Here is a 54,348-nt window from a genome sequence, read left to right on the forward strand (position 1 = left end):
GGCGACGCCCTCAGCCGCCCTAGCCGGATACCTCATAGAAGCGGACCCCGCCCTCTTGATGCCAATCGCAGCCGCCTTCACAGCAACCGCAGGCTACCTACTCCTCAAACTAAGAGAAGAAGACGGAGCCTAGCGACGACACGCCGCAGCCCCCTCCGCACTGAGGGAGGCCTCCGCATAACACGCCGGCGCCTCCGCACGGCGCCCCCCAGCAGCCAAGGCGAGACTTAACGCGAGATATGGCAATATTCTCAGGAGACAGCAACCGCCGCGTCTACGCACGGAACCGGCTCACTCCGGCGGTAGATGGCCGGGTCTACGAGAGGCCGCCTAAGACGAGGCCTAGCTCCCTACCAAGTTGGCCCAAGGACAACAGCGCTCCATCGTGCTCCAAAAGCCCAGGCCTATGGCTAGCCTACTGCCGAGGGCAACGCCCCCAAATGCCCCCAGGAATCAGCACTTGCATCCCATCTTCTCTCGCCAGCCAGATCTCGTACCCACAGCTAGCCATTGCGTGCCCCCTCCTCCTAAACACGCGAACACACTCCTCACGATAGCCAAAAGCACCCACCTCACCCTCGACACGGCACCCCACACCCACTCCCCAACCTGCCTCACCCACCCCCCTCCGCCAACCGCCTACTCGTAGTCACGCTCCCTCGGCCACCACCTCCGCAGGCCAATTCCAAAACTGCTGACGCACCGTCGCCTCACTCTTAGGCATACCCACACCCCTCCCCCCAACATCAGTAGGCACACCCCTCACTTCAACAACAAAAAGTCCCCCCTCTATACGCCACAACCTCGGGCCCCAACCTGACCCCCAAAAACACCAACAAGTAGCCAGCCCCCACTAGAAACCTCCGCACAACCTCAATAACCTCATCCTCCCGAAACACACACAACCCCCCAACCACCAAAGGCGATGTTAAAGCGCAACACCACCGGCCTAGAACACCCCCCAACACCCGCAAAAACCCAGACCCAACAGCGCCAACCACGCCAACACACAAAACCACAACACACCACAACTAGCGCCATATCCCCTCTGCACTGAGTTCCAAGACCAGAGACCTAGATAACTGAAAGGAGATCTATATAGACAACGGCGTTTAAAAATCGTCGTGCAACGAGCCCTTTCTTTTTGTAAAATCGTTCTACTCCTCCGCCGTTATACCTTTGTAAAGCGGAGATCCAATTTAAAAAACGGCGGACAGAAGTACGGCGGACGGCGACGCCGACAGTCAAACATCCGCTTTCAACTACCCCCAGCAGAAGCCAGCCGTGGGAAACAGACAAACCCACCACTTAGCCAACACAAGAACACGCCGAAATAAACACAAAACCCACTAGAGAAAAACTTAAAAACCAACAAAAACAAAACCCAGAGGACCCGGATTCTCAGATAGAGATTTGAAGTGCCCTTGGCCAGGTGGACGGCCCAACCCAAGACGAGTAGTGGGATTCTCAGATAGAGATTTGAAGTGACGGCGGGGTCAACCGCCCGGGGATGTAGATTAGACGTGGCGATGATTCTCAGATAGAGATTTGAAGGCGAAACGGGGCGGCACTCGGCCGAGGACATACTCCGCGGAGTGATTCTCAGATAGAGATTTGAAGGCCTCACAATTTCGGCCGCCTCTATACTTACACGCACACTTAACTGATTCTCAGATAGAGATTTGAAGGGTATTGGGTTATATATGGGCCGTCAAGTTTGGTGCTGTATTTGGTGATTCTCAGATAGAGATTTGAAGGACGCCGGCCTGCCCGGGACGTATGCAATAGACTACTGGCGATTCTCAGATAGAGATTTGAAGGCTTGGACGCGCAGAGGATCTACAGAAAGCTCCTCGAGTATGTCGAGATTCTCAGATAGAGATTTGAAGGATCATTCCCGTACACAAGGTCGGACAGCTTCAGTTGCTGCCCACCGCGATTCTCAGATAGAGATTTGAAGGCTGTTTTCACAGCTGTGATTTCCGGCGTCCGAAGGGGGGGATTCTCAGATAGAGATTTGAAGGTTGTAGTATATCGTGCCGGCCGACAGGCTGATTTGGGGCAGGGCCAGATTCTCAGATAGAGATTTGAAGGATTAGGGCATCGCCAACATACTTGAACACCTCGCGGTATTTAGTGATTCTCAGATAGAGATTTGAAGGGTAGAATACTACGTCGGTCGCGGGAGCTGTCGCTACGTTGATGGGATTCTCAGATAGAGATTTGAAGGTGTAGTCGGTGTAGGAGCCGCATGCGGTGCCCTGTATGACATGATTCTCAGATAGAGATTTGAAGGTTTATTGTCTCCAGCCACGCGGCGTCTCTGTCACGCGTATTGACGGATTCTCAGATAGAGATTTGAAGGTCTATCGTTATGCCGTTTGCGTTATTGTAGTACAACAGAACGCCGGGGATTCTCAGATAGAGATTTGAAGGCGCCACACGACGCTTCAAGAGCTACTGAGAGCGCTCTACGCCGATTCTCAGATAGAGATTTGAAGGATCCTCTGGCCAGGGATAAGCAGAAAAAGGGGGATTACAGATTCTCAGATAGAGATTTGAAGGCTTCGCGATCAGCTCCGCTATCGCCATTCTTATGATCTCTCGATTCTCAGATAGAGATTTGAAGGAAACACGAAGAAAAAATACGAGGTCAACGAAAACGGTGAAATAGGATTCTCAGATAGAGATTTGAAGGCGTCGCCCAGCTTGAACTTTCTGTTGCAGACGTCCAACGATTCTCAGATAGAGATTTGAAGGCTAACACTGACAGTGCCTGTCGACAGATCGCGCCTGATTGCGACAGATTCTCAGATAGAGATTTGAAGGGTTTAGACTGTAGAATTCCTTTCCGCATAGCTGGCATTGCATGGATTCTCAGATAGAGATTTGAAGGGCCAGTGAAGGTAATCTATTTGACATCAGATGGACGATTCTCAGATAGAGATTTGAAGGTCGGACATTGTGGCAATGTGGGTTCGTGGTATCATAAGCGAAGATTCTCAGATAGAGATTTGAAGGCGACAAGGTCGCGTTGGCGGTATCACTATTTAAACCCACGCAACAGGATTCTCAGATAGAGATTTGAAGGTTATATTGCGCCAGTTACTATTGGCGACAACTCTCCTCAACAGATTCTCAGATAGAGATTTGAAGGCTATCTTGGGTTTTACACGTGCGCCCGCGTTTGGATCCAATATGTGATTCTCAGATAGAGATTTGAAGGTCTTGGTACACGGCGGTGGCAGGCAGTACTACGCCTTCAGATTCTCAGATAGAGATTTGAAGGATGATGGTCTCGCTCTTGGTGTACAGCCATATGACCAAGCCGGATTCTCAGATAGAGATTTGAAGGGTGGCGAGCTCTCTGAGAAGTAGAACGCGGAGGTGGGTCACGATTCTCAGATAGAGATTTGAAGGACGTCGACGTATGCAAGCAGGTTGTAACCGCCTAACGAATCAGATTCTCAGATAGAGATTTGAAGGCTAAACTTAAACGTGCTTGAGATCGTTGAGGTATGAGCTCGTGGAGATTCTCAGATAGAGATTTGAAGGTAGTAGACGTGTGTCGCAATTAGGCTCTGCGTCGCGTTTAGATTCTCAGATAGAGATTTGAAGGAGGAGGGATACAGACAGCTCATCCGGTACGTCGCAGAGAGGGAGGGATTCTCAGATAGAGATTTGAAGGGCCATACTCCGTGGCCTGCATAGCCGTGAGGAGGGAGCTGGCGGATTCTCAGATAGAGATTTGAAGGCATGATTGAGCGCAGCGAGAAGCTGTCCGACACCGCCGCCGCCAGATTCTCAGATAGAGATTTGAAGGCGCCTTGCTGAGGTCGTACCAGTGCATAAGGCGCTCTGCGAGGCCGATTCTCAGATAGAGATTTGAAGGGTCGTCTACCCGCCGCCCGACAAATACATCGCCGTGATCGGCACGATTCTCAGATAGAGATTTGAAGGTTCTACGACTTTGCGGACAAGCAGACGGTGTATGAATACATGGAGAGATTCTCAGATAGAGATTTGAAGATTCGTCTTGGTGTGTGAACGCTGTGTGTTTGGGTATGGTGTTGGACGTTGGTAATGTTTAAATAGTTGGTTTGATGTCTTTATATGGCTGGGAGGGGTGATAAGAGGGTGTCTATGGAGCCGTTGATTTATGTCTTGTCGTGTCTGGTGCGTGAGAAGTACTATGGCCCTCTTGACCGCCTTGCCCGCGTGGAGGATAGCGACGAGTTTTACGTCACGATGGCTATGGAGGCTGTCTACGACGCTTTGAGGTACTTTGGCACGTTGAAGGACTGTGCCCGTCCGGAGGGGTTGGAGGAGGCGGTTCGCGCCTTTGCCGCGTTGGTTAAGAGGAGGCCGGCTGTGGCGAAGGAGGTGGCGTTTAAGGCGCTTGCGAAGGCGGTTGGCGGTGAGCGGCAGGTGGTGAAGGGGCAGGCGTCTGCGGCGAAGTAGCCATGTTCGTCTCGTTCGCCTTCCGGTTCCGGGCGGAGGTCGAGGCCCTCAACATGGTCGAGACTATGGGGAACTACGCCAGGCACAGAACCGTCCCCGTCCTCATCCGCGAGGACGGCGGCTACCGCATCACGGCGGCTCCCGGCGTCTCGGGGCAGTCCGTCTCCTACGGCTACATGGCTGCGCTTGTCAAGCTTGCCGCGGGGAGGAGCCTGCCGGTCTGTGAGGAGTGTGCAAGCTATGAGAAGATCGGCGGCTTCTTCAAGCGTGCGGATAGAGTCGACATTGGGCACGACGAGAGGGTGAAGACCTGCGTCGTGGAGGACATCACGGGCTTCATGGCGACGAAGGAGGCCGGCGGCGGCGAGAAGGGGTCTGTCGTCAAGAGGACGAGCGCGGTGATGTTCAGCTACATGCTTCCGGACACCTCCAGCGCGAGGGGTGTCGTCATGCCGCAGTTCCACGTCCGCTACAACCTCCAGAAGCCCGACACACAGAGACCGTTCACGGTCGAGAGCGGCACGGCCGTATACATTCAAGCTGTCGCGATAGATGTTATGAAAATTGGTAGGCTGGAAGACGGAGATGACGTGGACGACTGGCTTGAAAGGGCCGAGTTGGCCTTTGATGCGCTTAAGCTCCTCTACTCCGGCATGTTGTTCGGCGCGAAGAAGGCGCGGTATTTGCCTGCCTTTGAGGCTCTTGGCGGCGTCGCCGCCGTCGCAGACCCACACCCCTTCATGGTGTCTCCGCCGCGCTACGGCGACTACTGGGCCTTGAATAAAGCCCGCGTGGAGAAGATGAAGCCGCTGTACAGCACACTGGAGCTGTCGTGCTTTGACCGCGAGGGGATAACGTCATGCGACTCTGGCCTATCTACGTTGGAGGAGCTCATAGACTGGGCCAAGGAGCGGGTGCTTGAGTACTTCGAATGATGCTCGTAAAGTTGGATTTTTTCTCCCCCTTCGTCTCCAAGCCGGCCTTTCTTGAGCATGGAGCCGGCCCCCTCCTCCCGCCGCCTACCACTCTGCTGGGCGCCCTGGGCGCGGTTGCTGTGCGGCCGGAGGAGCGGTTCTACGCGCCCCGGGCCGACTTCGTCCTCTTCTGGGCGCCGCCGTATACCGAGGGGGTTGGGCTCTACAGGCACTACACCCTTATGACTCAGAAGCGGACCAGACTGGAGAAGCTCCCCAAGGCCATAGAGGCGGTGCTTAAGGGCAGAGAAGACGAGGTGGTTGAGAGCGGGATGACTGCACGGAGCTTGATACAGAACTTTTTGGGGGTTGGGTCGCGGCGCGAGGTGTACTTCTGGGGCCCCGCCTACCTCTTGGTCTCGGGCGGCGAGGCCGAAAAACTGGCCCCGTATATATACCGGGTTGGGCAGAAGGAGGGGCTGATTGCGGCGACTCCCCTCCGGTTCGCGGTAGAGGATCTCGGGGCTAGGGAGGTGGAGACGCGCTTCTACATCCCGGCCGGCTGGGCTTCTGAATGCGTTGCGGTACCGTACTACGGCCAGGTGACGGCTCAGTGTAGAGAGGAGTACTTCTTTGACCCGCGCCTTGGGCTGAACGCGGAGAGGCAACCCTTCTACATCCCGCCGCCGATGGGCCACATCAAAGTGAGGCCGGCAAAGGGGTACACGGCAGTGAAAATCGTGCCGGAAGCCGGTAGTGACCTCTATGCCATACTGCCGCGGGGTTATGCCGAGGGCTAAGAAAGGCAGATCCTCGGGCAAGTCTTCTGGCAAGGCAGGCGGCGTGCAGGTGAGAATTGATCTTCAGAGCGCGCCTCAGTTTGTCCACCTCTCTGCGGTGTACAAAGCCGGCCTCCTCTCTTACATGGCCACCGGGGTCGAAATCTGGAGGTGGGATGACGTCGACCACTATGTCGAGGAGTACAACAGCTTCATCGCTTCTGTGTTTGAGAGGAGGGGGAGGAGGAGGGCCGACATCCAGAGTCTGCTCTTGGAGAGTAGGGATTTTGGGGCTTTGGAGAGTTTTTCGCAGAGCTCTGGGCTTTTGGAGAGTAAGGAGTTTATACATCTTGATGGGCGGTTCTTTTATAAGGAGGCGAGGAAGGTGTTCGGGATCGCTAGGGCGGTTCTAAAGGTCGCTGATGCCTTCGATGGGTTCACTAGGGTGAGGATTGGAGAGAGGTGGTACCACGTCTTTGTAGACGTGGAAGACCGGACTGCGGCTGGGGATTTGTGGGGTGTCAACGAGAGGGTGTGGCGGCGTGCGTCTAACTTGGGCGGGCTTGCCCTCCTCCTGTACGCGGCTTCCCTCGTCGTGTTGAAGCTCGGCGGGGTTTCGGGGAGGCTTTTCGTCGGCGGAGGGAGCTACTACACGGCCACCGCACTGCCTGTGGAGGCGCTTTCTAGGATGCGCCGCGTTGCGCGGTTTTTCGTCGAGCTCGTGGAGTCGGGGTCGGACTACGTTGAGCCTGCCGCATCGGCCATCTGGAGCGCCATATCTCTCTCCGAGGTGTATGGAGAAGGCGGCGGGAGGTGGAGGGTCGCCGAGGACTGGGGGCGGCTCTATCAAGTGGCGAGGAGTATGTTGGCCAGCAGGTGGCTGTCCGAGGGCGAGAGGAGGGCGCTTGACGCGCTCTTCGGCTATGCGTAGGGCGGTGGAGAGGGGGCTTGAGCTGGCGCGCGCGGGCGCTTCAAGGATTGTCTTGGAGCTTCCGACGGGATACGGGAAGACCTACGCCGCGCCGCTGTTTTACAAGGCTCTGAGGGAGGGGGGTCTCTGCAGTAAGGCGATCCACGTCATGCCCCTGAGGGCTCTCATTAGGAAGCAGATCGAGAGGTACGCCTCTGCCCACCCCGATATAAAGTTCGCGTATCAAGACGGCGACGTCCTCCTTCGGGATAGGTACGTGAAGGATCCGTACTTCCGCGAGGAGTACGTCCTCACGACGCTGGACTCCTTCATCCACAACCTGGCGAAGGTCCCCGTCGCAGAGATGTGGAAGTTCTACAAGTCCGAGAGACCGTCGGTGAGGTACCACATACCCCTCGCCTACATCTACCCCTCGTGTGTCTTTCTAGACGAGGCGCATATGGCAGCTGGCTCCAGGAAAGAGCTCGCCGCAGTAAAGGCGGCTGTGAGGTTCCTCAAAGAGCTCGGCGTGCCCACCGTCGTCATGTCGGCAACTCTTGGCGAGTGGAAGAGGGATGTATTCAAGGGCTTTAGGTTTGTGTCGCTTGGGGAGAGGGATGAGGAGAGGGGCGGCGACGTCAAAGTCGCCGATCCGGAGTTCGAACGGCGGATGTCGAACGTAGCGTACAAGGTGGGGAGGGTTGACAATATAGAGGAGGTGGCGAGGCGTAAGGCGGAGGAGGGGAAGAGGGTGCTCGTGATAGTTAACGACGTCTGCAGAGTCCAGCGCCTTTCCGAGACGTTGGGGGCGCCGGCGGTGCACTCCCTCATGACGCGGAGAGACCGCGAGAGGGCTGAGCGCGAGCTTGATAAGGCTCAGATTGTGGTGGGTACAGACGCGATTGGGGCCGGCGTCGACGTAGACTTCGACGTGTTGATAACCGAAGCCGACGAGGTGGAGCGGGTCGCGCAACGGGTGGGGCGCGTCTGTAGAAACAGGGAGAGCTGCGTAGGCGAGATATACTTCGTCGGCGAGGTCGATGAGGAGCTCCTCAAGGTCAAGAACTGGCGCCTCCCGCACAAGCCGGACAGCTACCTACGCCTCCTCCGAGGGGAGGCCGAGGTAGACGAGAAACACTTCTGGTTTCTGGGAACCGTCATGAAGGAGGAAGTGGTGGATACACACAACTTGAGGGAAAAGTTGCTGGAGGAGGGCGGCTCCTTCGTCCGCCACGCCCTGCTGGAGGCGGAGGTGGGGGAGGGGCCCGAGGAGTCCTTCACAGTTTCGCTGGACAGGCTGGGACAGCTGGAGTTTGAGGTGTATGTTGGAGAGAGGCGGATTGAGCCGCCCCGTAGCTACGGAGATAGGGAATTGATGGAGTGGCTTCTTGACGTCGTCGATGAGTACGGCGATGTGCCGAGGATCCGCGTTGTGAAATACAGAGAGGGGCTTGGGGCTGTGCTCAAGAAGTGTGGAGAGGGGGTATGACGTGTCTCGCGGGCCCTGGAGAGCCCCTCGAACTGCATCTGGAGGAGGTCGCGTCGTGTATGGCGGCGAGGGGGAGGTGGCTGGTGCCTAAGCTGGCGCGGGTTCTCGGCGTAGAGGAGGCGCTGGCTAGAGACTTAATTGTGTTCGTGGGCTATGCACATGACGTTGGGAAGGCGGACAGGGAGTACGAGGGCGCGGATAGGTACTTCCCGCACCACGAGGCTAAGTCCGCCGCGGCTGTGTACAAAGCGCTTGACAGCGCCGATTGGAGGATCAGAAGGCTTGCAGTGTACGCCGTCGCTAGGCACCACTACTCCTTCAAGAAGCCCCAGGGGTTGGGCAAGGTGACATTTCAGCCGAGGTGCACAGTTGCAGTCAGCTGGAGGCCGGAGACCGAGCTCTTCCGCAAGGCGCTTGGCCTTCTGTTCCGCGGCGTCGAAGACGACATTTACAACGCGGCGGTGAGTCGCGACTTCCTAAAAGACTCGCTCAAGTATGCCGGGATGGCTCTTCTCGGCCTTCTCAACGACTGCGACTACGAGGTGGCGTCGAGAAACAGGAGATGATATTCAGGGTGGCGCTGAGGGGCTACGCGCTGGATCCCCTGGCGCTCGCCGGCTGGACGCCCCGCCTTGTGCACGGCCTGCTGGCCTCGCGCGGAATCAAGCCTCTGTCTATCTGGCCGCCCATTGTCCAGGGGAGGCCTGTGTGGGGACGGCCCGCGGCCTATCCGCCGGGGGTGCAAGTGGAGGTGGTCTACGTGGCGCGGGAGCCGCCGGCCGAGAAGCCGGACATCGTGGCGCTGGGCAGAGCCCGTGTGGCCGTCGAAGACGTCGCCGTGCGCTGGTTTGAGCCGAAAGACATCGGGGCGAACCGCCTCGTTCTTGAAACCGTAACGCCTGTGCAGTTCGCCGTTAAGACCAGGGAGAGGAAGAGGGCTAAGCTGGCGTATATACCGGAGCCGCTCCGCGTCTTCAAGTGGCTTGTCATAACGGCGTATAAGCTCGGGCTCGCCGAGAAGCTAGATGTCAAGTTCATCCGCTGGGTCTACGAATACGTCGACCTCGCCGACCTTCGGTGCCACAGGCCCAGTTGCGTGGTGAAGGTAAAGTACGACGGAAGGAGGTCGCTCTACGGCTTCTACGGCGTTGCGAAGTACGTCGTCCAAGACGACAGATACATGGACAAGCTCTCGTACTATGTTTCACTTGCCAACTTTCTGGGCTTGGGCAAGAGCCGCGGGGTTGGGCTAGGCGCCGTGCAATTCGGAGTAGCCGTAGGAGACAGCCGAGGGTCCCACGGAAAGAGCTGAGTCATCGCCTATTAGACCGCTTATCGCACACAGAGCTTGGTCGGCGTCATGAGCGCTCTACGATGAAAGGTGGCGCTGACGGCGTTACCCAACGCGGAATGTCAAATCGGATAGCATGTGGAACAGACTTTTGCCGTATTAAGCAGTAAAATGTCTGTCCCTTGGGGGCGCGAAGCAGCGTCTGCACTTTTCGCATGTCGTATTTACGCCTAGCTCGTTTGGGCAGATGTACTGGCTGTATTTCTCCAGGGCTTGTCTCAGCTGTGGGAGTCTTCTGTGTTCTAGGAATATGATGAGCCTCTTGCCGTTTTGGGCGGCCCACTTAGCCAGGGCTTCTATCGCGGGGATCTGGCCCCTTGCGTCTTCGCCAGCGGCTAGATAGGTGATGTGGTCGAAGTAGGCGCCGTATTTCTCATAGGCCTTGTAGTTGGCCCCGTCTAGAGACATGAGGACTACCAGGTTGGGCGGCCGCTCTGGCGACGCCGCCACAATGGGGAACGACCGCGTGTAGAGGTAGAACGTCACGTGGAGGAAGTCGGACGCCAGCTTCTTGAGGTAGCCCCAGTACCAGTCTGAGAATACGTCTCCGCCCACGTGGAACCTAATAATTCTCGCACCCCTATAGTCCACGACGAAGCGGGTCCAGTCTCTAAGCCAGCTGTAGCCCTCCCTCACGACGTGGATGAAGTTGATGTACTCCCTCAGGAGGTGCAGTGGGTTGTACCTGGCGATGTTTATGTCGTAGCAAACCAGCCCCCTCCCGCGGTAGAGCCCGGCGGACCCCGGCCTCCCGCAGAAGGTGGCGTAGGGGCAAGTCAGAACCGGCGGGAGGTCGAATGTCCATATCCTCCCCACCTTCCTATTGCCGGGGACATACGGCATTTTGGGCACCGGCACGCCCCCCGAGATCCTCCTCTGGATTTGGACCAGTTGGGCGAGCTCCAGCTCGGAGCGGGGCGGCCTGTAGGCCCCACCTCTGTAGAGCTCCCAGGCAAGCTCCCTCAACGTCCGTCCGCCGATGCGTCTGTCAAACAACGTTAACATATAATAACAGCGGTTTAATAGCTACTTAATGAGTGCTTCTCAGGGGCGATGTTATGTCATATTAGGATCTCCTGAGAATTGGCATTATGCAATCTCGGAAATATCAAAAGAGAACGAATTAACCCCTAAATACTCTGGTGAATGCAATCCACAATGCCTAAGGGTGTTAAGAGAGAAAAAGAAAAATGGAAAAATTCTATGGGCATTTCCTAACGTGGAAGATTATGAAGACTTAAAAAATAATATTGAGAAATATAATGAAATATACGTGTTAGCTGTATCTACTGCCAGGTTTGGTAAAACGACACCAGCGGAAGATATGAAAAACGCGGAGGTGTATCTTTCGAAAATTGTGGCTCTTGGTAAGGTGACGAAAGACGACCTTGTAGGTGGATGTAGTTGTCAATACTGGCCCAATAAAGATAATAATTGGTATTATAAGTTTTTTATCGAGGTCTTGGCGTATTTAGACGCTCAGAACGGGAGAGACGGCTTTATACTGAAAGGCTTTCAGCCTGGGTCGCTTAAAGAGGTTGATTGCAGACTTCTGTTTAATATCCTCGATTTAGCGATAAAAAGCGGTATCTATAAGGTTCCAAGATGTAGAGAGGAGAGCGATGTCAAACTTTTTAAAAAAGCTATTGACGAGCTTAAGGGGCAGTTTCCGACAGTGGCTAAAGTGGTAGAGAAGGTGGGGGCGGCGCTGTACGCCGGCAACGTGTTGCTTGTTGGTCCGCCGGGGGTGGGGAAGACGACGTTGGCGGTGGAGTTTGCTAAGAGGCTGACGGGGGGCGACTATATCTTGGCTACTGCGAACGCGCTGTGGTTTAGGCGCGACGTGATCGGAGGGGAGACCATAAGGGAGGGCTCCGTCGTCTGGAAGAGCGGCTTGTTGATTAGGGCGTACAACAGGGCCGCCAGAAACTGCGGGAGGCCCCTTCTCCTCATAATCGACGAGATAAATAGGGCGGATGCAGACAAGGCCTTTGGCGAGTTCTTCTCTATCTTCAGATCGCCGAGTCCCGAAGACTGGGAAATACCCAAGACGCTGGTGGAGGAGGTCGAGGGATACGGCGATAAGGCCGACGAGGAGGCGAGGGCCTTCCTGCGGAACTATAGAGAGATGGGTGACGCCCCCCTCAAGAGGATCAGGGTGTTAGCCACGATGAACACGCGCGACGTTAGAAACCTGTTTCTGCTGGGGGAGGCCCTCTTGAGGAGATTTACCGTCGTGAAATTTGACGTAAGTGGGAGCGTTTTCAAGACAGATGAAGATCTCTACAGCGCATATCAGAACATGAATAGAGCTGGCGACATTCCGCCCAGCGCGTTGATTCACGCCGAGAGGCTTAGAGGCGCCTACAAGGCCTTGGGTTTCGCCGAGCCGCGTGCTGAAGAGCTGATCGAGATGTCGTCTGGGGGATTTGCCCTGAGGAGGAGGCGCAGGGCGTAGCCCGTGGGTTCCGCCGAGTGGCGGCGTAGAGATAGGCGTTTGCTGGAGCTGGCGGCGCGTTGGTATGTAAAACACTACGTCGGGGGGAGAAATATAATGAAGCTCCTGGGCTTGTCGGAGGATGAGAGATATGGGGTGGCCTCTGCGTTGCTGGCCGAGTTTGTAAATGCGATGACGGTAGTGGTGAAGGCTGCGCTTAGGGACCTCTTGGTTTATAGGGAATTTGCTGTCGTATACGGCGACGAGATCTTCGGCGCCTTAGACGTGGGGAGGACCGTGGCTGTTCTGCCTGCGGGGGTGTACGCCTCGTTGACGTACCTCCCCTCGCTTCAAGCGCCTGAGTATGGGATACTGCGGCGCATGGCCTTGAAAGTATCGAAGTGGGGGAGGGAGGCCGCCGTCGACGAGGAGATGAGGAAGGACGCCGAGAGGCTGAGGCGGATCGCCAAGAGGTTGCCTAAGGCATATGGCAGAGCGGCAGTGGACGTAAGAGAGGGGCCGCCTTGGCTGAGACAGGGCTGGGCTATCTACAGAGCCGCCAAGGCGCTTGTGGAGGGGGAGGTATACGTGGGGGAGAGGAGGGGCGTTGGAAAGGCGTTGAAGTTCGTCAACTGGCGCCTATACGAGATGTACATAGCTATGCTCGTGTTGGAGGCCCTACGGCGCTTGGGTTGGAGGACGGTGGGGGTAGACGCGGAGAAACGCGCCGTCTTAGTCGAAAGGGACGGTAAAACGCTGGCGGTGTATCTTAACAGAGCGTTGCCGCACCACTCCATAATAGAGGAGGTCGCCGGGGACGAGGTGAGGGGGAGGCCGGATTTAACTGTCGCAAACGCCGATGTGAAAGCCGTGGTGGAGTGCAAATACTCAGACAGGCCGGGCTACATCGCAAGAGGCCGCTTCCAAGTGATGACATATATGTGTGAATATAGTGCGAAAATTGGGATATTGGTATATCCAGCCGCGTCGGAGGAAGAGGCCGAGGATGAAGAAGAGGAGGCGGCAGTTAGATGGGCAAACAGCGGCAAGCCGATCCGTATGAAGGACGGCCGCGCCATATACCCCCTGAGGATAGACCCGGCTTATGGAGCTACCGCGGATGAGGCCAGGGAAAAACACATCGGCGAGGTGATGAGGTTGCTGGAGAGGTCATTATAAGATTTATATATCTATGTAGTACTTTCCATGGATCTGCTTAGGGTTGGGGTGGCTCTGGTGGGGGTGGCGCTTCTCATCATCGCGCTGGTGGCCCTGGCCTTTTATCTTGATGTGCGGGGGAGGGTGGGGGGTCCGCAGGTGCCTTTTTCGGCGTTCTGCTATGAGGGGTACGTGGTGGTATCCGCCTACGTGGATCTGCGTAATGTGACTGTGGCTGATGGGTCGGGGAGGGTGCTCTGCGCCTTCGACTTCTTGAGGGCTGGGTCGGAGAGGGTGTGTAGGGTGGGGAACGGGACTGTTGCCGTGGTGGAGGCGGGGGGCTACAGCAGGGTGGTGGTGTGTCCCGGGCCGCCCCGGCCGGTAAGAGATTAAAGCCCCCCTCTTCTCCCCCCTATGCTTAGGGTGGAGAGGCAGGGCCCCGTGGCTAGGCTGGTCTACTCGGCGGGGGGGAGGGAGGCGGTGGCGGTGGGCCCCATGTCCGACCTCCCGACCCTCCTCGGGCTCTTCGTGGCGCAGATGGCTAGGGAGGGCTTCACAGCCGAGGACATCTGCTCCGCCCTGAGGAAGGCCCTGGAAGAGCTGGGACGGCCTTCTTAGTGATCGAGAGAAATCCTGTATTTTTTCGCAGGTGGGCTTACGGCGGCGAGCGGCGGCGTGGGGACTTTGTCCCGACGGGGGTTGGAGGAGGGTACAGTCCGGTCTCCATGGCCTGGGCTGGGGCGGAGGCGTGGGCGAGAGGAGGGTGGCGTGGGTGAAAAAGGGGGGTTATCTTTCTCCGTATACCCTGGTTCCGCCGGTTTCTGCCTTCTTTTTGCCTGTTTTGGCGAGGGCCGCCAGTAGCGCGGCGCCGACCGCGGCTATTGCGATTAGCACGGCGGCTTCAGTGGGGAATGGGGCTGGCGCCGGAGCTGCGGTGGGGGTTGGCGTGCGGGTGGGGGTGGGCGTAGGTGTTGGAGAGGTGGCCGTCGGGGTGGTTGGGGGTGGTGTAGTTGGCGTGGGCGTTGGTGTTTTACTTGGCGTGGGGCTTGGGGTTGGGGTGGCTGTGGGTGTCGGGGTGGGTGTCGGCGTAGTTGTTGGCGGCTGCGTGGTTTGGCCTATCTGTACTGTTGTGGGTTGGCCTCCTGGGGCTTGTATCTGTAGTGTGGTTGGCTTGTCGTATCTGAATCTGTATTGGTATACCGGCTGCTCTCCTGGGTAGGAGGCGAGTATCTTCTTGCCGTCTACCGTTAGGAAGGGTATGCCGACGTTGGGGTCCTCTGCCTTTATCGTGACTGTCACCACGTCGCCGGGGGTGGGGGACCTGGGCATTATCTTTTCTACCGATAGGGTGGGGGCTGGGGCGTAGTCTCCGATGGCTATCCAGATGGGCTTGCCTGCTGTAGAGATGTAGTACCGCGTGTATTTGGCTAGTGGGTGTTTCTTCGCTTCTACTAGCTGGGCTGTGCCGTTTAGGGCTTTGAGGCCTTGGTACTGGCCGGGTAGGTCTATGGCTATTGTGCCGGGGAGGAGGTCGCTGTCGGCGTATATCTGGGCGGCTTTGGCGCCTTGGGCCACGACGGCGTAGTTTTTGTAGGTGAGGGTTTCTGGGTTTATCTGGACGCGGCCGTCTGGGTAGACGACGTAGGTTCTAAAGCCGTGGGAGGTGTCCACAGACCCTCCCAACGTCCTGGTGGTGACGAAGTAGGTGCCGTTTATGACCACGGTGGAGTTGCCGGGGTGTACGTGGCCGGCCATCACCAGGGCTACTCTGTACCTAATCGTTAGGTTGAGGAACCTCTCGTAGGTGGGGCGGTTGTAGAGGTAGCTGGTGTAGACGATGTAGTAGTTCCTCCTCCCGGTGGGGTCTCTGCTGAGTCTGTCTATGTCCTGGGGGCCGCGGTAGATCTCGGCGACGTAGGCGTCGCGTATGTAGAAGGGCGGGTGGTGTATTAGGACTATCTTCACCTTGTCTGGGTAGCGCCTCAGGACGTCTCCGTAGAACTTGACCTGCTCCTCTGTTAGATAGCCGTCGTGGCCGCTGTCTAGGCCGATTATTAGGTAGGGCCCGACGACTCTGTACCAGTAGGGGGGCCCCACATACCTCCTGTAGTTATTGAGGGGGTCGTCGCCGGCGTGGTCGTGGTTCCCCGGCACGGCGAAGATGGGCTTTGTAATTGTGGAGGTGTATCTGACCAGCAGGGCGTACTGCCAGGGCTGGCCTCCCACGTCTGCGAGGTCGCCGGTGAGGAACACGACGTCGTAGGGGCTGGAGCTGGCGTAGAGAGCGGCGTGGGTTAGGCGGTATATGGAGGCCATGTCTAGCTCAACTCCCACGTGTATGTCGGTGAGCTGGATTATCCTAAGGGGCCCCGTCACGTTGCCGACCCAGACGGCCTTGGGCTCGTATATCTCACCGCCGTTGATTACGAGGTCGTAGAGGCCGGGGGGGACGTCCGCCGGGACGCGAGCCGTGATGACGGCTCCAGAGGCGTTGAAGCTGAGCTCCAGCGGCTTCTCCACGCCGGGGGCGGCTAGGGCTACGCTTTTCACAGCGGTTGGCGCATCCAGCGTGATGTTGAAGGCGCCGCCGGGGGTTACGTAGGCGGGGACGGCCCACCTGGGGTCGACGATGGAGGCGGCTAGGGCGAGGGCCGCGGCGAGGAGGAGGTACAGCTGCCTCATCTCCTGCGTATGGCGAGGGCGGCTGCGGCTATGGCGAAGATCAAGGCTAGGGCTGTGCCGACGAAGGCGGTGGTCTTGGCGTTGTTGGCCTCGGCCACGGCGGCGTTGAGCTGCTGAGTGAGCTGGTCCACCTTCTGGCTGAGCTCAGCCACCTGGCCGCCCACGGCGTCTACCTTGGCGGAGACCTGCGAGACGGCTGTTTTAACGGCGGAGACCTCGTTTTGCAAAGAGGCGGCGGTGTTCTTCAGCGCGGCGGCGTCGGACGCGATCTGTGCCATCTGGCGGGCTTGGTAGACCATCGTGGTGAGCTCTCTGTAGTTGCCGGTGGCCCACAGGAGGATGTTTCTGAGGAACCTAGGCCCGTCTAGCTGGACTCTGTAGTAGACCGGGGCGACCATGGGCTCGTAGCCGCCGTATGGCGTCTCGCCGGAGAGGATGAGCACGCTTCCGCTTGGCATAATCTCGGCGGCCATCAGGGCAAAGACGCCGCGGTCGCCCGCCTTGTGGGCCTTCCCGTCTCTGCCTTTGCCGTCGGCGGAGGTCCTGTGCTCAACTATGGCCCCCTTCTCCGTGGTTCTCACTATCACATATATGTTGCCGTAGGCCTTCTGCGCCTCTGGGCTTGTGGCGGGGACCCACCTCCCGTCGGGCAGCACCACCGCGATTGCCCCGGGGCCGTGGAGGAGGACGCGCTGGGCGAGGAAGCCGAGGAAGGCCAGCTGAGGCGGCGGGTCAACGACGCCTACCACCCTGTAGGCAGCCCCCGCGTTCTGCTGGGGGTCCTCCACCGAGACGTAGTCGGCTCTGATGTGGGCGCCGAGGTACTCAGCTACGTCGTTGCAGGCGGCTTGCGACTCCTCCGAGCCCTGGGCTGGGTAGTCGGAGTCGGCGGCGCACCACAGCACTCTCCCGCCGGAGTCGAACCACTTCTTTAAGGCGGCTAGCTCCGCCTCGCTGAGGGGCTTAGGCGGCTGCCCGAGGACGATTACCTTAAACTGGGACAGGTCGACCGTCGAGAGGTCTCCCCGTATTATGACGGCCGCCTTGGTGGCGTTTAGCTTAGTCAGGGTGGGGTCGAGCTTGGCGTCTGGCGGGACGAGGACGTACAGCCTAGCGAAGTCCGTAATCGCCAGGGGGTTTGCCGTGGAGTTTACCCAGAGGTCGAGCCCCTTCGTGGCTTCGCCGTGTGACACGTCTACCAAAACTGGGACGTACAGCTGTTGGGCGGCGGCGAGGGCCGCCGCTAGGAGGAACGCGGCTACCTTTGGGTTCATGTGTGTGATGTATCCTGTCTTTTAAAGCTTGATGCGTATGAACATGAGCGCGGGGGGCAAACCTTTTTAACCACCGCGCCTGCTGACACATGCGTAGGGGTCTAGCTCTGGGGATAGCAGCCGTGGTGGCGGTGGCCATAATAGCCGCCCTATTCGCGGCGCAGCAACAACAGGCGCCTGCGGCGTCTCCCCCTCCTCCCACGGCCTCGACGCCTGCGACCGGCACGGTGACCTCCACGCCGACGACCACGGCGGCGTCTCCCACGCCTACGGCGACTTCTCCGGAGGTCTGCACCACGTTGGTGGTCATAACTAGGCACCCCACCGACATCCTAGACGCGGCGAGGGCCCTCTTTCTACAGAGCGACGTGGCGAAGAGATACGGCGTTAGAGACGTGGTGTTTAAGCCGGTCCCCGCCGCGCAGTGGAGGGCCTTGATCCAGGCAGGCCAGGCGGACGTGGCGTGGGGAGGGGGGCCGACGCTCTTCGACTCGCTGTATAAAGACGGCCTGCTCCTGCCGCTGGAGGGGGACGAGGTGAAGAGCGCGCTGGCCCAGATACCCAAGACCATCGCGGGGATGCCCATGATGCGCGTTGGGCCAGACGGCAAGGTCTACTGGGTGGCCTGGGCGGTGTCCAGCTTCGGCATCACCATAAACACGCAGGTTCTCAAGGACCTCGGCCTCCCCGAGCCGAGGAGCTGGGCAGACCTCGCCTCGTTTGAGTACGGGAAGGCCGTGCTGAGGGGTACCCCGGCCGCCGGCCTTTCGTCGCTGACTAAGTCCACCAGCAACACGAGGATCGCCGAGATCATCCTCCAGGCCTACGGCTGGGACGAGGGGTGGAGGGTGATCACTCTCACGGCAGCCAACGGCAGGATATACGGCGGTAGCGAGGCCGTAAGAGACGCCGTGATCGCCGGCGAGATAGGCGCCGGGTGGACCATCGACTTCTTCGGCTACACGGCCCAGCTCCAGAACCCGGCGACGAGGTACGTCGTGCCCAACGACACCTCCGTCAACGGGGACCCCATCGCCGTGGTGAAGGGCACAAGGTGCCGCCAGGCGGCCGAGGCCTTCGTGGCCTGGGTCATCACCCAGGGTCAGGTGGTGGTGTTTGACCCCAAGGTGAACAGGATGCCGGTCAACCCCAGCGCCTTCGACACGCCCGAGGGCAAGAAGAGGGCCGACCTAAAGGCCGTCTACGACTACATGCTCCACCTCAGGACTATAAACTTCAACGACACCCTGGCCCTCGCCACCGAGAACGTGGTGATGTACTACTTCGACGCGGCGGTGACGGACAACGCCCAGCTCCTCCAGGACGCCTGGGCCAAGCTGGTCAAGGCCTACCTCGGCGGGAGGATAGACAGAGCCAAGGCCGTGGAGCTGGCCCGGCGCCTGGGCGAGCCCGTCACCTTCAAGGACCCCGACACCGGCCAGATGGTCAAGCTGACGCTGGAGTACGCCATGAAGATCAACGACAAGCTCAAGGACCCGGCCTACCGCGACAAGATCTACGCCGCGTGGAGGGAGGCCGCCAGGGAGAAGTACAGGGAGGTGGCATCCCAAATCCCCTAGTTTTTCAATTCCCGTCATAGGACGAAGCCGTATCTTGTCTTGAGCACCTTTGTGGTTAGGGCTATGGCGGCGGCTTGTATCAACACGAGGACGAGGCCTAGGGTGGCGGCTTCCTGAACGCCGTAGAGGCCGCTTTCGAACCTCTCCCGCATGAAGGCTGTTATGGGCATGGCGGTGTCTTGCCCCACGCCTTTGAGGGCGCCGAGGGTGATGCTGAGGGATACCTCGCTGGTGACGTAGACGAAGCCTATCAGCGCCCCGCTGAGTATGTTGGTCTTGAGGAGGGGCACCAGTATCCTCCTCAGGACGCCTAGGTAGCCGTCGCTGAGGTTCATGGCCACCTCCTCCATGGAGGGGTGGATCTGCTGGAGCCCGGCGTATATGCTCCTGACTACGAAGGGGAGCTTCCTGACGGAGTAGCCCACGATTAGGTAGAGCTCTGGGTGGCGGAGGGGGTCGAGGGCTTGGGCGAGGGCCGGCGCCGCGGGCTTGAGAGCGGCGGTGAGGTGGAGGGAGGTGAGGAAGTAGGCGTAGGCCACCACGAGGCCGGGTATGGCTATGGGCATGGTGGCCAGGGCGTCTAGGGCGTCGGCGGCGGGGCCTCGGGATCTTGCGGCCGCCAGGGCGATCAGCAGCCCCACCGCCACCATCACGAGGGTGGCCGCAACGCCGTAGTACACCGTGTTCGCCACGCCGCGGAGGAAGAGGGGGTTCTGGAAGACCTCGGCCAGCCTCTCGGCGGCGTTTTGGAGGGAGAGGCCCTCTGGGAGGGGCGTGGTGGCCCACCTCTCGGCGAAGACCAGGGCAAGCGCCCCGAGGAGGGGGGCGGCGGCTGTGAGGACGAGGGGGAAGGCGACTAGGTATATGGCGGCTTTGCCCAGGGGGCCCGGCCTGTAGACCCTCGGCCTAAGTTGCCTGATCAACATGGCGTACTGCCTCAGCCCGACGTATTTCCTCACGGCGAGGAAGGCCGTCGTCGAAATGGCGAGGAGGATCAGGGCGAGGAAGGCCGCGGCTGGGCTTATCTGCCCCTGGACCTGGTCTAGGAATTTGGAGTAGACCTGGTACGAGAGGAGCTTCCGGGCGGCTGGGTCGTCCTGGAATATTATGGGGGCCGCCACGTCGTCTATGGCGAAGATGAAGACGAGGACGAAGGCGGCGGCGAGGCCCGGCGTGGAGAGGGGGAGCACCACGTCGCGGACAGCCCGCCGCTCGTCTGCGCCTAGGTTCGCCGCCACCTCCTCCAGCGTCGGGTCCACCCGGGCCAGGGCGGCGTAGATGTTTAAGTAGGCGATGGGGAGATACATCAGGGCTTGTACGACGGCCACGGCGGCTAGGCCCGACACCTCCACCCGCAGGGGGAGGAGGGAGCCGAGCGCCCAGTTTAGCGTGCCCCAGCGTGGGTCCAGAAACTTCCTCACGACGTAGGCCGTGGCGAAGGGCATAACTATGAGGGGGAGGGTGGCCAGGAGGCCCAGCGCGGTTCTGCCGGGGAAGACGTATTTGGCGAGGACGTAGGCGAGGGCGAAGCCCAGGGCCGTGTCGGCGGCGGCTACGGCGAGGGCAACCCAGAGGCTGTTCAAGATAACGCCGAGGTCGGGGCCCCGGATGACGAGGGTTGGGGGGTCCGTCGGCCTGACGTAGACCGCCTGGGCGAAGGCCTCGGGGGAGAGGTTTAGGTAGAAGGGGTCGGCGATGGAGGTGTAGACCTGGCCTATGCCCGCCAGCACCTGCCAGAAGATGAAGACGAGGGGGGCCGCGAGGAAGAGGCCTAGGTAGGCGTAGCCAGCCGCCGCGGAGAGCTTCACCAGCCTCATGGCTTAAACGCCCAGGCCCTCGCCACCTCCACCCGCACCTCCTCGCCCGGCCGCGCCTCGGGCCTCGGCCCCTCGGCCTTGAGCACAGCCCCGCCGCACCTCAGGGTGGTCTGGTAGTGCCTCCCCAGGAAGACCACGTCCTCTACTGTGCACCTCACCCCGCCGGCGCCCAGCCTAACGTCCTCCGGCCTCACCACCACCTCCACGGGGTCCCCCGGCGCGGCCCCCTGGGGGGTCCTGGCCACGAGGGGGAAGCCGACGTCTACCACGGCCTCGCCGCCCTTGACCTCGGCCACGCGGCCCCTCAGCAGGTTGGAGCGGCCTAGGAAGGTGGCGACGAAGAGGTGGGCGGGGCTGTGGTATATCTCCTCGGGGGTCCCCACCTGGAGTATCCTGCCGGCGTTCATGACCGCGATCCGGTCGGCCACGGCCATGGCCTCCTCCTGGTCGTGCGTCACGTATAGTGTGGTTATGGAGAGCCTCTTGGCGACCCTCCTCACCTCCTCCCTCAGCTCGAGCCTAAGCTTGGCGTCTAGGTTGGCCAGAGGCTCGTCGAGGAGGAGCACCGCCGGCTGGACCACCAGCGCCCTCGCCAGCGCGACCCTCTGTTGCTGGCCTCCAGACAGCTGGTAGGGCCTTCTGTCTCCCAACTCGGCGAGGCCCACGAGGCCGAGGGCCTCCTCCACGCGCCTCCTTATCTCGCCCTCCGTGAGGCCGAGCCTCCTCTTCCTCAGCCTCAGGCCGTAGGCCACGTTTTCGAAGACGGTCATGTGGGGCCACAGGGCCCAGGTCTGGGGGACGATGGCGGTGTTTCTCTCCTGCGTCGGTAGACGCGTCACATCTCTACCGTCGAAGTAGATCCTCCCCGAGGTGGGCTCCTCCAGCCCCGCCACCAGGCGGAGGAGGGTGGTCTTCCCGCAGCCCGACGGCCCCAAGACGGCGAGGATCTCCCCGTGGCCGATGGAGAGGTCGACGCCGTCTACCGCGGCTACCCTGCCGTCGAAAACTTTGCTAAGGCGCTCCACCTTGACCTCTGTCACGTCTACAAATTCCGCCCTCTATTTAAATTGAAAAAGTATATAAACGGTGCCGTAGGTGGCGCCATGGCCTTTGTCTACCCAGACGCCATAGTCTCCACCGCGGGGCATGTGGACCACGGCAAGACCCAGACCGCCTACGCCCTCTCGGGGGTGTGGGTTATGAAACACAGCGAGGAGATCAAGAAGGCCATGACGATAAAGCTGGGCTACGCCCAGGTGGGGATCTACGACTGCGGCGGCGAGTACTACTACACAGACGGCATCTTGGCCAACGGGAGGTGCCCCGACGGGTCGGAGCCTAAGCTGGTGCGGAGGATATCTCTCCTCGACGTGCCGGGCCACGAGGTGCTGGTGGCCACCATGGTGTCGGGCGCGGCGGTGGTAGACGGCGCGGTGTTGGTGGTGGACGCCTCGCAGCCAGCCCCCCAGCCCCAGACGGTGGAGCACTTCGCAGTGTTGGACATAATCGGCGTGAGGCGGCTTGTGGTGGCTCAGAACAAGATCGATCTGATCCCCAGGGAGAAGGCGCTGGAGAACTACCAGCAGATCCGGAAGTTCCTAGCAGGCACCTGGGCCGAGGGGGCCAAGGTGGTGCCCATCTCGGCCCTCCACAGGGTCAACATAGACGTCCTCGCCACCTACATAGCCAAGTCGGTGCCCCCCAGGGAGGCGGAGCTGGGGAGGCCGCCCAGGTTCTCGGTCCTCAGAAGCTTCAACGTCAACCCCCCGGGGACGCCGCCGGAGAAGCTCAGAGGCGGCGTCCTAGGCGGCACCCTCCTCCAGGGTGTGCTGAGGGTGGGGGACGAGATAGAGGTTAGGCCGGGGCTGAAGGTGGACAAGCCCAAGCCCGGCTACCAGCCCATTAGGACGAAGGTGCTGAGCATCGAATACAGCGGGGTGAAGGTGGACGAGGCGAGGCCCGGAGGCCTCGTGGGCGTGATGACCGGCCTAGACCCGGCCCTCGCCAAGGCTGACGCCCTGGCGGGGGCGGTGGCGGGGGCGCCCGGCACTTTGCCGCCTGTCTGGACCGCGATCGAGGTGGAGGCGAAGCCCATACCCAGGTCGGCCGAGGGGAGGGGGGAGCCGTTTAAGCAGGGGGAGGTGGCGCTGGTGGCCGTGGGGCCCGCCACGGTCTTCGGCGTTGTGCAGGCGGTTAAGAAGGACGTGGTCACCCTGGCGCTTAAGAAGGCCGTCTGCGCGGAGCAGGGCTCCAAGGTGGTCCTCATTAGGCAGGTGAAGAACAGGTGGATAGTGACGCACTACGGCGTGTTGAAGGGCGGCACCGCCGTCCTCGAATAGGGCTCAGCCCGCGGAATAGATCTCACGGGTCAATAGGGGGCAAGTCGTCCTCATCGCCGTAGGGACTTAAATCTATGTATTTGAATCTTCTCCGTGTGTCTAACTGGGGTAGGCTACGCCGGAGGGCCCGGCTGGGCGGCCGTGGGGGTTCTGCTGAGGGGCAGAGAGGTGCTGTTAATTAGGCGGGTGGAGAGAGATGGGGACCCCTGGTCTGGCCACGTGGCGTTCCCCGGCGGGATGTGGAGGCCGGGGGAGGACCTCCTGGGGACGGCCGTCAGGGAGGTCGAGGAGGAGGTGTCTGTACGGGCGACGGACGCGGCGGGGGCCCTCCCACCGCTTTCCCCGGGCAACGCGCCCTGGCTTAAGGTCGTCCCGTTTATATTCACAGGGTGGGCCGGGGAGCCGAGGCCAAACCCGAGGGAGGTCGGAGAGGCCCGCTGGGTCGGCGTAGACGAGCTTAGAGAGACCGTCTGGAGGGGGCACGCCGCCTTTGAAGCGGGGGGTTGGATCATCTGGGGCCTCACCTACAGGATACTGAAAAGGCTTATCGACTGCGGCCTGCTCTAGCTATTCATGCCGCAGAGCGTCGACGACGTTGAGCCTGCCGGCTCTGTAGGCGGGCGGGAGCACGCCGAGGATGTTGGCGCCGATCACCACAGCGGCGGCGGTCCCAACGGCAACTGGCGATATGGCCAGCTTGAGGTATAGGCCGGGGCCCAGCGATATTAGAATAGCCGAGGCCGCGGCCAACACGGGAAGCGCCGCGAGCACGCCTATCCCCACCACTATGAGGGTCTCCAGCAGTAGCATGGCTATGACGTGTCTCCTCTTGAACCCCACCGCGCGCATGATGCCTATCTCCCTAGTCCTCAGGAGGATGGATATTGTGGCGGTGTCGTAGAGCCACAGGGCGGTGATCAACGTGCTGATGCCCGCCAGCGCCCCCAGGCCCACCTGTACAACAGAGACCAGCTGGCCGATCTGCCTAGCCAGAGTTTGAGGCGTGATCACCACGGCGTCTGGGAAGTAGGGCCTCAGCGCCTGGGCCAGCGCCTCGGCGGCCTGGGGGCTCCTGGCCGCTACGTAGAGGATGGTGTACCTCCTCTCCGGGTACAGGGCGCTGTCTGCCAACACGTCTGCGGCCCCGATGAAGCCCGTCGACTCGAAGACGCCCGCCGCCACCACCTCGACGGCGCTTCCGTCGCTTCTCGTCAGCGTCATTGGGGACCCCGGCGCCGCCGGCCTATCGCCGGCCATACGAACGCGGCTATTTACCATCACCAGGGGCCCTCCGACGTAGAGCTGGCCGCCTCTCAAGGCCTCCTTGGGCAGGAGGAGGCCTAGGTACTGAGGCGGTATGTAGTACACCGTCACGGCGCGCTCCGTCCCGTCCGGCATCCTGAGTTTTCCAAAGTCCTGTGCTATGGGTATCACCACCCCCTCCTTCGCCACAGCCGCGGCAGTGGCCACGTCCGCCTCCGTGAAGTAGCCCCCCTGGGCCATAACCCACACCGTGTTTAGGCCCAGCTGCTGGAAGGCCGACTCCACGGCCGACCTCGCCATCTCCCCCACAGACAGCGCCACGGCCAGCGCCAAGAAGGCCACGAAGACGCCCGTGGCCGCAAGTGCCGACCTCCCCGCCCTCTCTCTGACCGACTGCCAAGCCAGCCTAGCGAGGTCTGGCAACACGCCCCCTCCACAAGCCGACAGCCACCACCGCGGCTCCCAGCGCTATGAGCGCCGCCAGGACGAGCCACGTCTGTTCCGACACGCCGCTCTGCTGAGGCGGCGTGGCGGCAGGCGGCGCGCTGGCGTTGACGTGGAGAGCCACGGAGCTTCGCGCCGCGTAGGACCTCCCCAAGACGTCTCTGTAGACAGCCGTGATGGTGATATTGCGCGGCCCCGCCCCGTCGGCCACCAGGGTGAAGACCGCGTCTTTGCTCCCCTGCGGCTGTATCGCCCCCAACGGGGGCGGGGGTCTTACGACCCTCGCGCCTGTTACATTTACAACGACGTCTCTCGCCTCGACCCCGCCCGCGTTGAAGAGCCTAACTGCCAGGTAGAACGGCTCCCCCGCCGTAGGCGTCTCCGGCACCACCGAGGTCTGTATGTAGAGCTGCGGCCTCTGGAGCGCCACTAGGTAGAGAGTCCCGCTGTATTCGCCAGAAACCCCCGAGGCCAGGGTGTAGGCGGCTCTGTAGCCAACTGCCACGTTCCCCACCACATCTGCGGGGATCTGTATGGGTAGCTCCACGGCCCCTCCCTGGGGCCCCAGGCGGAACGTGGCCTCTGGAAACACGGCCCCAGAGACGGGGTAGAGGGTGACCGCGAGGTAGGACATGTTTACCCTAGGCCTCACCACCACCTTCACCACGTGGCTACCGCCGGCCGCCACCTCCCGCGGCTCTACGTAAACCTCCAGAGGCGCCTTCTGCGACGCCACGAGCGCCACCGAGCTTCTCGCGGTGTAGCCCCCGGCGGACACGGCCACGTCGATGGTGACTACGCCCGAGGTGGGGATGAGGAGAAGGTCGACTCTCGTCGTGCCGTTTCCCGAAAATCTGACGGGCGTCCCCGTGAGAGAGGCCGCGCCGTCGACGGACAGCTCCCCCACGTAGGGCCCGGGTGCCGTCACGTAGATAGACACCCTGTTGACGTCTCCAGCCGTCAAAACGCCCGGCTGTACAGTGACGTTGAGGGGAAACGGCGAAATTGGGTATACGGGTAGCTGCAGCTCTGCTTTGTCCACCGCCCCCGTGTCCAGCTGGACGGTCACGGGGACTGAGGCGTAGCCGCCCGCGGCGCAGACGGTAGTGTACACCACGCCGCGCCCCCCGGCCAGCGGTGCGGACCCGTCGGGCACATACACCGTGCCGTTGAGGGGGATGGGGTAGGAAACCGAGATGCGCACCCTCCCGCACCCCCCGGCCGGAAGCCACTGGGGGGACGCCTCCAGCCTGGGGGCTGGCCTCGGCTGTACAGAAAGAGGCACCTGCCTAGAGACGGCGACCTCCCTCCCCAGGGCGTCCCTAGCCTTGACCGTGACCACAAGCGACGCCGAGTAGTCCAGCGGCGCCACGTCTAAATACGCCGTGAGGTTGCCGACGTCGCCGTAGTACCCCCCGGGGCTGTAGAGCCTTGCGCCAGCCGCCGAAACCTCCACCACGCCCATGTAGCGGTAGCTGTCCCAAACCCTAAGCAGAACCCTCCCCCTGGCCCCCAGATAGAGGGAGCCCACCGCCTCCGCCTGGGGGGACGGGTAGTTGGGCACCTCCACCTCTAGGTAGTCCACCCACTCCACGCCGTCAGTTAAAGCCCCCGACTTATACCTATACCTCGACTTAAAAACAACGGAGCAGCCCTCCCTCCGCCCCAGCCCGTCGGCCCTGACCTTCAACACGGCCTCAAACACGCCGGGGCCAGCCGACGGTGCCTTATAGGGCTCCGCCTTGAGGCCGCACCCAGCGAGGGAGATGGAGACGTCCACGTGTTGGTCGGCGAGGTAGTAAGACAGCTTGAGCAGACCGACGTCGCCGGGGTACTTCGGCACGTCGACCCACTGGCCCCCGAGGAAGAGCCGCTCCACGGCCGGCTGAAAAGCCACAGCCTGGCCCAGGGCTAGGAAGGCGGCCGCCAGCAGGACCAGGGCCCCCCTAGGCACGGCTCTTACGTTCCAGTAGCCAGGCTAGGAAGATGGGCCCGGCTAAATTCAGCGCCCATATTGCATATAGATACGCCGCGGGCGGAGTCGGCGCGCCGGGTGGAGGAGGAACCGCCAGGCTAGGCGCGGCGGAGATTAGTAGAAGCGCCACGCCGAAGAGGGCGCCCTTCGCGTACCAGGGCATCCTCAGCCGCTCCCACAAGAGGGCCATCACAACGCCGACGATTAGGTATATGATTATGCTACCTACTACCCCGCTCACAATCGTCGCAAGCGGCAGGATCTGAACATACAACTGCGCCGCCTGGCGGGCTGTCCCCGGCGGAGCCCTCTGCGCGATCGCCTCGCGGTATATATAGTCGGCCAGCTGATTTTTTATAGCGTCGATCCCGAAGTAGCCGACAATTCCCGTGGCGAGGCCGACTATGAGCCCCGCCACAAGGCCCCACTTGGCGCCCGTGGAGAGCTTCATACGTCAGCAGGCGCCTGTTTATATAACCTTTGCCAGCTGCACCACGCCGTTGTAGACGGCGGCGCTGTGCCAGAGGGCTAGGGCGAGGGCGGCGTAGTCTAGCCAGGGGTAGCGCCTCCTCCTCAGGGCTAGGTACAGCACGCCGGCGTTTTTGCCGGCCGCCACCAGCCATATAGACTCGGGGTGGTGGTTCACGAACCGCAGCATCACCTCGTAGGCGCCTAGGTGGCCCACGGCTATGTAGGTGAGGAGGGCGTCGAAGTATATGAGGAGGGCCAGCGCGGCGTAGACCAGCGGCCGCATATGCTCCTCCAGAAGAGTATTTATATTGGTATCGGGGTTGGCACGTGTCCTGCGAGGCGGAGGCCCTTGGGAGGTACCACCTGCTGGAGGGGCCCAGGATAAAGATCAGGGCGTCGGCGGCCCGGGCGCTGATAGAGCGGCACTACGGCGTGGCGGGCCACGCCACAGTAGAGCTCTGCAAGTGGACTAAGGAGGCGCTGGAGACCGGCAGATCTTGCTACAAGGTGAAGTTCTACAACGCCCCCGCCGGCGGGTCCCACAGATGCGTCGAGATGAGCCCCGTGGGGCTGGTCTGTAGCAACCGCTGCGTCTACTGCTGGAGGCCCACCGAGGAGTTCGACGCGTTTCAACTGGAGGAGGCCTTCTACATGGAGCCGGAGGAGATCGTGAGGGGGGTCCTGGAGGAGAGGAGGCGGCTCCTCTCCGGCTACTGGGGCCACCCACAGGGGAGGAGGAGGGTTAGGGAGGCCCTCGAGCCGACCCACTGGGCCATCTCCCTCTCGGGGGAGCCCACCATGTACCCCAAGCTCCCCCAGCTGATAAAGCTTGTGAAGTCCCTCCCCTCTACGAAGTCGGTCTTCCTCGTCACCAACGGCCAGCACCCCGAGATGCTGAGGCGGCTCGTAGAGGAGGACGCCCTCCCCACCCAGCTGTACCTCTCCACCAACGCCCCCAACAGAGAGCTGTACTACCTAATAAACGTCCCCGTCTACCGCCGCGAGGACGCCTGGGAGAGGTGGCTGGAGTCGCTGGACATCCTCGCCAAGGTGCCCACCAGAACCGTCCTCAGGATTACCCTCATCCGCTCTCTGAACTACGACGGGAGGTACATACCAGAGTTCGCCCAGATAGTCAAGAGGGGCAACCCCCACTTCGTGGAGGTCAAGAGCTACATGCACCTCGGCCACTCCACCCAGAGGCTGAGAAGGGAGGACATGCTGAGCCACCAGGAGGTGAGGGAGTGGGCGTTTAAGCTCCTGGCGGAGCTCGAGAAGATAGGCGCCAGGTTTAGATACATGGACGAAGACGAGGCGAGCCGCATCGTCGTGATCCAGAACATGGACCGGTACGTCGACAGGTGGATCGTCCCGCCTAGGTGACGTCTATCCTGTAGGGCGGCTCCTCCCTCAGGTGAAGCACCTCGAACCTCACCCTCTTGGCCTCGACGGCCCTCCTGACCTGGCGCTCGGCGTCGTTCAACGCGGCGGTTTTCCCCGTCTTCACCTCTATAAACACCACCTCCTCCACCTGCCCCCGGCTCAGCCCCCTAAACGCCACGTAGTCCACCGGGCTCCCAATGAAGCGGAGGTCCTTCGGCTCGATCCCATATCTCTCGAAAAGGTAGAGCGGCGCCAGCTGCTCCCCCACTCTGCCCAGGATCGTTGAGGCGCTTCTCTCGACGGCGTCGCGCCTTATCTCCTCCTCCCGCCTCTTCACCTCCAGCTCCAGCTGCTGTCTATACTGCTCCTCCATCTGCTTTTTGGCGGCCTCCAGCTGCGCCTCGTACTGGGCCTGGAGCTGGCGGAGGTCCGACGCGCGCCACTCCTCGTACATCCTCCTAGCCGCCTCAGCCGCGGCGGCCTGCACAGAGGACTGAAGCTTCGCCAGCTCCAGCTCCAGAGCCTTGGCGCGCCCCTCGGCGGCGGAAAGAGCGCGCCTCAGAGCCTGCACGCTCCTCCAAAGCCACGCCGCGGTTAGGGAGAGCGCCAGGAGAGCCGCGAGTAGAACAACCTCCACCATGCCGCAAGAGGCGAGGTGGAATTAAAGCTTATTTTTCGGGGGGCTGGCGGAGATGTGGTGGGGGTTGAAGCTCTGGGGAGGGGGTTCCTCCTACTGTCTCTGTCCACCGCGTCGACGCTCGCGGGCTTCGCGGCTGGCGTGGCAGGCGCTGTCCCGGCCGCGGCGGCCTTCTTCACAGCCGCTGTCGTCCTCGCCCTCGCGGCGCTGGCTCTGTACCTCAGGCGCGGCTTCGCCGAGCTTAAAGCCGTCGACTCCGGCTTCGCCCTTAGCCACCTGGGCGTCAAGCTGATGCTCTACAGCTTGGCGGCCATCGGCGCGTCGATCGCCATCTCGGGGGCGTATCAGGGCGATCCGCCGACGCTCTCCAGAGACCTCAACACGCCTAGGGGAGCCGCGGGCTTGGCGGCTCTAGCTCTGCTACTGGCCAGCCTACCCCTTGGGTTAGCCGGCTACGCGCTCGTCTTCATACTGGGGGCGCTGAGGCTCTACGACAGATTTAAAGACAGGAGAATGCTGGCGGCCGGTCTCCTCTACGCGGCGGACATAGCCGCGCTGGCCATAAAGGCGGGCGGGGCGCTTACGCTCGCCGGCCACCTCATCATGTATCTAGCGCTAAGGAGGCGCAAGCCATGAGACCCGGCCTCGTGGAGGCACTCACCGAGAGAGTAGGGGAGCACCCCCAGAGCTTCGCCCAGTGCGTGAGGGCGGTAGTGGAGAGGTAGGGCGGCGAGGTCTCCGTCTTCCTCTTCGGCTCAAGGGCCGCCGGGACGCACGGCGCGGCATACTGGTGTGGCCTCCCACTACGGGGGCTACTTCGACACGGCGGCTGAGCTCAGAGGTCTCCGCCGGGGCGCCCCCGTCGACATAGTCCTCTGCTCGGGGGGCTCGCGGTAGGCCACGTCAGATGCGGTGGGGTGCAGAGCTATACACGACGGCTTGGGGCTGGGTCTTTGCGAAGGAAATAAATAGGGCCTCCCACGGTGGGCTGTGGAATACGACGAGGTGTCGGCGGGCGCCGTGGTGTTCCACAGGTCGGAGGGGGCGGTGGAGTACCTCCTCCTCCACTACCCCGCGGGCCACTGGGACTTCCCCAAGGGCAACGTGGAGCCGGGGGAGACGCCGGAGCAGACGGCGCTGAGGGAGATAAGGGAGGAGACGGGGCTGGAGGTGGTGCTCATCCCGGGCTTTATGGAGGAGGTGGAGTACGTCTACGCCAGAGGGGGGAGGAGGGTGAGGAAGAAGGTCATATTCTTCCTGGCGGAGGCCAAGACGAAGGAGGTCAAGCTGAGCTGGGAGCACACGGGCTACGTCTGGCTCCCCTTCGACAAAGCCCTGGCGAGGGCGACCTACGAGACGACCAGGCGCGTCCTTGCCAAGGCGCACCGCCACGTAAAACATGGCGTGTAGATTAGCCGAGACGCCACCTCTCCCAATGCCGTGGTAGGCACTCCTCAAGCAGCCCGCGGTGGCAACGCGGAGACATTTGCAGGTTCCGCTACTTCGGTAAGACCAAAAAGTCTTAAATAATTTCCCTTCGAGGTATGTGGGCTGCATCAAGGCTGAGGAGCTTGTCAAGAGGTTCGGCTCAGTTGTGGCCCTCGGCGGAGTGAGCTTCGAGGTGGGGTGCGGTGAGTCGGTGGCCCTCCTCGGCCCCAACGGCGCCGGCAAGTCCACGACTCTCAGAATCCTCGCCGGTCTCCTTAAGCCGGACGCGGGGAGGGCGGCCGTCTGTGGGCACGACGTCCAGGCCAGGCCTAGGGAGGCCAAGGCATGCCTCGGCTTTCTGCCCGAGGACGCTGTGCCCTTCCTAAACCTAACTGTCAGAGAGAACCTCCAGTATATGGCCGTGCTCCGGGGTCTCCCCGAATCGGCTGTGGACGAGGCGCTTAAGCTCCTCGGCATAGAGGAGCTTGCGGACAGGTCGGCTGGCTCGCTCTCAAGGGGCAATAGGCAGAGGCTGGCCATCGCGCTGGCGGTGATGCACAGGCCGAAGGTACTCCTCCTCGACGAGCCTCTGAACTACCTCGACATCCCCGCGCAGCAGGACGCCATCAAGCTCTTCCAGTCTCTGAAGTCCTCCGGGTCTGCCATACTCGTCTCGACGCATATAATGTCGGTGGCAGAGAGGCTCGCGGACAAAGCCCTAGTAATAAACAGGGGGAGGATAGTCTGGCAGGGGCCGATGGAGGAGCTTAGGGAGAGGGCGGCGGACGCAGGCGAGAGGATAGAGGACGTGGTGGCCCGCCTGATGAGATGAGGTTCCTCAAACTGGTGTACTATCAAGTGAAGCAGTTGTACTCCAAGTGGTTCCCGATCGTCTACGCCGTGATAGCGGCAAGCGTTCTATTACCTTATCTGGCCTTTCATTCGACTGCGGGGGAGGCCGCGCAACAACCCCCTATGGGCAGGTACATACCGCTGGCGGTGATGGCTTTGTTCACCCTTGTTGTGACAATAGGCGGAACATTCGCCGTTGCAAAGCAAGACGTAGACTTCACCTTCGCTGCTCCGATCGACCCCAAACAGATATTTTTAGCGAGGGTCATAGCCCAGGCCCTCATCAAAATCGGATTTCTATTGCTCGTTACATTGCCACTCTCCTCGCTGGAGGGGCCCTACGATGTAGCCCTCTATCTGGCCACTCTGTGGTCGTCAGGCCTCCTGTTTAGCGCCGCGGAGTTGAGCGCGCTCCTCTCGGGGAAGGTCCAGCGCTTCCTCTACATCGGCGTCCCCATAGCCTTAATCGCGCTGTTGTTCATAGACCCTCAGATCACCCCCCTCTACGGCCTCTTCCGCCCATCGCCCCTCAGAGCCCTTGAGGCGGTCGCCTTGGCTACGGCGTATCTGGCGGCCGCGCCCTACAAGAGGGTCGAGGAGCTGTCCACGAACGTCTACGGCGTGCTCACCTGGACGCCCCAGCCGCGCATAATTGAGAGACCCTCGGCCCTCCCCCACACCCTCTGGGGAGTGATCTGGCACACATCCGTCGGGTCGACTGTGAACATACGCCTTAAAACGCCTGGCAGCGTTACGACCGTCCGGCAGACTAGGACGAACGTCTTCAAGTCCTCTCTGCCCATAGTGGCGGCAGTAGCCGCAGTATACACATTCATCGTCCTACACGTGAGCGGGACCGACGAGGTAGAGTTTACGTCCATCGTTGGCTTTTTGCTCCTCTTTAATGGCTTCACCTCCGGCTTCACAACGCTGATGGCCGAGAGGCTCTGGATAAGTTTGGCGGCGGATCCCATAAGGTATTTACGCTACAGAATGGCCGCCAGAACGATCATAGCGGCCGTGTTGTACGCGCCCTGGGCCGCGGCGTTTTTGATCCAGAGCGCGGTCTTTCCGCCGTCCGTCTTTTTGGATGTCGCCCTGGCGTCGGCCGTATTGGTTCTGCCCAGCGCCACTTGGCTTCTGGCCTCCGTAAAGCCGCCTCCGCAGATCAGGGAGCTGGGCGTAGTTCAGGCGCCGCAGAGGCTCTCGCTCTGGAACCTCCTACAGGTCCTCGCGGCGTCCCTCTACATCTCCTTTGCCCTGTTTCCCTACGCGCTGGCGGTTGTTGCTTACTTCCTCAAGCTGGAGTTCCTCTGGCAGATAGCCCTGATAGACGCGGCCGTCGTGCTGTCCCTCTCGGCGGCCTTCTTCTACGTCGTGGTTTTGTCCGAGAGGGGGGCTCCGCTGTGGAGCTGGGCTGTGAGCAAGCTGTCGGAGAACGGCTACGTGTGAGAGCTCCGTAGCAGGGCCCTAGCCGTCTCCAGGAGCTTCTCTATCTGCGGCGCGGCGGCTTTGACGTGTTCTACAGCCAACGCGGCCTCGTGGACGTGTAGGTCGTACGCCACGCTCCAGCCGATGTTGATCTGGGGCTGGTTCAACACGGCGCTGAGGGTCTTCGCCGCTCTGGCCAGGAGCTTAGTCCGCCACCTCCCCTCTCTCCTCGCCTCAGCCGCCTCCGGAGTCTTGAACCACGTAGCCAGAGCCTTTACGCACTCCTCAGCGGCTTTATACAGCTTCTCGCTTGCCTGCACGGGGTCGCCCCTCTCGACGTACTGCACGGCCTCGGCGTAGAGCCTCTCTGCCAGCCTAACCCTCTCAGCCGCCTCCTCAGGCGGATCCAGTTCAGACAGCAACTTGTCTAAAACCTCGGCCTCTACGTCAACGCCGCGTCTAGACAGCAGTTCGTAGACCGGCTTCGGGATCTTGATTTCTACAAACTCCACGTTTCATGCCACGGGTTTATAAATAAAACGCCGTGACACAACCTCTGCAGGGTTGTCTGAGTACAAACGGAAGCCCCGCCCTTCGTTTTGCCCTCGCCAGAGCGTTTATTAGAGAGCTTGAGGCTCTCCTCCCGGCGGCTAGGGTTGGGGAGGTGGCGTTAAGCGTGGAGCTCAAGCACCGGGTGGTGGTGGGAGGCTTCGTGGCGGGGCGAGGGATATTCCTAGGCCAACGCCTCGTCAACTGCTCCGGAAACCAACGCCTCCTAGACGCCGCCACGGGACTACTCATAACGGCAACGGGCTTCGTCTATCTCTTGATGTAGGCGTATCTGAGAGGTAGCGGCATTTCGAACTGTGACGGTAGAGGTTTGAAGGACTTTCACCGACTTTGTCAGGTGGAGACGGGGCGATGACGACTCCGAAGATTCTCTCCTGTAGTTCTGCGGCCCGGGTTGCGCATTATGCAATTTGTCTCCATCCCTACGGTCGCCGGTGAGGTTCGCGAACTGAATATGTCTTTGTGACGATAACGCCACGGTTGGCTGTCTTCCGGCGACAAAGTTATCGATCAAAGCCATGTGGCTGAGCCGGCTGTTGCAAAAATACGTTGCGCCCCGCCCGAGGACCCCGGCGCCACCGCGCCCCCAGGCGGGGCTCTCGGCCGGGGGAGGGGCGCCCCCTCCTCCCACCCGCCCTATATGTTTTTCAGCTTCTGGATTAGGGTCTGGAGGTCTATGAGGTCGGCCTCCTCGGCGCCCCGCGCGAACTCCCTGGCGAATATGGCGTATTTTACCCGCCAGCCGGGGGGCACCAGCGCCTGGGCGGCGGCTCTCAGCTTCGGCAGTATCTGGGCCGGGTCGGCGCGGCCCCACTTGGCCTCGGCCAGGACGGCCAGCCTCTCCTCTTCGTTTCTGGCGAAGGCGTCCACCTCCACATGGACGCGCCTACCCCCGGACCTCACGGCCACCACCTCCCTCGTGGCTTTGGGGACCGGGTAGAGGTGGGGGATGACGTCTCGCACCAGCGCCTCGAAGGCCCAGGGGTAGAAGTCCTCCAGGGCGGCGGCGGCCTCGTCGGCCAGCCTGTGCTCCGGCGTCGTCTCCCTCCTGCGGTAGATGGCCCTCAGCCAGAAGGCGTAGAACCTGTCCCTCAGCTCGTAGTAGGTCCTCCTGCCCCTCCTGCGCTCTAGGACGTGTAAGACGTCGGTGAGCTCGTGCATGTAGGGGGGGAGGGATGTGGCCTTCACCCCGGCGTGTGAGGCGATCTGCTCCAGCTTGGTGGCGCCCCCAGCCACAGCGTCTAATATGGCGAGGTGGGTTCTGTACTGCCCCCCGAGCGACTCGGCGAGGACTCTCTCCACCTCGTCGCGGAGGGGCGCCCCCTCGCCCGCCACCAGCGCCCTCACGGCCTCCTCGGCTGTCCTCACCCCCCACCTCTCGGCCAGCCTGTAGTAGTAGGGGACGCCGCCGAAGAGGAGGTACAGCCTAAGGGCCTCCTCCCCCGACACGCCCATGTCCCCCAGCCACTGGAAGACGGCAGAGGGGGGTAGCTCTCCCAGCTCCAGCACCAGGTCGGCTCTTCCGAAGAGGGGCGAGCCCGACTCGGCCACGAGCCTCTTCACCATCCCCACCACAGACCCCGTCACTATGAAGGACGGCTTCTCCCGTCTGACGTCCCACATCTTCTGCAGTATGTACGGGACCTCAGGAGCCGCCTCCAGAAACCACTGGAACTCGTCGAAGGCCACCACGTACCCCCTCAGGCTGAAGAGGGCGTCGAACAGCTCCTCCCAGCTCTGGAATCTAACGTAGGGGGGGAGGCCGGCCGCCCTTTTGACGGCCTCTCCGTACTCCTCCAGGAGGAGCCTAGGGGGCTTCCTGGGGTTGACGAAGAGGTAGAGGTGGGGCCTCCCCTCTAGGAACTTGAGCACGAGGGCCGTCTTGCCGATCCTCCTCCTGCCGTATACCACCGCCAGGAAGGGCTCCCTCAAGCGCCTAAGGAGAGACAGCTCCCTCTCCCGGCCGTAGATCCTTATTACGTCCATAATAATTACAGACATAATACGGTTTAAAAATCAATGCGGCGTGGGCTCTTCCACACCTCGCCGGAAAATTCCGCCTTTGGCGCCGGCGGTTAACGTGGGCGTCCACGCTGTGAAGGACGGCACTAGGAGGCGCCCCGGCCGGGCCTGGGGCAGTCCGGCGCCGGCTGAGGCGCAGGCGGGGGGGGGGGGGGAATGCCGCCTGGCGTGGCTGAAAACCGTCGGTGCCGCTGGTGACGAGCGGTCCAGAGGGGGAAAAGGGGGGTTTAGGAGAGTATCTTCGCGAGGGCCTGGGCTACCGCCTCCGGCATGGGCAACGTGGCTGTTACGTTCACCGGCCGTAGCTTGCCGTCGGCTACGGCGAAGACGACGATGTTGACCCTCCTGTTGGCTAGGTCGGGCACTATGCCCTTTACCGTCCTCTGGGAGAGCCAATGTGCGGTCTTGTCGTCCAGCGCCGTGGCGAGGAGGTTTGTGGCCCTCAGCACGAAGGCGTGGAGCAACACGTCGCCTGTGTAGTTGGCGGAGGCCAGCGCCGCGAGGACGCCCCTCGTGGCTTGGGATATGGCGTAGCTGGGCATATCTCCGCCGAAGGCGATGAACACGGCGTCTGGCCTATACTCGGCTATCTCCCTGGCGAGGGCTGCGCCGTCGCCTGTGTACACGATGATGCGGGTGGAGTTGGCCCTGGAGCTGGCGAAGGCCGCGCCCGTCAACGCGGCGCAGGCGGGGTCGGTGCCCGTGACTATGGCCACTCTGCCGTATCCCTTAAACAGCACGCCGCCGGCCACTCTCCCCACGGCGGACCTCAGAAACAGCGAGTCCGAGTCTGTGTACCTCCTGACGGCCTCGCCCGTCCTCCTGTCGGCCACCAACACGGGCGCCAGCGCGCCCGTCGTCACGTTTAGCCTAGACACCGTCACGTGGGTGGCGTTGGCCGACACCACATACACAGGCCTCGCCTTGACCCAGCTGGAGATCCTCGTGTCGTTGAGGACGGTCTTGAAACTGTCAGTCGCGGCGAAGGCCCTCCCGTTCACCACCAGCGCCCCCGTGAAGTTGGTCTTCGCGAGAGCCGCCAGGAAGTCCCTCATGGATTTATCCGCCACAGCCGGCGTCTCCTCCCCGCCGAAGGCTAGAAACACGGCGGCCGCCCCGGCGGCCCTAGCCGCGGAGGCCTCGGGCGATGTGGCGTTGTACAGCACCAGATACCCCCTGGAGTAGCTGGGCAGAGCGGCGAGCGACGCAGATGCGAGGGCGCTGCAGAGGACGTTTGGCTGAGTCGCCACCGCCACGGTGGGGAACTGGCTGAGGAAGTACCGGCCCACCAGCGACCCCACCGACCTCCTAAGCTCCACGTCCGCCGCGGACAGCCTGGGGGCCGGAGGCGCGACGGTCGTGGTCTGCACCACCGTCTGGGTGACTGTCTGGACGGAGGTCTGCGTCACCACCGAAGTCTGCGTTACCGTCGAAACCACCGTCGTGGGGGCGGGCTTGGGGGCGGCGTAACCCCCAAGCAGCGCGCCCACCGCTATCCCTATTATCAGCGCCACCGCCGTAATTATTCCCGACTTCATAGAAGCTGTTTCGATTTCCGTTTTTAAGCTAAAAAACCCCGGCGTGCTCCATACAGTGCCCCCGCGGAGCAAGAAGGAGCTGGAGATTTTCGTCGAGTCCATCCCCGCCTTCGAGAAGCCGAAGCTGAGGCTGGAGCAGTACCCCACAGACGCGGCGGTGGTGGCGGCCGCCGTCTGGGACGCCCACATGAGGGGCCTCCTAGACGACGTCCTGGACTTGGGCTGCGGGACGGGGAGGTTCGCCCTGGCGGCCGCGGCCATGGGCGCCCGCCGCGTCCTATGCCTAGACGTGGACCCGGAGGCCCTCGCCGCGGCGAAGAAAGCCGCAGAGAGCCGCGGGCTGGAGTCGGTGGACTTCCTCGCGGCGGCCGCCCCCGCCCTGCCCCTGGCCAGGAGGTTCAAGACGGCCTTCCAGAACCCTCCCTTCGGCATATGGAGCGGCAGGGGGACAGACATCGCCTTCCTACACGCCGCGGCGGAGCACGCGGAGGTTGTCTACACCATACACAAGCTCCCCACCCTGGACTACGTCAGGGAGGCCGCGGCGAGGCTGGGGAGGAGGCTGGAGGTGCTGGAGAGGGCCGTCTTGAACATAAAGCCCACCTACAGGCACCACAGAAAGAGGATACACAAGGTGGAGGTCTTCCTAGCCCTCGTCTACTGACGGAGAAGGGCCTTAGCTCTGGCGATGTTCGCCATAATCTCCTCCGCAGTCGGCTCCACGTCCTGCAGAACCCCCCTCATGTACTCGTCGTAAGCCGCCAGATCCAGGAGGCCGTGGCCCGACATGTTGAAGAGGATCGTGACGGGCCTCCCCTCCCTCTTGGCCTGCAGAGCCAGCTCCACGGCGGCTTTCACGGCGTGGGCCGACTCGGGCGCAGGCACCACCCCCTCCGCCTGGGCGAACAGCCTCGCCGCCTCGAAAACCTCCCTCTGCCTGTAGGCCACCGCGGAGACCTCCCCCTCCGCCACGAGCAGGGAGAGGGTGGGCGCGCAGCCGTGGTACCTCAGACCACCCGCGTGTATGGGAGGCGGCTTGTAGCCGTGGCCCACGGAGTACATCTTGATCAAGGGCGTCAAGCCGGCCGTGTCCCCCAGGTCGTATATGTACTCCCCCCTGGTCAAGGTGGGGACCGCCACGGGCTCCACCGCCACGAACTTCACATCCCTCTCGGCCTTCCCCACCCTCTTCTCGTGGTAGAAAGGCCAGAAGAGGCCCGAGAAGGAGCTGCCGCCTCCGCAGGCCCCCACCACGTAGTCTGGGTAGTCGCCGAAGTACCTGATCTGCTCAGCCGCCTCGAGGCCTATAACCGTCTGGTGGATAAGTACGTGGTTGAGGACCGAGCCGAGGACGTACTTCGCCCCCGTCTTCACGGCGTCTTCCACAGCCTCCGAGATGGCTATCCCCAGCGACCCCGGGTGGTTGGGGTCCTCGGCCAGGAACCTCCTCCCGGCCTCGGTCCTGTCGCTGGGGCTGGGCACCACCTCCGCCCCCCACAGCTCCATGAGGACCCTCCTGTAGGGCTTCTGGCCGTAGGACGCCCTGACCATGTAGACGGTGGCCTTCACGCCGAATAGAGAGGCGGCGAAGGCCACCGAGGAGCCCCACTGCCCCGCCCCAGTCTCGGTGGTGACCCTCCCCGCCCCCTCCTTCGATACGTAGTACAGCTGGGCCACCGCCGTGTTCGGCTTGTGGCTCCCCGGCGGCGAAACCCCCTCGAACTTGTAGTAGATCCTCGCCGGCGTCTTGAGGAGCTCCTCCAGCCTCCTCGCCCTCAGAAGCGGCGTCGGCCGCCAGAGGAGGTACACGTCTCTCACGGGGGGCGGCACCGGGATCCACCTCTCCTGGGAGAACTCCTGCCTAACCAGCTCCCTCGCAAACAACACCTCGAACTCCTCCGGCCTCACCGGCTCGCCGTTAGGCTTAAGATACGGCGGCAGGGGCTTGGGCAGATCGGGGACGATGTTGTACCACCGGCGGGGGACCATCCACTCCTCCTGCGGAGCCCTCACGCCCATACTGCAACGTAACAACCTTTTTATAAATGTGGCCCCCGGGGGCCATGGCGTACATCCCCGTGGAGGTGGGGAGGCCCCCCAAGATCCCCAAGAGGGCGGCCGCCGCCTTCGCCGTAGCCTCGGTGGCCCTAGTCGCCGCGGCGGTTGTCCTCGCCCTCTCCGTCTACACCCTGCCGGCGGGGGTGGTGGCAGTGGTGGTGGACCCCGTCTCTGGGACCATAAGCAAGCCCGTCATCGGGCCGGCCCTGGGCTTCAAAGCGCCTTGGGCCTACGTCATAAAGGACACCTACGCCATCGAGGTGATAGAGTTTGTCCAGAGGGAGAGGGCGTCGGGCCGCTGGACTTTCACAGCCCCGGAGGTCCTCACTAAAGACGGCGTGACGGTGACGGTGGAGATGGTGATTAGGTACAGGATAAAGCCCGAGCGCTTCGACGAAATCGTCAAGAAGTTCCCCGCGGTGGACTACGACGACAAGGTGCTGGTGCCCAAGGCGAGGCAGCTCATCCGCGACGTCATCTCGAAGGTGTCGCTGGACTACCTAATAGAGAACAGAGATGTGATAGCTAAACAGATAGAGCAACAGTACAGGGAGGCCATAGAGAGGGACCCCGCGGTGGCTGGGCTGGTGGACGTGCTCGACGTAAACGTCCTCAACTTCATCCTACCCCAGCAGGTCACAGACGCCATCAATAGGAAGGTTGCGGCGCAACAAGACGCCATAAGGGCCCAGTTCGAGAGACAGAGGGTGGAGGAGCTGGCCAGGGCGAACTACACCAGGACCGTCCTCGCCGCCTTGGCAGAGGCCAACGCCACCGTAGCCCGCGCCCGGGCCCAAGCCATGCAGATCACGCTGGTGGCGAACGCCACCAGAGGCGCCATAGAGATGATCATCAGAGCCGCAGGCGCCAACGCCACAGAGGCCGCGCGCCTCGCCGAGCTCTACCTCTACCTAAGCGGCCTCAAGGAGGTGGCCCAGGCCGGCAACGTCCAGATAGTCGCAATCTCGGGCGGGGGGGCCCAGATAGTGCCGGTGGTGCCCATAAGATGAGGTACCTGCTGGCGGCCATCGCCGTAGCCGCCTTCGCTGCATCCCTCTCCATAGCCTTCCCCAGGCTAGCCCCCCTGGTCCTCCGCATATCCGCCATCGCGCTGTTGGCCATAGCCGCTTTGTGGCTCATCGAGTATATAGCCGCGAGGCCGCCGCCCCTCGCCCAGAGGATACTCAAGACCCTAAGGGCGAGAGGCCCCCTAACCGCCGGAGAGCTGGCAAGGGAGCTAAACGCCGACCCGACGGAGGTGGCGGAGGCCCTCCAGTACCTTCTGGAGAAGGGGCTTGTGAGGAGGTACAGAGTGGGGGAGGAGGAGTATTTCGAGTGAAAAAATCAGGCTATTTTTAGAGACGCCGTCCCGTTGTACACGGAGGCCCCCGGCTCTCCGAGCGTCTTCACCACCGCCCAGTAGCTCCCTTCTCTATACCGTAGGTAGATCAGCTCCCTCCCCGTGTAGATCCTCAGCTCAGCCCCGTACGGCCCCACGTGGCCGTAAACCGACTTGGCCGTGTAGGTGCCGTCCCCCAGCTTAACCACGCCCGAGCCATACACCACTGCGCCGTAGGGAGACGAGGCGTTCCTGTTCACCACGTCCACCGCCAGAGACGCCTCAACGCCGGCCCCCGAGATGGTCAGCTGCCGCGTCGTGGAGTACAGAGTGGCGTTCAGCCAGCCGCCGCCCCGGCGGGCCGCCGGGAGATGGCTCACGTGCCCCGGAGGGCCGGGGTGGTGCCCGTAGTACGTAGGCGGGTAGTGCGCTGGCTCATACCCTGGGCCCCAGCGAGCTGGGTATGCGGAGCCCCAGTGTCCTGCGTAGGCCAGCGCGGCGGCCGCCAGGACAGCCGCCACGATCCCCACCGTCAGTAGCTTTTTCATGGGCGGGTCCGGCCCCCCTCCTTATAAGGGAAACTCACCTGTGGAGAGTGGGGAACTGTTATATACCGGGGGGTTTGAAGCCGCCGTGAGGGGGTGGGCTAGGGAGCTTCTGTGGTTCGTGGCCATCGTCGTGGCTCTTGTGGCCTACTCGGCGGCGGCGGGGGTGGCCTGGCCCATAGCGGTGGTGTCGTCGTACTCCATGGAGCCCACGCTGAGGGTCGGCGACTTCGTCTTCCTCACCGGCGCCAGCTGCAAGAGCGCGTCGCCGGGGGATATCGTGGTCTACGTGGCCAGGAACCCGCTGTGGGCCGGGAGTTGGATCATCCACAGGGTCTACCAGAAGCTCACCGACGTGGGGTGCGGCCTGGTGACCTGGGGCGACAACAACCCAGCCCCCGACCAGCAGGCGGGGGAGCCCCTGGTGACCAACAACATAATTGGGAAGGTGCTCTTCACGGTGCCCTACGTGGGGGTGTTCCCCCTCGTGGTGAGGCCCCAGGGGGTTGGCGGCGAGGCCATGGCGGCTTGGCTGGGGAGGCTGGCGCTCTTCTCGGCGGCGGTCTACCTCTTCTACCTCTACTTCAGAGAGCCCAGGCGGGGTAGGAGGAGGAGAAAAGCTATATAGCCAGATAGATCGGCTTTCGTGGAGGCGGTAAAGGCGGAGGGGCTCGTGAAGAGGTACGGCGACGTTGTGGCCCTAGACGGCGTGTCCTTCTCCGTCGGCAGGGGGGAGGTCTTCGGCCTCCTCGGCCCAAACGGCGCTGGGAAAACCACCACGATAAAGATCCTCACAGGCTTGACCAAGCCAACGGCGGGCAGGGCCTGGGTCGCCGGCTTCGACGTCGTGGAGCAGGGGCTGGAGGTCAAGAGGAGGATCGGCTGGATATCCTCGGAGGTCATCCTAGACGACGACCTCACGGCTTGGGAGAACCTGGAGATCCAGGCCAGGCTCATGGGGGTGAGGGGGTGGAGGGAGAGGGCGGCCGAGCTACTGAAGGCCTTCGGGATATATGAGGCGGCGGGGAGGCCCGTAGGCAAGTTCTCGACGGGCATGAGGAAGAGGCTGGAGGTGGCCATGGCCCTCCTCCACGGCCCCGAGGTCCTCTTCATGGACGAGCCCACCGTCGGCCTAGACGTGGGGGCCCGCCTCGGCTTCTGGGAGGTGGTTAGGCAGATAAACAGGGAGTTCGGCGTAACCGTCCTCCTCACGACGCACTACATGGAGGAGGCCGAGTCCCTGTGCCGCAGGATAGCCATCCTCAACAGGGGGAGGATAGCGGCGCTGGGGGCGCCCGACGAGCTCAAGGCGAAATACGGCGTAGACGTCATAGAGCTGGAGGTGCCGGGGCCCGTGGACCTCGCCAAGCTCAGCCGCTTTGGCGAAGCCGCGGCGGCGGACGGCAAGGTGGTGGTCAAGGTGGCCAACGCCGAGGAGGTGCTGGCCGACGTGGTCAAGGCGGTGGAGGGGGTCAAGGCCGTGCGGGTGAGGAAGACCAGCCTCGAGACCGTCTTCATAAACCTGACGGGGGCCACCTTCGAGGGGGAGCACATAGACGTGAAAAAGCTATATATGAAGATCCGCCGGGCCAGGAGATGATCTCCCCCCTCTACGCCCTCTACAAGAGGGAGGTCCTCCGCCTCCTCAGGAGCAGATACATGTGGCTCATGGTGGCGGCCCAGCCCATCCTCTGGGTGGTCTTCTTCGGCAACAGCCTGGCGGGCCTCCCCCGGGGCTTCCTCGCCCAGTACTTCGGCGTTGAGAACTACCTGGCCTACATGATACCCGGCATGGCCTCCATAGTCATGCTCACCACCGGCATGTTCGCCTCCATGAGCCTAGTCTTCGACAAGAGGGTGGGGTACCTAAGGAGGGTCCTGGTGACCCCCACCCCCAAAACCGCCGTCTTCCTCGCCAAGGCCCTAGGCGCCGCCACCCGCGGCCTCCTCACGATACCCGTCATACTGGCGGTCGGCGCCGCCTTCGGCGTGAGGTACAACATAAACCCAGCCGCCCTAGCCCTCTGGGCCGCCGCACTAGCCGCCGCAGGCATGGGCTTCGCCGCCCTCTTCACAGCCCTCTCGGTAAACACCACAGACGTCCACGCCCCCGGCGTAATAAGCAACTTCATCACCATGCCCCTCATGTTCACCTCCAGCGCCCTATTCCCACGCCAGTTCTTCCCAGACTGGCTAAAGGCCATAAGCGAGGTGAATCCCCTTACATACCTCACAGAGCTCGGCCGCGAGGCCCTCGTATACGGCGCCCCCCCAAGCCCCACAGCCGCCCTAGCCACAGCCGCCTTCGCCGCCGCCACCCTAACCGCCGGCGTCATAGCAGTAGAGAAGTGGCTCAACGCAGATTAACACCACACAAGTCGCTGACCACAACACAGTAGGCTGGCTCGCAGCCAGGGTCAGGATACGCAGACCTGGTCCTCAGACACCTCTCGGTCTTCTCCACCACAAGCCTCACCCCCACCCAACGCCCCACAGACCCCACGCCTATGCACACCACGTATCTCCCCCCGTAGACGTTTTCGCCGAACGTGACCGCATTACGGGCCGCCTCCTCTCCCAACAGCGCCGAAAGAACCTTCCTAATGCAGTCGGGCGTTAGGAAGAGGCGTTTAGATAGATAATCCCAGAGGTGCCGGTGATGTCCCCTGCCTTCGATGTGTGCTATGTCAACCTCGTGGCGGCATCCTGATCCCATAACTCCATACCACGTTTACACAGGGTCTGCCTAATCTGTCGGAGGCTCCCACCCCCACGAAGACTCTGTCGACCTCTATATACGCCTCCAGCACAGTCCCGTCCTCTCCTCTGACCAATACGCGCCCAATCTGCTTATCTTCAAGCGGCACCGGCCTTAGGGGAATTTCCTGCGAACAGAGGAGGCCAGAGTAGACCCTCCTCTCCGCCTCCACCGCCGTCTTCATGACAAGCCCGACGTTGTAGCCCTCGCCCACCCTCTGGATCTCTGCCACAATCGGTATAAGCCTCACCGCCACTCTGCCAAACTCCGGAGTTTCAAAAACCGCAACGGCCGGCTTATACTCCACTATAGAGGCCTCTACCGCCTCTACCATCTAGCTCTTTGAAGCGCCTCGCGCCCCTTCTCCGAGTAGAACTTCAGAAACTCAACCTCCAAGTTGTAGATCCTCCCGTCCCCATCTAGGTAGACCACAACCTCGGCGAGGCCGGCGACAGTCGCCGCAGGCGGCTCCTCCCAACGCCTAATTATCAAGGTGTCGCCCACAATCCTGACCTCCGGCTGCGGCGCCGCGCGCGGAGCCGCCGCCGGCTCGTAGTTAGAGGACCAGTAGAAGTCACGCGTCTGGTATATGTCCGCGTCCAGGTTGCTCACCACGTACACAGACAGAGAGATAGGCCCATTTATCAACATTTCTCCCCACCTGGCCGAGGCGGGCCTGGGGAGGGGGTGGGGACGCCGCGTGTGGGCCGGCCCCGCCGGCAACGTTTTTATGGTGTAGTCGGGTTCGTGCCATGGCTTCGGTTAAGAAATACACGCTTCCCAACCTGCCCTATGCCTACAACGCCCTGGAGCCCTACATCGCCGAGGAGATAATGAGGCTCCACCACCAGAAGCACCACCAGGGCTACGTCAACGGCGCAAACGCCGCCCTCGAGAAGCTGGAGAAGTTTAGGAAGGGCGAGGCCCAGATAGACATAAGGGCCGTCCTCAGAGACCTCTCCTTCCACCTCAACGGCCACATACTGCACTCCATCTTCTGGCCCAACATGGCGCCCCCGGGCAAGGGCGGCGGCAAGCCGGGCGGCAAGACCGCCGACCTCATAAACAAGTTCTTCGGGAGCTTCGAGAAGTTCAAGGAGGAGTTCAGCCTCGCCGCCAAAAACGTGGAGGGCGTCGGCTGGGCCATTCTGGTATACGAGCCAGACCAGGAGCAGCTCCTGGTGCTACAGGTGGAGAAGCACAACCTCATGCACGCCGCAGACGCCCAGGTCCTCCTGGCTCTAGACGTCTGGGAGCACGCCTACTACCTCCAGTACAAGAACGACCGCGGTAGCTACGTGGACAACTGGTGGAACGTGGTGAACTGGGACGACGTGGAGAGGCGCCTCCAGAAGGCCTTAAACGGGCAGATCGCCCTAAAGATTTAAAAACAGCCCCCCTTTTCAAAGCCATCGACCCCCTAGACCGCGCCATAAGAGACCTCATCCGGCGCAACCCCGCCAAGGGCCCCACCTGGCTCAGGCGGGCCCTAGCCCGCCTCGGCGACGTGGCGGAGGCCGGGGGGCTCTACCTAGTCGCCGGGAGGCCCGAGCTGGGCGACTGGAAGCCCCAGTACCAGGTCTGGTACTCCTCGGCCGAGGGGAGGTGGCTCTGCTCCTGCGGCCGCCGCAGCTGCACCCACATAGCCGCCGTCCAGCTGTACATAGCCTACAGGAGGGCCCTCGACAGCGGCCTCTACATCGCCGAGGCCGAGGTGGAGTGCCCCGGGAGGCTGGAGGCAGACGGCCTCCTCTACGCGAGGCCCACGCCGCGGGGCTACCGCATCCTCGTCATATCCCGCAGGAGACTTATACGGGTGAGGTGCGGAGGCCACCTCCTCCTGGAGCTATACGGCGAGAGGGTCCCCGCCGCCGCGGCGGAGGACGCGGCGAGGAGGTATGGAGGCCAGAGGTAGGAAAGGCCGCTTCCGCCTAGAGCCCGACGCCCCCCAGCGCTACCGCAGGATCTACGTCGACCTCTTCTCCATCGCCGCCGCCCTCTCCAGCCCCGAGGAGGTCTTCCGCTCCGCCGCCGAGTCCGGCCTAGACGCCGTCTTCGTCCTAGACGCCTGGTCAGAGACCCACCTCCCCCTAGCCAGGAGGTACATGGAGCTGTGCAGGCGGTACAACCTCGACTGCAGACTCGCCGAGAGGGGCCCCGCCGAGCTGTACGCCGTCGAGCTCTGCGAGGCCGAGTGCGGCCGCGGCTGCGCGGTGGTGACGAGGGACTACGACGCCGCGAAGGCGGCCGCCACATGCGCCGTCTTGATACAGAGAGGCGGCAGGTTCTACAGAGCAACGTATATATAGAGACGGCCCGGGGGGAAGACGTGGATCTCCCAGAAATCGGCGAGCTGGAGCTGGAGAACCCCGACCTATCCGCCGCCGGCCCCGCCGAATACACCGTCAACTTTGGCAGACCCTGCAGAGTAGCCGCCAACGTCAGACTAGACGCCCTCTCCTTCACCTGGCCCCGCATAAGAGCCAAAGCCCTCGCCGCCGTCTACAAATGCGGAGACCTCTGGCCGCACCTAGACGTGGAGATGAAAGCCACCACCTACGGAAAAACCATAGTAATCCTCGTCGACACGGTAGCCCGCCACGCCGAGCCAGACGCCGAAGTCGCCCCACTAGAGCGGGGACTCCTCTGGAACTACGCCGCCAAGGTAGGCGCCGCCGCCCTATGCAAAACCCTAAAAGAGATACTCCACATAGACACAAGCTGCAAAACCTACACAAGACTAGAGTAGCCGCCGAAGCAACAACACCACAGCAGCCAAACCCACCAGCGTGTATGGGCTGACGGGCCAGGCGGAGAGCGCCGGAGTGCAGAGGCGGTCTGTCTCGGCCTCCACGTGTGCCCTCCCCGCCAGGTCGGCGCCGGCTCTCACGCCGCAGAGCTCCACAGAGGCCGCCGGGTTGGGGACGCCCAGCACATCTCTAAACTCGTACGTGTAGGAGGCGAGGAACCTCGGCCTGTAGACGCCGGGGTGCAACACGGCGACGTCCTCCAGCGGTCTGTAGACCACCCCACCCACCGCGGTCGAGTTCAGCTTCACAACGGAGCCCGCGTCGGCCCACCCGCTCCACTCCTCGACGCCCTCCACGCGGACGTAGTACTGCCTCCTCCCGTACGCCACAGACACGTTCTTCGGCCCGTCCACCACGACAGACGCGGGGGATGGGCCTACTAGGCGCGTGCCGTTGCCGAGGTCGAGGACGTCGGAGAAAGTCAGCACGGCGCCCCTCGGCGTCCAGCCCGCGGTTTTGTTGACGGGCGTTTCGACGGAGACCCAGTAGTGGACTTCGGCGTAGCTTGCCTCAAGCGTCGCCGGCTTTACGACGCGCCAGCTCCTCTCCCCAGTCCCGTTTACGCGGAGGCCGGAGAACATGGTGCCGTTGCCCACCACCCACGGATCCGCCAGCGTCACGTTGAAGAGGGCCCCCTCGTCAACCCACGCCGCGGTGGAGTTAGCCGGCGCCGCCAGGCGCACTAGATACTGCCTCCTGTACCTTGGCTCGACGGTAGTCGGCCTCGCGACTACGACCTCCGCAGGCGCCGTGGGGACGTACCGGGTGCCGTTGGACAGCTCGATGGTGGGTAGCCTAAGCACGCCGGGGGGCGCCCAGGTGGCGTTTACGCCGGCGGGCGTCTTAACCACGACGCGGTAGAGGCGCTGTGATACGGGCACTACGACGTCCACGGGCTCTCTCACATCTACTTTTACCTCGGCGGTGACCGCCCGCGTGCCGTTGCCGAGGTCTACCGTGAGTGGGGGGAGGTGGGCTGTGGAGTTGGCCTCCGCGACGGCGAGGAGGGCGGAGCCGTTTGGCAGTATGAAGCGCACCGGGTATCTGGTGCAGGCTATGGAGACCGGCCCCAGCACCTGGACGGAGCCGCCGATCCGCCTATACGCTCCGGACAGAACAACGTCGCCGTAGGGGCAGTACCTCCCCCTCAGCCAGCCTAGGTCGATCACCGCCATGTATGGGAGAGACGCCAGCCTGCCGTAGACCGACGCGCTGACGTCCGGCCGGACGTAGACGCGCCCACCCACATCTCTACCCGGAAGAACCGCGCTACCGTTTTCCCAACTAAACGCCACGTGAGCAATGTAATGGGAACTAACAAGGTTGTAGAGAGCTATGCCTGTATAAGGTATGACGGCTTTTGGCGGAGCTACAAGGGTCTCGTTGCCGAGGTAGAGCTGGATTCTGCCTAAAGGCTCCTTCACCTTAAGGAATACATTTGAATACAGTATGGCGTATAACACATACATCTCGATGCGCTCTATCCTGTACGGCCCGATGTAGATGTAGCCTTTGATGTTGGAGAGCCACCACGTGCGGTTGCCGTCTACGTAGACCGTAAGGCCGTCCTGCCCCACTACGAGGGTTATGTTTCTAGGCGCTCTGTCGGGAGGCCGGCAGCTGTAGAAGACAAGGTCGTCCCAGATAGGGGCAAGATCGTAGCCCAAGCTCACAGCCCACCTATACCACTCGGACTGAGAAGTTCTGTGATCCTCAAGGCAGAACTCCCTCCTCCCATCCGAATATATCCTGTAGCGGATAATCACGTTGTGCACCGTGGCGGTGTTGCCAGGCCCAGTCACGTTGTAAACAGACCCGGTAAAGTGCTTCAAGGTGCTCAGGTCTATTACCGGCCTGGAGTCGCTCTTGATCGGGATCCCCAGCACGTAGTCGATGTACATCACATCTCGAACATACAGCGGCTCCACCTTACTCCATGGATCCTGCACTATGTCGAACAGAGCGACAGCTTTTGTAAAGCTGTACTCGGAGACGCTCCCATTGGGCAGAGCAGTAATCACGATATAGCCTGGCATTATTTCGCCATACCAACCTTTTGCTTCAATAAACGCTTTTGCCCATTCCGATGCGCTTTCCGAGTAAGCCGTCGTCCCAACTATACATCTATATGGGTTGATGTCGCATTCGGCAGGCGTATAGTGTAGGGCATAGATCTGTTGTGCATACACCGCCAGAGCCGCCAGTAGCACCGCTATCAGCAATGCTCTCATGGAAAAAATGGGGTTTGGATTGAAAAACCTACTCAGCCGCCGCAGACGGTACTACAGGCAAGATTATTTGGTGAACATTTTTCACACAACACACATCCCTTTGGCGATACATAGCTTGTCTGATAGTCGCAGTTTATTTTTCTGAATGGGTCGTATACGGCTAGTTTTCCTTCTTTGACGAGTGTGGATGTGACGTAGTAGGTCGTGTAGGTGGTGGTGTCTTGTCCGCATCCGACTACTCTGACCGCTTTCACCACCTCTACTGAGGCTTTCTGGGTGCCCGGCAGATCTCCTGGCTCAACTCTGGTGACGGAGCCGGTGCTGTTTATGGGTATGTAGCTGGGGACGCATATGTCTATCTTCTCCCCGGGGGCGCCGTAGATTAGCCCTGGGGTATTGCTTTTTGACCACTGTGCGAAGTAGTGGGCTTCTCCGTATATTGCGTCGTAGGAGACCAGCTTATCTCCGAGGTGTAGGTAGAGGTCGCCTCTTGAGTATATGATTATTTCGACGGCGGTCGGTATTGTGTTATACCATCCGTCTACCGTGTAGCTCACTAGGCGGAAGCGCGCCCAGGTGTTGACTTTCGCGCGGAGTTTGTATACGTAGGCGCCTGTGGTGTCTACCTTGTAGAGGTACGGCGCGCTTGCGTATGAGCCGCCGGTGTAGGTCGGCCCGTTGCCTATGCGTATTGAGATCGAGGCGTTGTTCCATGTGACCGTAACTGTGCCGACGCCTTGTATGTATATCTGGCCGGGGCTCTGCATGTACGTCTTCTGGAGGCCGGCGTCGTTGTACCAGTAGACGGCGGCGCCGGTGCCGTTTCTATACGCCGCTACTGAGTATATGACGAAGGGCGTAACTACGCCGAAGGCGCTGTCTTTAGCCTTGGGGCCCGCGGGCATGACGTAGAGTGTGAGGTCTATGTCGGCTGGCGCCGTGGGGGCGGGGAGCCCATCGAAGCGGACCCAGCCGCTCCAGGTGGTTACACCTTGTTTCAAGGCGATGGCTTTATCGCCGAATTTAACCGCGGCAGGCTTCGAGGCGATGGCTACGTCGAAGCCCTGAGGCGCTTTCACGGTCGTGTCCGCCAGCTGGCCGCTGTATATGCGGACGTTGTTTATCCTGACGTCCAGCTGTGTGCCGTTTAAAACAGCGACGAGGTAGACCCAGTGATATACGACCGAGCCGAGAAGCTGCACGTCCCCAGTCCACCCGCTGTACGTGCAAGACGCCCAAAATGGATAGGTATTCCATTGGTATGTGTACTCGCTTCTGCAGTTGCTACAGGGGAGGTCTCTGACGGTGGCTGTATCTCCAGGCTTTAGGACAAACAGCTGGGGGCCTGTAGGGTTAGCAACCTTGTAGACCGTATTAAAAGTACATTGTGGTCCGAAGGTGCCAAATTGATAGTCGTACCTAACTGGCACGTCTGTTGTGCTTACAGTGCCGACTAGCTTGTAGAGGCTGTCTGTCTGTGAGCCTGGGGCCGGCGGGTTTACGTAGACTGTATAGGGGTATGGGCCTATGTTTGTACCGCTACTTGGAAGGAGCCTGAGCGGAAGAAGGCGGCTAGCACCGGCACCGACTTGTAGAGGTGGTAGTCTGCCACGTAGTCTGCGTATTCCACAAGCTCCCGGATAAACTCCGCGTTGACCTCACTCGCGACGACCTCCCTCTTTATACACACAGGCGTCCACGTCTGCGCCCTGGTGGCTACGCCGTAGCTGGTCACCACTGTGACGTTTGCCCCGCATGGGACAACGGCGAGCCAGGTGCCGTTGGGCGGGACCTGCTTATACACCGAGAGGGTGCGGAGCGTCCCGTTGTAGGCGTACGACACCTCCCTCACCGTGGCGTTGCAGGCTTTTGTAGGTGGGGCTGTCAGCGTTTGGCGGGGGGTGTTGTAGGCTTTTGAGGGGGGTTGGTGGTGTTGGTTTTGTTGACCGGAGAATGGGGAAAAAGGGGGGTTATTTTTTGAGTTCTTCGATTCTCCTGTCTATGTCCTTTAGCACCACCTCTGTTATGTACCGCCTCAGCTCCTCTAGATATCTAAGCTCTGTCTCTTTGCTCCACTGGGTGGGGCCCCACGTGCCGGCGGCCCACATCCCCCAGTAGCCTGGCCTTAGGTGGGGCGGTAGGTGGCTCCACGGCCCTCTTCCGGGGCCGCCTCCCCAGCTGTGGCAGCCTCCAAACCACTTCCACCAGCCCATATGTGAAACGTGTTTCACATGTATTTATGTTTTTCTACTGGGGCTCTCCGTCTCTACATGAAACAAGTTTCAGGGGGAGCCTCTCCGTGAGGGCTTTGGCCACCTTGTGGCGGGCTTGTTCAAGTATTCTCCAGAGGGTTGCCTTTGAGACGCCTATTTTCTGGGCGGCTTCTTCGGTGGTGAGGCCGGCGACGTGTATTAGGTACATGGCCTCCAGCTCGTAGCTACATAGCTCTACGTAGTGGGTTGGGCGGAGTCCGGGGGCCTCCCTGAGGGGGATGTATAGGGTTTCTTCGTGGGGGAGGGTGGGGGTGGGGCGCGTCTTCGCGCCGGCGTGTCCCCAGCGGTGGCGCCTGCGGTGGCCCATTAGGGTTTTTTGAGGGCGAAGGGCCTGCCCTGGGTCAGTATCTTGTCTGCTATGTCTGGGGCGGCTTTTTTGAGGTCTTCGGCTATGTTCTGTAGGAAGGCGAGCTCCTCCTTCTCGTTTCTGAGCTCGTCTGGGAGCATCCTGGGTATCTCCTCGATTATTGGGTACCACCTGCCGCAGGTTGGGCAGTAGATGACGCCGGTCTCTATCTCCCACCTGTGGCACTCCTCGCAGGGGAGGGCCTCGGGCTTGGGGTGCTCCTTTATCTTTAGGTCGCGGTAGGAGCAGTACTCCTCGCAGAAGGGCTTGCGGGGCCAGGTGTACTGCCTCTCGGGGTGCTCCGTCCGCTTTATCGCGATGAGGCGGAGGGGGAAGGTCTTGTCGTAGGGGCAGGCCAGGACGTCCATCAGCCTGTATTTCATAGGGGCGAGAAGGTTGCGAAATTTAAATATGCCGGGGACCCGCGAAGAGGGCGTATAGCCTTCTGAAGGCGGGGGGCCTGGGGGGGTAGGCGGCCGACTTTATCACCACGAAGGCGTTGACGAGGGCTCTGTATTCGAAGCTCCTCGCGATTCTCTCGTGGAAGCCGTCGAGGGAGGGGAAGCCGTACTGCGCCAGGAACCTCCGCAGCTCCTCCAGCTCGCCGTCTTTGGGCTTGGCTCTGCCGAAGTTGACGGGGCGGTCTGTGACGTGGCGCTCGCCGCCTCCCGGGAGGAGGACCTTGCCGTAGGCGGCCTTGAGGCGCCATGTGGCGCTGTCTGTGCTGTCTACCCCCAGGGCGGCTAGTATGGGGGTCACCGAGGGGCTCCCCATGCCCAGCACGTGTAGCGCGCCTCTGAACTCCTCCCTTGCCCTCTTTATCAGGGAGAGGGCGTGTTGCCGCGACCCCCTGGGGGCGCCCCTGGTGATTAAGACGTAGGGGACGGCGGCGCCTATGGCTAGGGCTGGGGCGTCTCTGTACAGAGCGAGGTACCTCTCGAAGAGGGCCTCGTCTCTGTAGACGTGGAGGACAGGCACTACGGCGTCTCCCACGGCTCTCCTGAGCTTGAGCCAGTTCTGGTAGGACTTCCTCATCTTCTTCTCGGCGGCGTCGGGGGGGTCCGAGGGGGAGGGGGGCACGTCTAGGGAGAGGTAGAGCTGGGCGTCTACCCTTCTGTATATCTCGGCGATTTTGTCCACGTCTATGGAGAGACCCCTCTTGAGTATCTGGTAGCCCCCCGAGTCCACCCAGAGCTCCCCCTCGTAGCCGAGGGCGGCGCGGGGGTCGCGGCGTATGTCGAGGGCGTTGACCATGACCCCCGGCACGTCGAAGTGGTGCCAGGGCTTTGGGACGGCGGAGAGCGGGCTGCCTAGGACGACTCTCACCTTATTTTGTCTCCTGGTCTTATAAAACAGGTCGGTTGGGTTCTCCGAAAGTTTCAGCCACCTCCTATGAGGTAATATTCAGGTATCATCTGAATATATAAAGGGGGGAGTACTCTAGGCGATGATTCTCCTAATCGTGAAGACAGACAGCGGGGAGGTGGCCAAGAGGCTGGCGAGGGCGGTGGAGGGCCTCGAGCTGGCCCCCGGCCTCTACCTCACCTGGGCCCCCCGGGAGAAGGTGGCCCGGGCCGTCAACGCCGCCAAGAGGGAGGCGGTGAGGAGGTGGGAGGAGGAGGGCTCCGGCCCCCAGCTGGAGGTGGCCGCCCTGGAGCTCACGGAGGAGCAGTACAGGGAGCTGAGGCCGCTGGCGAGGGGCGTCATCGAGAGAGCCGCCGAGGCCCTCCTGGAGGAGATGGAGAGGCTTCTGGAGAGGCTGAGGTCCCCCGGCGGCCGCGACCTCTCCGGCTGGTACCGCGACCTCGCCAGGAGGTACGAGAGGCTGGTCAACGCCTCCATCGCGCTGGACATAGAGCCCACGGCCCTGGGGAGGCTCCGGGACAGGTGGAAGGAGGTGGCCCTGGAGGCCGGCAGGAGGCTGAGGCGCCCCTAGGCGTCTATGCGCCTCCGGGCCCGCTACGTCCTGGCCGGGGGGCTTGAGCTGGTGGCAGACGGCGTTGTGGAGGTGGACGACGGCGGGGTGGTGGTGGGGGTGGGGAGGTACACGGGGGGCGTGGCGGCGGACTTGGGCAACGTGGTGCTCATGCCCCAGCTGGTGAACGGCCACGTGCATGTGCTCGACGCAGCCATCTTGGACCGCGACGACATGTACATAGACGACCTGGTGGGGTGGCCCCACGGCGTTAAGTACCACGTCGTGAGGAGGCTGGTGGAGAGGGGGAGGCACACAGCCCTGCTGGAGAAGGTGGCGAGGAGGATGAGGAGATACGGCGTGGGGTGCGCCCTGGTGTACGCCGAGTACGCGGCGGGGGACGTGGAGGCGGCCCTCCGGCGCTGGGGGATCGAGGCGGTGGTGTTCCAGGAGGCGCACGGGGGGTTCCCCAGCTACCCCAACGTCCAGGTGGCCACCCCCGTCGACCACCCCCCGGAGTACCTCCGCCAGCTCAGGGCCAGGTACAGGCTGGTGTCTACCCACGTCTCCGAGACCGAGGACTGCCACGAGGCGGGCGACCTGGAGCTGGCGCTGAAGGTGCTGGACGCAGACGTCCTCGTCCACCTGGTGCACCTCACTCCCGAGGAGGTCGGCCAGATCCCCCCCTCCAAGACGGTCGTGGTGAACCCCAGGGCCAACGCCTACTTCGTGGGGCGGGTGGCGCCGGTGCCCCAGCTACTGCACCTCAAGCCCCTCCTCGGCACAGACAACGTCTTCATGAACGAGCCCGACCCCTGGGCGGAGATGAGGTTCCTCCACGCCTACGCCGCCGCCGCGGGCTGGAGGC

Annotated in this window: 58 protein-coding genes and 1 CRISPR repeat array (2 of these 59 cut by a window edge); of the genes, 33 read left to right on the forward strand and 25 right to left on the reverse strand. The window is 61.9% G+C overall.

The features are described from left to right. From TNEU_RS10425 to cas6, 8 genes are all read left to right on the forward strand, one after another. Positions 1 to 133, forward strand: the final stretch of a protein-coding gene (locus TNEU_RS10425) for a hypothetical protein (RefSeq protein ID WP_245521991.1). The gene continues 368 nt to the left of window position 1, outside the view; only the last 133 of its 501 coding nucleotides appear in the window; its start codon lies beyond the left edge, outside the window; it ends in the stop codon at positions 131 to 133. A gap of 1,263 nt (positions 134 to 1,396) precedes the next feature. Next, a CRISPR array of direct repeats spans positions 1,397 to 4,030; the repeat unit is 24 nt; unit sequence GATTCTCAGATAGAGATTTGAAGG. An 83-nt stretch (positions 4,031 to 4,113) separates the two neighbouring features. Continuing rightward, positions 4,114 to 4,461 (forward strand): hypothetical protein, encoded by a 348-nt coding sequence (locus TNEU_RS04980; RefSeq protein WP_148682362.1) that lies wholly within the window; start codon positions 4,114 to 4,116, stop codon positions 4,459 to 4,461. A gap of 2 nt (positions 4,462 to 4,463) precedes the next feature. Then, entirely contained in the window at positions 4,464 to 5,396 is a 933-nt protein-coding gene (locus TNEU_RS04985; protein ID WP_012350346.1) for a DevR family CRISPR-associated autoregulator, read from the forward strand. Next, positions 5,393 to 6,175, forward strand: a complete 783-nt coding sequence (locus TNEU_RS04990) for a hypothetical protein (protein ID WP_012350347.1) — start codon at positions 5,393 to 5,395, stop codon at positions 6,173 to 6,175. The genes TNEU_RS04985 and TNEU_RS04990 overlap by 4 nt, the downstream gene beginning before the upstream one ends. After that, entirely contained in the window at positions 6,141 to 7,085 is a 945-nt protein-coding gene (locus TNEU_RS10430) for a hypothetical protein (protein ID WP_245521932.1), read from the forward strand. The genes TNEU_RS04990 and TNEU_RS10430 overlap by 35 nt, the downstream gene beginning before the upstream one ends. Further along, positions 7,078 to 8,553, forward strand: coding sequence for a CRISPR-associated helicase Cas3' (gene cas3 / locus TNEU_RS04995; RefSeq protein ID WP_012350349.1), 1,476 nt, complete (start codon positions 7,078 to 7,080; stop codon positions 8,551 to 8,553). The genes TNEU_RS10430 and cas3 overlap by 8 nt, the downstream gene beginning before the upstream one ends. After that, positions 8,550 to 9,119 (forward strand): CRISPR-associated endonuclease Cas3'', encoded by a 570-nt coding sequence (locus tag TNEU_RS05000; protein ID WP_012350350.1) that lies wholly within the window; start codon positions 8,550 to 8,552, stop codon positions 9,117 to 9,119. Before cas3 ends, TNEU_RS05000 begins: the two co-directional genes overlap by 4 nt. After that, positions 9,116 to 9,865: a CRISPR system precrRNA processing endoribonuclease RAMP protein Cas6 gene (cas6, locus tag TNEU_RS05005; protein WP_012350351.1), complete on the forward strand. Its 750-nt coding sequence runs from the start codon at positions 9,116 to 9,118 to the stop codon at positions 9,863 to 9,865. Before TNEU_RS05000 ends, cas6 begins: the two co-directional genes overlap by 4 nt. A gap of 138 nt (positions 9,866 to 10,003) precedes the next feature. Here cas6 and TNEU_RS05010 read toward each other — a convergent pair whose 3' ends face one another. Further along, a complete protein-coding gene (locus tag TNEU_RS05010; protein WP_012350352.1) occupies positions 10,004 to 10,909 on the reverse strand; it encodes a GP88 family protein in 906 nt (301 codons plus the stop codon). Positions 10,910 to 10,937: 28 nt separating this feature from the next. Here TNEU_RS05010 and TNEU_RS05015 point away from each other — a divergent pair, with 28 nt between their 5' ends. From TNEU_RS05015 to TNEU_RS05030, 4 genes are read left to right on the forward strand one after another with little or no spacing between them, the layout of a single operon-like run. Further along, a complete protein-coding gene (locus TNEU_RS05015; protein WP_012350353.1) occupies positions 10,938 to 12,362 on the forward strand; it encodes an AAA family ATPase in 1,425 nt (474 codons plus the stop codon). A gap of 3 nt (positions 12,363 to 12,365) precedes the next feature. Continuing rightward, positions 12,366 to 13,520 (forward strand): hypothetical protein, encoded by a 1,155-nt coding sequence (locus TNEU_RS05020; protein WP_012350354.1) that lies wholly within the window; start codon positions 12,366 to 12,368, stop codon positions 13,518 to 13,520. A gap of 27 nt (positions 13,521 to 13,547) precedes the next feature. Further along, positions 13,548 to 13,892 (forward strand): hypothetical protein, encoded by a 345-nt coding sequence (locus TNEU_RS05025; RefSeq protein WP_012350355.1) that lies wholly within the window; start codon positions 13,548 to 13,550, stop codon positions 13,890 to 13,892. 21 nt (positions 13,893 to 13,913) lie between these two features. Then, on the forward strand, positions 13,914 to 14,117 hold the full coding sequence (locus TNEU_RS05030) for a hypothetical protein (RefSeq protein ID WP_012350356.1): 204 nt from the start codon (positions 13,914 to 13,916) through the stop codon (positions 14,115 to 14,117). Between the two features lie 168 nt (positions 14,118 to 14,285). Here the strand turns inward: TNEU_RS05030 and TNEU_RS05035 are convergent, their stop codons facing one another. Both TNEU_RS05035 and TNEU_RS05040 read right to left on the reverse strand, forming a co-directional pair. Continuing rightward, positions 14,286 to 16,181 (reverse strand): metallophosphoesterase family protein, encoded by a 1,896-nt coding sequence (locus tag TNEU_RS05035; RefSeq protein ID WP_012350357.1) that lies wholly within the window; start codon positions 16,179 to 16,181, stop codon positions 14,286 to 14,288. Then, positions 16,178 to 17,455: an ABC transporter gene (locus tag TNEU_RS05040; protein ID WP_012350358.1), complete on the reverse strand. Its 1,278-nt coding sequence runs from the start codon at positions 17,453 to 17,455 to the stop codon at positions 16,178 to 16,180. Before TNEU_RS05040 ends, TNEU_RS05035 begins: the two co-directional genes overlap by 4 nt. Before the next feature lie 89 nt (positions 17,456 to 17,544). Between TNEU_RS05040 and TNEU_RS05045 the strand changes: the two genes are divergently transcribed. Further along, positions 17,545 to 19,035 (forward strand): ABC transporter substrate-binding protein, encoded by a 1,491-nt coding sequence (locus tag TNEU_RS05045; protein ID WP_148682364.1) that lies wholly within the window; start codon positions 17,545 to 17,547, stop codon positions 19,033 to 19,035. A gap of 14 nt (positions 19,036 to 19,049) precedes the next feature. On the opposite strand, the gene TNEU_RS05050 is transcribed toward TNEU_RS05045, so the two are convergent. Beyond that, complete coding sequence (locus TNEU_RS05050; protein WP_012350360.1) at positions 19,050 to 20,852, reverse strand: ABC transporter permease; 1,803 nt, start codon at positions 20,850 to 20,852, stop codon at positions 19,050 to 19,052. Further along, positions 20,849 to 21,892: an ABC transporter ATP-binding protein gene (locus tag TNEU_RS05055; protein WP_012350361.1), complete on the reverse strand. Its 1,044-nt coding sequence runs from the start codon at positions 21,890 to 21,892 to the stop codon at positions 20,849 to 20,851. Before TNEU_RS05055 ends, TNEU_RS05050 begins: the two co-directional genes overlap by 4 nt. Before the next feature lie 63 nt (positions 21,893 to 21,955). Here TNEU_RS05055 and eif2g point away from each other — a divergent pair, with 63 nt between their 5' ends. After that, a complete protein-coding gene (eif2g, locus tag TNEU_RS05060; RefSeq protein ID WP_012350362.1) occupies positions 21,956 to 23,191 on the forward strand; it encodes a translation initiation factor IF-2 subunit gamma in 1,236 nt (411 codons plus the stop codon). 93 nt (positions 23,192 to 23,284) lie between these two features. Next, entirely contained in the window at positions 23,285 to 23,758 is a 474-nt protein-coding gene (locus TNEU_RS05065; RefSeq protein ID WP_012350363.1) for an NUDIX domain-containing protein, read from the forward strand. Here TNEU_RS05065 and TNEU_RS05070 read toward each other — a convergent pair whose 3' ends face one another. From TNEU_RS05070 to TNEU_RS05085, 4 genes are read right to left on the reverse strand one after another with little or no spacing between them, the layout of a single operon-like run. Next, positions 23,759 to 24,880, reverse strand: a complete 1,122-nt coding sequence (locus TNEU_RS05070) for an ABC transporter permease (RefSeq protein ID WP_012350364.1) — start codon at positions 24,878 to 24,880, stop codon at positions 23,759 to 23,761. Next, on the reverse strand, positions 24,861 to 26,852 hold the full coding sequence (locus tag TNEU_RS05075; RefSeq protein ID WP_012350365.1) for a COG1361 family protein: 1,992 nt from the start codon (positions 26,850 to 26,852) through the stop codon (positions 24,861 to 24,863). The genes TNEU_RS05070 and TNEU_RS05075 overlap by 20 nt, the downstream gene beginning before the upstream one ends. After that, positions 26,845 to 27,324, reverse strand: coding sequence for a hypothetical protein (locus TNEU_RS05080; RefSeq protein WP_012350366.1), 480 nt, complete (start codon positions 27,322 to 27,324; stop codon positions 26,845 to 26,847). The genes TNEU_RS05075 and TNEU_RS05080 overlap by 8 nt, the downstream gene beginning before the upstream one ends. Positions 27,325 to 27,342: 18 nt before the next feature. After that, the gene (locus TNEU_RS05085) at positions 27,343 to 27,627 is read right to left on the reverse strand and encodes a hypothetical protein (RefSeq protein WP_012350367.1); all 285 of its coding nucleotides are present in this window, start codon (positions 27,625 to 27,627) and stop codon (positions 27,343 to 27,345) included. 44 nt (positions 27,628 to 27,671) lie between these two features. On the opposite strand from TNEU_RS05085, the gene twy1 reads away from it, so the two are divergent. Beyond that, on the forward strand, positions 27,672 to 28,727 hold the full coding sequence (twy1, locus tag TNEU_RS05090; RefSeq protein ID WP_012350368.1) for a 4-demethylwyosine synthase TYW1: 1,056 nt from the start codon (positions 27,672 to 27,674) through the stop codon (positions 28,725 to 28,727). Here the strand turns inward: twy1 and TNEU_RS05095 are convergent. Further along, entirely contained in the window at positions 28,720 to 29,367 is a 648-nt protein-coding gene (locus tag TNEU_RS05095) for a Holliday junction resolvase-like protein (protein WP_012350369.1), read from the reverse strand. The two genes, twy1 and TNEU_RS05095, sit on opposite strands and share 8 nt — an antisense overlap. A 54-nt stretch (positions 29,368 to 29,421) precedes the next feature. Between TNEU_RS05095 and TNEU_RS05100 the strand changes: the two genes are divergently transcribed. From TNEU_RS05100 to TNEU_RS05120, 4 genes are all read left to right on the forward strand, one after another. After that, on the forward strand, positions 29,422 to 30,000 hold the full coding sequence (locus TNEU_RS05100; protein ID WP_012350370.1) for a hypothetical protein: 579 nt from the start codon (positions 29,422 to 29,424) through the stop codon (positions 29,998 to 30,000). Positions 30,001 to 30,354: 354 nt separating this feature from the next. After that, on the forward strand, positions 30,355 to 30,774 hold the full coding sequence (locus TNEU_RS05110; protein ID WP_012350371.1) for a bis(5'-nucleosyl)-tetraphosphatase: 420 nt from the start codon (positions 30,355 to 30,357) through the stop codon (positions 30,772 to 30,774). Positions 30,775 to 30,910: 136 nt separating this feature from the next. Then, on the forward strand, positions 30,911 to 31,624 hold the full coding sequence (locus tag TNEU_RS05115; RefSeq protein WP_012350372.1) for an ABC transporter ATP-binding protein: 714 nt from the start codon (positions 30,911 to 30,913) through the stop codon (positions 31,622 to 31,624). Further along, positions 31,621 to 33,096, forward strand: coding sequence for a hypothetical protein (locus TNEU_RS05120; protein WP_012350373.1), 1,476 nt, complete (start codon positions 31,621 to 31,623; stop codon positions 33,094 to 33,096). The genes TNEU_RS05115 and TNEU_RS05120 overlap by 4 nt, the downstream gene beginning before the upstream one ends. On the opposite strand, the gene TNEU_RS05125 is transcribed toward TNEU_RS05120, so the two are convergent. Continuing rightward, positions 33,087 to 33,587 carry a PaREP1 family protein gene (locus TNEU_RS05125; protein ID WP_012350374.1) on the reverse strand — a complete coding sequence of 167 codons (501 nt, stop codon included), beginning with the start codon at positions 33,585 to 33,587 and terminating at the stop codon, positions 33,087 to 33,089. The two genes, TNEU_RS05120 and TNEU_RS05125, sit on opposite strands and share 10 nt — an antisense overlap. Positions 33,588 to 33,619: 32 nt before the next feature. Here TNEU_RS05125 and TNEU_RS05130 point away from each other — a divergent pair, with 32 nt between their 5' ends. Continuing rightward, positions 33,620 to 33,910: a hypothetical protein gene (locus TNEU_RS05130; protein WP_012350375.1), complete on the forward strand. Its 291-nt coding sequence runs from the start codon at positions 33,620 to 33,622 to the stop codon at positions 33,908 to 33,910. 371 nt (positions 33,911 to 34,281) lie between these two features. Here TNEU_RS05130 and TNEU_RS05135 read toward each other — a convergent pair whose 3' ends face one another. Both TNEU_RS05135 and TNEU_RS05140 read right to left on the reverse strand, forming a co-directional pair. Further along, on the reverse strand, positions 34,282 to 35,631 hold the full coding sequence (locus TNEU_RS05135; protein WP_148682365.1) for an AAA family ATPase: 1,350 nt from the start codon (positions 35,629 to 35,631) through the stop codon (positions 34,282 to 34,284). 263 nt (positions 35,632 to 35,894) lie between these two features. After that, positions 35,895 to 37,205 (reverse strand): hypothetical protein, encoded by a 1,311-nt coding sequence (locus tag TNEU_RS05140; protein ID WP_012350377.1) that lies wholly within the window; start codon positions 37,203 to 37,205, stop codon positions 35,895 to 35,897. 55 nt (positions 37,206 to 37,260) lie between these two features. Between TNEU_RS05140 and TNEU_RS05145 the strand changes: the two genes are divergently transcribed. Further along, on the forward strand, positions 37,261 to 37,869 hold the full coding sequence (locus tag TNEU_RS05145; RefSeq protein ID WP_012350378.1) for an METTL5 family protein: 609 nt from the start codon (positions 37,261 to 37,263) through the stop codon (positions 37,867 to 37,869). Here the strand turns inward: TNEU_RS05145 and TNEU_RS05150 are convergent. Then, a complete protein-coding gene (locus tag TNEU_RS05150; RefSeq protein WP_012350379.1) occupies positions 37,863 to 39,224 on the reverse strand; it encodes a TrpB-like pyridoxal phosphate-dependent enzyme in 1,362 nt (453 codons plus the stop codon). The two genes, TNEU_RS05145 and TNEU_RS05150, sit on opposite strands and share 7 nt — an antisense overlap. 44 nt (positions 39,225 to 39,268) lie before the next feature. Here TNEU_RS05150 and TNEU_RS05155 point away from each other — a divergent pair, with 44 nt between their 5' ends. Together TNEU_RS05155 and TNEU_RS05160 are read left to right on the forward strand one after the other, a co-directional pair. Beyond that, positions 39,269 to 40,273 (forward strand): prohibitin family protein, encoded by a 1,005-nt coding sequence (locus TNEU_RS05155; RefSeq protein ID WP_148682366.1) that lies wholly within the window; start codon positions 39,269 to 39,271, stop codon positions 40,271 to 40,273. Next, positions 40,270 to 40,602 (forward strand): helix-turn-helix domain-containing protein, encoded by a 333-nt coding sequence (locus TNEU_RS05160; RefSeq protein WP_012350381.1) that lies wholly within the window; start codon positions 40,270 to 40,272, stop codon positions 40,600 to 40,602. The genes TNEU_RS05155 and TNEU_RS05160 overlap by 4 nt, the downstream gene beginning before the upstream one ends. Positions 40,603 to 40,607: 5 nt before the next feature. Here TNEU_RS05160 and TNEU_RS05165 read toward each other — a convergent pair whose 3' ends face one another. Further along, positions 40,608 to 41,150, reverse strand: coding sequence for a hypothetical protein (locus tag TNEU_RS05165; protein ID WP_012350382.1), 543 nt, complete (start codon positions 41,148 to 41,150; stop codon positions 40,608 to 40,610). 85 nt (positions 41,151 to 41,235) lie between these two features. Here TNEU_RS05165 and TNEU_RS05170 point away from each other — a divergent pair, with 85 nt between their 5' ends. Genes TNEU_RS05170 through TNEU_RS05180 form a run of 3 tightly spaced genes read left to right on the forward strand, consistent with a single transcriptional unit; the run spans position 41,236 to position 43,514 of the window. Then, positions 41,236 to 41,775: a signal peptidase I gene (locus TNEU_RS05170; protein ID WP_012350383.1), complete on the forward strand. Its 540-nt coding sequence runs from the start codon at positions 41,236 to 41,238 to the stop codon at positions 41,773 to 41,775. 18 nt (positions 41,776 to 41,793) lie between these two features. Next, positions 41,794 to 42,747 carry an ATP-binding cassette domain-containing protein gene (locus TNEU_RS05175; RefSeq protein WP_012350384.1) on the forward strand — a complete coding sequence of 318 codons (954 nt, stop codon included), beginning with the start codon at positions 41,794 to 41,796 and terminating at the stop codon, positions 42,745 to 42,747. Then, positions 42,744 to 43,514: an ABC transporter permease gene (locus TNEU_RS05180; protein ID WP_012350385.1), complete on the forward strand. Its 771-nt coding sequence runs from the start codon at positions 42,744 to 42,746 to the stop codon at positions 43,512 to 43,514. The genes TNEU_RS05175 and TNEU_RS05180 overlap by 4 nt, the downstream gene beginning before the upstream one ends. Here TNEU_RS05180 and TNEU_RS05185 read toward each other — a convergent pair. From TNEU_RS05185 to TNEU_RS05195, 3 genes are read right to left on the reverse strand one after another with little or no spacing between them, the layout of a single operon-like run. Continuing rightward, a complete protein-coding gene (locus TNEU_RS05185) occupies positions 43,501 to 43,863 on the reverse strand; it encodes a hypothetical protein (RefSeq protein WP_012350386.1) in 363 nt (120 codons plus the stop codon). The two genes, TNEU_RS05180 and TNEU_RS05185, sit on opposite strands and share 14 nt — an antisense overlap. After that, positions 43,835 to 44,239 carry a hypothetical protein gene (locus TNEU_RS05190; protein ID WP_012350387.1) on the reverse strand — a complete coding sequence of 135 codons (405 nt, stop codon included), beginning with the start codon at positions 44,237 to 44,239 and terminating at the stop codon, positions 43,835 to 43,837. The genes TNEU_RS05185 and TNEU_RS05190 overlap by 29 nt, the downstream gene beginning before the upstream one ends. Continuing rightward, positions 44,233 to 44,526, reverse strand: coding sequence for a hypothetical protein (locus TNEU_RS05195; protein WP_148682367.1), 294 nt, complete (start codon positions 44,524 to 44,526; stop codon positions 44,233 to 44,235). Before TNEU_RS05195 ends, TNEU_RS05190 begins: the two co-directional genes overlap by 7 nt. A gap of 131 nt (positions 44,527 to 44,657) precedes the next feature. On the opposite strand from TNEU_RS05195, the gene TNEU_RS05200 reads away from it, so the two are divergent. The 4 genes from TNEU_RS05200 to TNEU_RS05215 all read left to right on the forward strand — a co-directional run bounded on the left by TNEU_RS05200 (position 44,658) and on the right by TNEU_RS05215 (position 46,654). Beyond that, positions 44,658 to 45,293, forward strand: coding sequence for a superoxide dismutase (locus TNEU_RS05200; protein ID WP_012350389.1), 636 nt, complete (start codon positions 44,658 to 44,660; stop codon positions 45,291 to 45,293). Between the two features lie 119 nt (positions 45,294 to 45,412). After that, entirely contained in the window at positions 45,413 to 45,820 is a 408-nt protein-coding gene (locus TNEU_RS05205) for a hypothetical protein (RefSeq protein WP_012350390.1), read from the forward strand. Beyond that, the gene (locus TNEU_RS05210) at positions 45,804 to 46,214 is read left to right on the forward strand and encodes a hypothetical protein (RefSeq protein ID WP_012350391.1); all 411 of its coding nucleotides are present in this window, start codon (positions 45,804 to 45,806) and stop codon (positions 46,212 to 46,214) included. The genes TNEU_RS05205 and TNEU_RS05210 overlap by 17 nt, the downstream gene beginning before the upstream one ends. 20 nt (positions 46,215 to 46,234) lie before the next feature. Continuing rightward, entirely contained in the window at positions 46,235 to 46,654 is a 420-nt protein-coding gene (locus tag TNEU_RS05215) for a hypothetical protein (RefSeq protein WP_012350392.1), read from the forward strand. On the opposite strand, the gene TNEU_RS05220 is transcribed toward TNEU_RS05215, so the two are convergent. The 7 genes from TNEU_RS05220 to TNEU_RS05250 form a co-directional block, all read right to left on the reverse strand. After that, the gene (locus TNEU_RS05220; RefSeq protein WP_012350393.1) at positions 46,646 to 48,946 is read right to left on the reverse strand and encodes a hypothetical protein; all 2,301 of its coding nucleotides are present in this window, start codon (positions 48,944 to 48,946) and stop codon (positions 46,646 to 46,648) included. The two genes, TNEU_RS05215 and TNEU_RS05220, sit on opposite strands and share 9 nt — an antisense overlap. A gap of 32 nt (positions 48,947 to 48,978) precedes the next feature. Further along, positions 48,979 to 50,376, reverse strand: coding sequence for a hypothetical protein (locus tag TNEU_RS05225; RefSeq protein WP_012350394.1), 1,398 nt, complete (start codon positions 50,374 to 50,376; stop codon positions 48,979 to 48,981). A 95-nt stretch (positions 50,377 to 50,471) separates the two neighbouring features. Next, on the reverse strand, positions 50,472 to 50,798 hold the full coding sequence (locus TNEU_RS05230; RefSeq protein WP_012350395.1) for a hypothetical protein: 327 nt from the start codon (positions 50,796 to 50,798) through the stop codon (positions 50,472 to 50,474). 118 nt (positions 50,799 to 50,916) lie between these two features. After that, complete coding sequence (locus tag TNEU_RS05235; RefSeq protein ID WP_012350396.1) at positions 50,917 to 51,159, reverse strand: hypothetical protein; 243 nt, start codon at positions 51,157 to 51,159, stop codon at positions 50,917 to 50,919. 34 nt (positions 51,160 to 51,193) lie between these two features. Further along, on the reverse strand, positions 51,194 to 51,526 hold the full coding sequence (locus tag TNEU_RS05240) for a DUF134 domain-containing protein (protein ID WP_012350397.1): 333 nt from the start codon (positions 51,524 to 51,526) through the stop codon (positions 51,194 to 51,196). After that, positions 51,526 to 51,948 carry a Trm112 family protein gene (locus tag TNEU_RS05245; RefSeq protein WP_012350398.1) on the reverse strand — a complete coding sequence of 141 codons (423 nt, stop codon included), beginning with the start codon at positions 51,946 to 51,948 and terminating at the stop codon, positions 51,526 to 51,528. The genes TNEU_RS05240 and TNEU_RS05245 overlap by 1 nt, the downstream gene beginning before the upstream one ends. Positions 51,949 to 51,970: 22 nt before the next feature. Further along, positions 51,971 to 52,891 (reverse strand): tRNA guanosine transglycosylase family protein, encoded by a 921-nt coding sequence (locus TNEU_RS05250; protein WP_012350399.1) that lies wholly within the window; start codon positions 52,889 to 52,891, stop codon positions 51,971 to 51,973. Between the two features lie 121 nt (positions 52,892 to 53,012). On the opposite strand from TNEU_RS05250, the gene TNEU_RS05255 reads away from it, so the two are divergent. Both TNEU_RS05255 and TNEU_RS05260 read left to right on the forward strand, forming a co-directional pair. After that, entirely contained in the window at positions 53,013 to 53,501 is a 489-nt protein-coding gene (locus tag TNEU_RS05255; protein ID WP_012350400.1) for a hypothetical protein, read from the forward strand. A gap of 6 nt (positions 53,502 to 53,507) precedes the next feature. Beyond that, on the forward strand, positions 53,508 to 54,348 hold the 5' portion of the coding sequence (locus TNEU_RS05260) for an amidohydrolase family protein (RefSeq protein ID WP_012350401.1). Its footprint extends 215 nt past the window's final position; 841 of the gene's 1,056 nt are visible here — the first part of the coding sequence; its start codon is at positions 53,508 to 53,510; its stop codon lies beyond the right edge, outside the window.

Source organism: Pyrobaculum neutrophilum V24Sta, from assembly GCF_000019805.1.
GTDB classification, from domain to species: Archaea; Thermoproteota; Thermoprotei; order Thermoproteales; family Thermoproteaceae; genus Pyrobaculum; species Pyrobaculum neutrophilum.

What these genes read in the sequence shown, in the direction of transcription:
- TNEU_RS04980 (WP_148682362.1), top strand. Translation starts at nt 4,114, where the DNA reads ATGGCTGGGAGGGGTGATAAGAGGGTGTCTATGGAGCCGTTGATTTAT.
- TNEU_RS04985 (WP_012350346.1), top strand. Translation starts at nt 4,464, where the DNA reads ATGTTCGTCTCGTTCGCCTTCCGGTTCCGGGCGGAGGTCGAGGCCCTC.
- TNEU_RS04990 (WP_012350347.1), top strand. Translation starts at nt 5,393, where the DNA reads ATGATGCTCGTAAAGTTGGATTTTTTCTCCCCCTTCGTCTCCAAGCCG.
- TNEU_RS10430 (WP_245521932.1), top strand. Translation starts at nt 6,141, where the DNA reads ATGCCATACTGCCGCGGGGTTATGCCGAGGGCTAAGAAAGGCAGATCC.
- cas3 (WP_012350349.1), top strand. Translation starts at nt 7,078, where the DNA reads ATGCGTAGGGCGGTGGAGAGGGGGCTTGAGCTGGCGCGCGCGGGCGCT.
- TNEU_RS05000 (WP_012350350.1), top strand. Translation starts at nt 8,550, where the DNA reads ATGACGTGTCTCGCGGGCCCTGGAGAGCCCCTCGAACTGCATCTGGAG.
- cas6 (WP_012350351.1), top strand. Translation starts at nt 9,116, where the DNA reads ATGATATTCAGGGTGGCGCTGAGGGGCTACGCGCTGGATCCCCTGGCG.
- TNEU_RS05010 (WP_012350352.1), bottom strand. Translation starts at nt 10,909, where the DNA reads ATGTTAACGTTGTTTGACAGACGCATCGGCGGACGGACGTTGAGGGAG.
- TNEU_RS05015 (WP_012350353.1), top strand. Translation starts at nt 10,938, where the DNA reads ATGAGTGCTTCTCAGGGGCGATGTTATGTCATATTAGGATCTCCTGAG.
- TNEU_RS05025 (WP_012350355.1), top strand. Translation starts at nt 13,548, where the DNA reads ATGGATCTGCTTAGGGTTGGGGTGGCTCTGGTGGGGGTGGCGCTTCTC.
- TNEU_RS05030 (WP_012350356.1), top strand. Translation starts at nt 13,914, where the DNA reads ATGCTTAGGGTGGAGAGGCAGGGCCCCGTGGCTAGGCTGGTCTACTCG.
- TNEU_RS05035 (WP_012350357.1), bottom strand. Translation starts at nt 16,181, where the DNA reads ATGAGGCAGCTGTACCTCCTCCTCGCCGCGGCCCTCGCCCTAGCCGCC.
- TNEU_RS05040 (WP_012350358.1), bottom strand. Translation starts at nt 17,455, where the DNA reads ATGAACCCAAAGGTAGCCGCGTTCCTCCTAGCGGCGGCCCTCGCCGCC.
- TNEU_RS05045 (WP_148682364.1), top strand. Translation starts at nt 17,545, where the DNA reads ATGCGTAGGGGTCTAGCTCTGGGGATAGCAGCCGTGGTGGCGGTGGCC.
- TNEU_RS05050 (WP_012350360.1), bottom strand. Translation starts at nt 20,852, where the DNA reads ATGAGGCTGGTGAAGCTCTCCGCGGCGGCTGGCTACGCCTACCTAGGC.
- eif2g (WP_012350362.1), top strand. Translation starts at nt 21,956, where the DNA reads ATGGCCTTTGTCTACCCAGACGCCATAGTCTCCACCGCGGGGCATGTG.
- TNEU_RS05080 (WP_012350366.1), bottom strand. Translation starts at nt 27,324, where the DNA reads ATGAAGCTCTCCACGGGCGCCAAGTGGGGCCTTGTGGCGGGGCTCATA.
- TNEU_RS05085 (WP_012350367.1), bottom strand. Translation starts at nt 27,627, where the DNA reads ATGCGGCCGCTGGTCTACGCCGCGCTGGCCCTCCTCATATACTTCGAC.
- TNEU_RS05095 (WP_012350369.1), bottom strand. Translation starts at nt 29,367, where the DNA reads ATGGTGGAGGTTGTTCTACTCGCGGCTCTCCTGGCGCTCTCCCTAACC.
- TNEU_RS05120 (WP_012350373.1), top strand. Translation starts at nt 31,621, where the DNA reads ATGAGGTTCCTCAAACTGGTGTACTATCAAGTGAAGCAGTTGTACTCC.
- TNEU_RS05135 (WP_148682365.1), bottom strand. Translation starts at nt 35,631, where the DNA reads ATGGACGTAATAAGGATCTACGGCCGGGAGAGGGAGCTGTCTCTCCTT.
- TNEU_RS05140 (WP_012350377.1), bottom strand. Translation starts at nt 37,205, where the DNA reads ATGAAGTCGGGAATAATTACGGCGGTGGCGCTGATAATAGGGATAGCG.
- TNEU_RS05150 (WP_012350379.1), bottom strand. Translation starts at nt 39,224, where the DNA reads ATGGGCGTGAGGGCTCCGCAGGAGGAGTGGATGGTCCCCCGCCGGTGG.
- TNEU_RS05155 (WP_148682366.1), top strand. Translation starts at nt 39,269, where the DNA reads ATGGCGTACATCCCCGTGGAGGTGGGGAGGCCCCCCAAGATCCCCAAG.
- TNEU_RS05160 (WP_012350381.1), top strand. Translation starts at nt 40,270, where the DNA reads ATGAGGTACCTGCTGGCGGCCATCGCCGTAGCCGCCTTCGCTGCATCC.
- TNEU_RS05165 (WP_012350382.1), bottom strand. Translation starts at nt 41,150, where the DNA reads ATGAAAAAGCTACTGACGGTGGGGATCGTGGCGGCTGTCCTGGCGGCC.
- TNEU_RS05180 (WP_012350385.1), top strand. Translation starts at nt 42,744, where the DNA reads ATGATCTCCCCCCTCTACGCCCTCTACAAGAGGGAGGTCCTCCGCCTC.
- TNEU_RS05185 (WP_012350386.1), bottom strand. Translation starts at nt 43,863, where the DNA reads ATGGGATCAGGATGCCGCCACGAGGTTGACATAGCACACATCGAAGGC.
- TNEU_RS05190 (WP_012350387.1), bottom strand. Translation starts at nt 44,239, where the DNA reads ATGGTAGAGGCGGTAGAGGCCTCTATAGTGGAGTATAAGCCGGCCGTT.
- TNEU_RS05200 (WP_012350389.1), top strand. Translation starts at nt 44,658, where the DNA reads ATGGCTTCGGTTAAGAAATACACGCTTCCCAACCTGCCCTATGCCTAC.
- TNEU_RS05210 (WP_012350391.1), top strand. Translation starts at nt 45,804, where the DNA reads ATGGAGGCCAGAGGTAGGAAAGGCCGCTTCCGCCTAGAGCCCGACGCC.
- TNEU_RS05220 (WP_012350393.1), bottom strand. Translation starts at nt 48,946, where the DNA reads ATGAGAGCATTGCTGATAGCGGTGCTACTGGCGGCTCTGGCGGTGTAT.
- TNEU_RS05235 (WP_012350396.1), bottom strand. Translation starts at nt 51,159, where the DNA reads ATGGGCTGGTGGAAGTGGTTTGGAGGCTGCCACAGCTGGGGAGGCGGC.
- TNEU_RS05240 (WP_012350397.1), bottom strand. Translation starts at nt 51,526, where the DNA reads ATGGGCCACCGCAGGCGCCACCGCTGGGGACACGCCGGCGCGAAGACG.
- TNEU_RS05245 (WP_012350398.1), bottom strand. Translation starts at nt 51,948, where the DNA reads ATGAAATACAGGCTGATGGACGTCCTGGCCTGCCCCTACGACAAGACC.
- TNEU_RS05255 (WP_012350400.1), top strand. Translation starts at nt 53,013, where the DNA reads ATGATTCTCCTAATCGTGAAGACAGACAGCGGGGAGGTGGCCAAGAGG.